This is a genomic window from Sphingomonas baiyangensis, from assembly GCF_005144715.1.
Lineage (GTDB): Bacteria > Pseudomonadota > Alphaproteobacteria > Sphingomonadales > Sphingomonadaceae > Sphingomonas > Sphingomonas baiyangensis.
Map to the genome: position 1 here is coordinate 1,720,557 of NZ_SWKR01000002.1, position 57,671 is coordinate 1,778,227.

Below are 57,671 nucleotides of genomic sequence, written 5' to 3' on the forward strand. Positions count from 1 at the left end.
ACCGGCGATCGTCGCGCCGACCTGTTCGACGGCCGCGCGCAGGTGTGCGACTTTGCGCTCGAGCCCGCGCCGGCATGGGGCGGCGTGGCGGCGTTCAACGCCCGCCTCGAAACGGTGCTCGCCCGGCTGCACCGCGCCGAGCAGCATCCGCTCGAACAGACGCTACGCGGCGGCACGCAGACGATGGGCGACCTGTTCGCCGATCCCGCGCCCGAGATCGCCGAGATACGCCGGCTGATCGAGGCCGCGGTCGCCCGCTACATCGCCGACCTGCCCGACGATCCCGATCATCCGCTGCTGCGCCGCAAGGCTAGCGGCTTCGGCTTCGCCGGCTCCTGGTCGGTGCGGCTGGCGGCGCAGGGCTTCCATCTCGACCATGTGCATTCGGAAGGATGGATCAGCTCGGTCTATTATGTCGCGCTGCCGCCCTCGGTCGCGGCGAGGACCGGCGATAGGGGCTGGCTGCGGCTCGGCCATTCGGGGCTGCTGCCGCCCGGTATCGAGCCCGAGCCGCTGCTCGTCCGCCCGGCAGTGGGCAAGCTCGTGCTCTTTCCCTCGTACCTCTACCACGGCACGATCCCGTTCGACGATGCCGGCGCCACGCGCACCACCATCGCCTTCGACATCGTGCCGCAATAGGGAAGATTGTTAGTGGTGCGGTGCCGGCCCGCTACCCCACCCGGCCACCCACCAGGATATACTGTATGGGCGGTCGGGTGGGGGAGCGGGCCGGCACCGACTCGATCCGCAAAGCGGATCGCCAAAGCCACTCAGAACTTCATCGTCGCCCCCATGAAGAAGCGGATGCCCAGCGGATCATAGGTGCTGGGGAAGGTGTTGAGCTGCTCCTGCGAGCTGCCGATCAGCGTCTGCTCGTTGTCGGTCAGGTTGATGACGCCGCCGAACAGCGTCAGCGGTTCGAGGTCGATGCTGCCCGTCAGATCGAAATAATGTTCGGGCGGAATGACCGGCTGGAACAGGTCGGCCGCACTCAGCACCCCGCGCGTCACGCGGTCGTCGGTCACTTCGCCGATGTAGCGGTAGCGCAGGCTGATCGTGAACCGATCGATATCGAGCGTCGCGCGCGCGGTGCCCTTCCATTCGGGCAGCGGCTCGCCGCAGGTCAGGCCATAGGCGCCGGCGCATTCGTTGGTGAGATCGGGGATCGCCGCCACGGGATTGCGATCGAAGCGGTTGAGCCAGCTCAGCGATCCCGCCAGCGCCAGCCGCGTATCGCCACCCAGGTCCATCACATAGCTGATGCCCGCATCGATGCCGTCGGTGCGGATCGCGCCGATATTGTCGAACGGCGCATTGATGCCGCCGGGCACGCCGATGGTGCCATCGGGCAGGCGATCGATCGCCTGGCAGGTGGGGTCGCTGGCGTTCTGGAAGATCGAGTAGCAGAGGTTGAGAATGCTATCGAGCGGGGCGCGGAAGATCGCGTCCTTGATGTCGATATTATAGTAATCGAGCGTCAGGCTGAGGCGCCGGGCGGGCTGGAACACCGCGCCCAGCGTATAGGTGTCGGTCGTTTCCTCCTGAAGGTCGGGATTGCCGCCGACGATGCCGCGCAGCTGGAAATTGGGCTGGATGCCGGTATTGCCCACCGCCGCGTCGGGCACGCCGGTCGCGATGCACAGGTCGCGGATCACCGCGTTTGCCGCCGCCGAGGCGAGCGCGCACGGATCGGTCGCGGCTTCCGAGATCGCCGATTGCGCGCGGAACAGCTCGTCGACGCTGGGGGCACGCACCGCGCGCTGATACTGGCCGCGGATCATCAGTGCGGGCACGATCTGCCACGTCGCGCCGCCGCCATAGGTCCACACGCCCCCGACATTGTCGAGCGAATAGTCCGAATAGCGGAAGGCGCCGTTCAGTTCGAAGCCGCGGAACAGCGGCACGCGGACTTCGCCGAAGATCTCCTTCACATTGTAGCCGCCGCCCGAGATGACGCCGACATCGCCGACGCCGCCCTGCGAGGGGATGAAGAACGCCTCGACATCGCGCCATTCGGCGCCCAGCGCGAAGCCCACGGGGCCGGCGGGCAGGCGGAACAGATTGCCCGTCACCACGCCGGAGACGACCTGCATCTCGGCTTCCTGGCTGCTCGTGGTGCGCCCGGTGATGAAGTCGATGCCCGCTGCCGAAATGTTGGGGCCGAAGATGTTGAGCGGCACGCAGCCGTTCGACTGGTTCTCACACACCAGCTCGCCGCCATTGGCGACGCTGGCGAAGGGGAACGGGCTGGTGGCGCCGGTGCCCGGATTGCGGAACACCGTGGTCACACCCTGCGTGAACGCCGATTGCAGGATCACGCCTTCGGAGGTCTGCGAGTTGCTCGTCTTGGCGAACGAATAATAGGCGTCGAACTTGAGGTCGGTCAGCGCCGTTTCGCTCGCCGAGCCGATATCGCCGCGCACACCGCCGACCAGCCGATAGGCGTTGCGCTGGTAGCGTGTACTGCGCACCCCGCCCTCTTCTATGCGGCGGCCGATGCTGAGATTGGTGAAGCCGTCGTTGCGCGTCGCGACATTGGTTTCGGTCTGGTCAAGTGCGCGCAGCAGGTCCTGCACGCCCGGCGTCAGGAAGGGGCTGTTGACCTGGAAGCGGTAGCTGCCGCCCACCGGCGTGGCGGCGAACTGCGTATCGACGATGTTGTTGGTGTAGATGCCGTCGAAATAGGCTTCGATCCCATCGGTCACTTCGTACTTGGCCATGCCGCCCAGGATGCGGCGTTCCTGCGGCAATTGCAGGTAATTGTCGGGATTGAAGTTGTAGCGATCGCCCGGCACGACGAAGCGGCTCACTTGGCGGCCCGTATCGTCGAACTTGAAGCCGTTGGCGTCGATGCCCGTCAGGCCCAGCGCGCCGAGCGCCGCCTGCACCTGCGGCCGCGCGGCAAGCTGCGCGCCCAGCGGCAGCCCGGCGAAGCGGCCATTGGGGATGCCCGCCGATCCGCCGCACGCCAGTGCCGGCACGCCGCCGACGCGCGTGTCCTCGAGGAAGCATTGCGACTGGTCGCGCTGGTCGGCAAAGGCCGGCTGGCGATCGAAATAGTTGAAATAGAGCGTCACGTTGCCGCGATTGTCGGCGAGGTTAGCGCCCCAGATCAGATCGAGGTTGAACTTGGCGGCGTCGCCGCGTCCGGTGATGTCATATTGCGCGGTGGCCTCGAGCCCGTCGAAATCGTCGCGCAGGATGAAGTTGACGACGCCGCTGACCGCGTCGGACCCGTACACCGCCGAGGAGCCGCCCGTCACCAGCTCGACGCGATCGACGAGCGCCGTCGGAATGGTGTTGAGATCGCTCACCTGCCGCGCGTCGAAGAAGATGTAGCGGCGGCCGTTGACGAGCACGAGGTTGCGCTGCTCGCCAAGCCCGCGAAGATTGACCGTGGCGACGCCGCTGCTCTCGTTGTTGGTGAAGCCCGATTCGCCGGGCACGACCTGCGGCAGCGTGTTGAGCAGATTCTCGGCGGTCGCCGAACTGGTGAGCGTGAACTCCTCCGAACTGACCTGGGCGATGGGGTTGGGTGCGGTGAGCGAGGGGCTGGCGATGCGCGATCCGGTGACGACGATCGCTTCCTGTGGTGCGTCGTCCTCCTCGTCCTCCTCGTCCTCCTGCGCCGTCGAGGGTGGCAGCTGCTGGGCATAGGCGGGTGCGGCAAGCATAGCCGCCAGCATTGCGGAAGCCGCACCGGCGGCGAGCGAGCTGCGATACTGCGCGAAGCGATTGGTCTTCATCGTCATTCTCCCCCCTGATGGGAACAGTGAGCCATGTCCTCCTGACGCACGATCCATGCACCGCTGCGGCGCGGCGCGGATCAGGGCTGGCGCGACCGGCCGCGCACTGGCCCGGTAACGAACGCGCGGCGGTGCACCTGCCGAGATTCCGTTCGCCGTCCGGCCGGCCGATGCCGGTCCGAACATCCTTTAGGTATAAACTTTCGTCATTTGCACGCAAGCGAATTGTTTAAGTTTAAAATTGGTTGCAGTTGCGACCGGTTGTTGCGACGCAGCAAGATGCTAAAGGATTGAAGTATTTTCGACCGCCGCTATGGCTGTGGCGATGCAGAGTTCAACCGCCGCCACGCTGGTGATCGACACCGCGAGCGACCTTCCCGAAAAGCATGACGGCGCCACCTCCGAGCCGCAGGCGGTGCGCCTGTGGCTGCGCCTGCTCACCTGTTCGATGACGATCGAGAAGCGCGTGCGCCGCCGGCTTGCCGACGAGTTCGACACGACGCTGCCGCGTTTCGACGTACTGGCTGCGCTCGATCGCAGCCCCGAGGGTATGAGGATGGGTGCGCTGTCGCAGGCATTGCTCGTCTCGGGCGGCAACCTGACCGCGCTCGTCCGTCAGATCGAGGCGCAGGGCCATGCCGCAATGCGCCGCGACCCCGCCGACCGGCGATCGTGGATCGTCACCATCACGCCTGCGGGCCGCGCGCATTTCCGTGCCGTCGCCGCCGAGCATCACCACTGGGTCGGTGCGATGTTCGCCGGGCTGAGCGCCGAACATGCCGACCAGCTCTATGCGCTGCTCGCCGAACTGAAGGCGTCGATCGCCGCCGATGGAGCGCGCGGCTGATGTGCGACGCGGTGGCACCGGTCATCGCGGGCCTCAAACCGCATTACTGCGAACTCGCCGCACGGCGCGCGATCCTGTGGTGCGCGTGCGGGCGATCGAAGCGCCAGCCCTTTTGCGACGGACGCTCGCATGCCGGCACGGGCATCGAGCCGATCGGCTATCGGGCCGGCGACGCGCCCGAGGAGGTGCTGCTGTGCCTTTGCAAGCAGACGCGCACGCCGCCCTTCTGCGACGGCGCGCACAATAATCTGCCCGGCGGCTATCGCAGCGACGATCGCGACTCCGCCGCGCTTGCGACGCTGCGTCGGGCGGAGCGCGATGCCGGCGGCACGCGCCGCCTCGACGGCAGCTGCTACGTCGTGGATGCCGCCGCGACGCGCCCGAGCGGCGAGCGCTTCTGGATACGCCCGATCATCGCCCCGTCGCTCGGCGCGCTGCACCAGTCGCAATTCTATGTCGAGCTGCGCGAAGGCGCCTCGCCGGTGCACAATGCGGGCGCGGGCGACGCGATCCTGTTCGTCGCAGGTGGCGAGGGCGAGATCGACATCGCCGGCCGCCGCTTCGCGATCGGCGTCGAGGACGGCGTGCACGTCCGCGCTGGCGAGCGCTTCCGCCTGCATGCCGCCACGCCGCTGTCGCTCTACGTGTCGGCGCTGCCCGGTATCGAGGCGCTCGGCGAAGAAACGGCGATCGAACCAGTATTCGACGCCACTTTTCCCCGGCGCGTGGTGCCGGTCGATCGCGCCGAGCGCGCGGCGATGGGGCCGCGCTGGTTCCAGATGCTGGTCGACAAGGCGGTGGGGTCGACCACCGCCGCGCAGTTCATCGGCCATATCCCGCGTTCGCGCGCCGAGATGCACCGGCATCTGTACGAGGAAGCGCTCATCATCCTGTCGGGCAACGGGATGCTGTGGAACGACGAAAGCTGCGCGCCGGTGGCGGCGGGCGACGTTATCTTCCTGCCGCGCAAGCACGCGCATGCGCTCGAGTGTGTCGACGATGCCGGTATGGACGTGGTGGGCATCATCCATCCCGGCGACAATCCCGCCATCAACTACTGACGCCCTGCCCTTGTGTTGCATATCGGCAACACCATATCGTCGCGAGACGACCAACCGGGGGCATACCCATGAATCTCGACAAGTTCACCGATCGTACCAAGGGCTTCCTGCAAGCCGCGCAGACGGTGGCAATCCGCATGAGCCACCAGCGCATCGCGCCCGAGCATCTCCTGAAGGCTTTGCTGGAAGACGAACAGGGCATGGCATCGGGGCTGATCGGCGCAGCCGGCGGCGACGCACGCCGCGCGCTGGCCGAAACCGACGCGGCGCTTGCGAAGCTGCCCGCCGTCAGCGGATCGGGCGCACAGCAGACCCCGGGGCTCGACAACGATGCGGTGCGCGTGCTCGATCAGGCCGAACAGGTCGCGCAGAAGGCGGGCGACAGCTACGTCACCGTCGAGCGGCTGCTGCTCGCGCTGGTGCTGGCGAGCGGCACGGCTGCGGGCAAGGCGCTGGCCGCGGCGGGCGTGAAGGCCGAGGCGCTCAACGCCGCGATCAACCAGCTACGCGGCGGCCGCACCGCCGACACCGCCGGCGCCGAGGATCGCTACGACGCGCTCAAGAAGTTCGCGCGCGACCTGACGCAGGCGGCGCGCGACGGCAAGCTCGATCCCGTGATCGGCCGCGACGAGGAAATCCGCCGCACGGTGCAGATTCTCGCGCGGCGCACCAAGAACAACCCCGTGCTGATCGGCGAACCCGGCGTCGGCAAGACCGCGATCGCCGAGGGGCTGGCGCTGCGCATCGCCAATGGCGATGTGCCCGATACGCTGAAAGACCGCCGGCTGATGGCGCTCGACATGGGCAGCCTGATCGCCGGCGCCAAATATCGCGGCGAGTTCGAGGAGCGGCTGAAGGGCGTGCTCGACGAGGTGAAGGGCGCCGAGGGCGAGATCGTGCTGTTCATCGACGAGATGCACACGCTGATCGGCGCGGGCAAATCCGAAGGCGCGATGGACGCATCGAACCTGCTCAAGCCCGCGCTGGCACGTGGCGAACTCCACTGCATCGGCGCCACCACGCTCGACGAATATCGCAAGCATGTCGAGAAGGATCCCGCGCTCCAGCGGCGCTTCCAGCCAGTGTTCGTGGGCGAGCCGACGGTCGAGGACACGATCAGCATCCTGCGCGGCCTGAAGGAGAAGTACGAGCTGCACCACGGCGTGCGCATCACCGATGCGGCGATCGTCGCGGCATCGACGCTGAGCAACCGCTACATCACCGATCGCTTCCTGCCCGACAAGGCGATCGACCTGATGGACGAGGCGGCGTCGCGCCTGCGCATGGAAGTCGAGAGCAAGCCCGAGGAGATCGAGGGCCTTGACCGCCGCATCATTCAGCTCAAGATCGAGGCCGAGGCGCTGCGCAAGGAAAGCGACGCCGCCTCGCGCGACCGCCTCGAGCGCCTGACCGCCGAACTGGCCGATCTGGAAGCGCAATCGGCAGCGCTGACCGAGCGCTGGCAGACCGAAAAGGTCAAGATCCAGTCCGAAGCGACGCTGAAGGGCGAGATCGACGCCGCGCGCACCGCGCTCGAACAGGCGCAGCGCGAAGGCGACCTGGCGAAGATGGCCGAGCTTTCGTACGGCACCATCCCCACGCTCGAGAAGCGCCTCGCCGAGGCGCAGGGGGCAAGCGAAGGCGCGATGCTGCGCGAGGAAGTGACTGCCGACGACATCGCGGCCATCGTCAGCCGCTGGACGGGCATTCCCGTCGACAAGATGCTCGAAGGCGAGCGCGCCAAGCTGCTGGCGATGGAGGAAGCGCTGGGCAAGCGCGTGATCGGCCAGAGCGAGGCGGTGCGCGCGGTGGCGACCGCGGTGCGCCGCAGTCGCGCGGGGTTGCAGGACCCCAACCGGCCGCTCGGCAGCTTCCTGTTCCTCGGCCCCACCGGCGTCGGCAAGACCGAGCTGACCAAGGCGCTCGCCGAATTTCTGTTCGACGATGCCAATGCGATGGTCCGCATCGACATGAGCGAGTTCATGGAGAAGCATGCCGTGGCAAGGCTGATCGGCGCACCGCCGGGCTATGTCGGCTATGAGGAAGGCGGCGTGCTGACCGAGGCGGTGCGGCGCCGCCCTTATCAGGTCGTGCTGTTCGACGAGGTCGAGAAGGCGCACAACGACGTGTTCAACGTGCTGCTTCAGGTGCTCGACGACGGGCGGCTTACCGACGGCCAGGGCCGCACCGTCGATTTCTCGAACACCATCGTCATTCTCACCTCGAACCTCGGCAGCCAGTATCTGACCAATCTGGGCGAGGGTCAGGCTGTGGCCGATGTCGAGCCGCAGGTGATGGACGTGGTGCGTGCGCACTTCCGCCCCGAGTTCCTCAACCGGCTCGACGAGATCATCCTGTTCCACCGGCTGGGTGCCGAGCACATGGCGCCGATCGTCGATATCCAGGTGGCGCGCGTCGGCCGGCTGCTCGCCGATCGCAAGATCACGATCGCGCTTACCGAAGCGGCGCGCGCGTGGCTGGGGCGCGTGGGCTATGATCCGGTATACGGCGCGCGGCCGCTGAAGCGCGCCGTGCAGCGCTACCTGCAAGACCCGCTCGCCGACCTGATCCTGCGCGGCGACGTGCGCGACGGATCGACGGTGACGGTCGACGAAGGCGACGGCGCGCTGGCGCTGACGGTGGATTGAGGCGGGGGCGGGAGCAGGCGTTAATTGCTCCCGCCCACGCATCGTGGGACTTGCCTTCTAACTCGTCATCGCGGCTGTTGCACGCCTGTCGATGGTTGCTGCGGGGACCTGAATGCGCGAGCCACCGCAGCCCCTGGTCGGGCGCCAGCAGCGCCTCGATCCGGACGCGCCCCCTCGCGATATGCTCTGCGCAATGCCGCCACGTCGAGCTTGGGGTTGAGCGTTGGCCCGGGCATCTCCATGATCCCTGCCTGTTCGCAAGCCCAGTTCAGCAAGCAACCGGAACACGATCTCGATGGCCCTCGACCAGCAGTCCCGACCCATGCATCTGCTAGCGCTCAATCCGGCGCTCGATCGGGCGGCGCTCTCCGACCAGTTCGCACGCGACCGGCGTATCCAGATCCGCGACGTGCTCGAGCGCGGTTCGGCGCTCGAGCTTCAGGCGATCCTGGCGAGAGCCACGCCTTGGGGCCTTGCTTGGAACGCCGGCAATGACGGCCCGACCGCGAAGCGCGCTGAGGAGCTCGCAGCGCTGTCGCAATCGGCACGCGGTGCGCTTGGCCAGTCGGTGGCGCAGACCGCCGCGCAGGGGAAGTACGCGTTCATGTACGCGCGCTATCCCATCCTCGACGCCTACAAGGAGCGTTGGCAGCCCGATGGACCACACGACATTCTCTTCGAGCACATCAACGACGCGCCGTTTCTCGATCTTGTGCGTACCGTTACCGGCGTGAGCGATCTGGTGAAGGCCGACGCGCAGGCCACGCTGTTCGCGCCCGGACATTTCCTCATGGAGCATAGCGATTCGCACAAGGGCGAGGGTTGGCGCGTCGCCTATGTGCTGAGCCTCGCGCCGGATGGTTGGCTGCCCGATTGGGGCGGATACCTGAATTTCCTCGATGAAGACGGCGATATCGTCGCCGGCTACCGACCGCGCTTCAACGCGCTCAACCTGTTCGCGGTGCCGGCAAAACACATGGTGAGCTACGTCCCGCCGTTCGCGCCGGTCGGCCGCTTCGCGCTGACCGGCTGGTTCCGCGACCGATAAGGATGCGCGCGAACGATCCCGCCACGCTGTTCGCGCGCGCCGAGCAGGCCTTTCTGGCGGGACGCCTCGAGGCCGCGCGGGGCGATCTGCTGGCGGCGCTGCGCCTCGCGGGCGAGCACCCCGCGATCCTCCACCTGCTGGCATTGCTCGAAAAGCGCGCCGGGCAAAGCGAGGCCGCACGCAAGGCGTTTGCGCGGGCGCTGCGCCAAGCGCCCGACGATCCGCAAATTCGCACCAATCACGCCAATCTGCTGCTATCGCTCGGCGACGAAGAAGCCGCCCTCAAAGAACTGGATCGTGCGATCGATGCCCGGCCCGGATTCCGCGACGCGCACGTCAATCGCGCGGTGATCCGTCATCGAAGCGGCAACGCGACCGGTGCGTGGCGTGATATCGAGGCGTTTGCCGCCGCGCCCGGCGCAGATGCCCGCATCCTGACGCTGGCCGGTCAGATCCGGCGCGATCTTGGCGAGTTCGATGCGGCAGCAACCTGCTTCGATCGCGCGCTGGCGCTCGACCCCGCACGCGCCACTGCCCTCGCCGGGCGGGCGCGCGTCGCGCTGGAACGTGGCGATGACGACGCCGAGGCGCGACACGCCACGGCACGGCGGGCAGCACCCGAGAATATCGCGCTGCGCCTCGGTGAGGCGCTTGCGGCCGAAGCCGGCGGCAACGCCGAGCGCGGGATCGCCCTGCTGCGCGAGGCGCTGCACGATGCGCCGCTCGATACTGAACTGCATGTCGAACTCGTGCGCATGGCCAGCGAAGCAGGCTATCCGCACGAACTCGATTCCATCGCGGCAGCCGCCGCCCGGCCCGAAGCATCGTTGCCGCTGCATCAGGCCTATGTCACCGCACTGGCGCAAGCCGAGCGGCCGCAAGACGTGATCGAACATGTCGATCGCCTCGCACCCGCGATGCGTGCCGATGCGTTGCTATCGGCCCAGCAACTGGCCGCCTTCGACACGCTCGATATGCGCGAGCATGCGGCACCACTTGCGGAGAGGCTCGCAAACGGCCCCGCCACGGTCTTCGTCGCTCGCCATGCGCTGCGCTTCGGTGATCCCCAGCGCGCAGCATCGCTGCTCGAGGCGCGCTGCCTTGCCGGCACGGGCAGCGTGGCCGACTGGGCCCATTTGGGCATTGCATGGCGCCTGCTCGGGGACTACCGCGCTGCCTGGCTTTTCGATCAGCCCGGCCTCTACCGCTGGACGGATCTCGAGCTTTCGGCGGAAGATCTCGTCGGGCTCGCGGCCCTGCTGCGCGGACTTCACCGGACTCGCGCGCATCCTGTCGACCAGTCGTTGCGTGGCGGCACGCAGACCCGCGGCAGCCTGTTCGCACGGCGCGAACCCGCATTGCGCGCGCTTGCAGCGATGCTCGACACAGCGATCGCGCGCCATATGGCCGCGCTGCCGCCCGCCGATCCCGCGCATCCGCTACTCGCACGCCGCGATGCCGCATTGCGCATCAGTGGAAGCTGGTCGGTGCGGCTTGGTGCGAGCGGCTTTCACGTTAGCCATATCCATCCGCAGGGATTGCTGAGTTCGGCACTGTATATCGCCCTGCCCGAGCGTATCCCCGCCGACGACGACAGGGCCGGCTGGCTCGAGCTTGGTCGCCCGCCTGCCGAACTCGAACTCGATCTCCCGCCGGTAGCGACGATCGAGCCCAGGCCGGGGCGCCTGGCGCTCTTCCCCAGCTATATGTTCCACGGCACGCGTCCGTTCGCGGCTGGCGAGCGGCTCACGGTGGCGTTCGACGTCGCATTGCGCTGACGCGCGGTCGACTGAACCGATGCAACGAAAAACGGCGGGCCTTTCGACCCGCCGTTCCCCGTTCAGCGATGATCCGAGGATCAGAACTGCAAACGTGCACCGACGAAGAAGTCGCGGCCGAGCACGTCGTAGCTGCCCGGATAGGTGTTGGCCTGCTCCTGCAGCGACCCGAGCACTTCGGGCTTTTCGTCGAACAGGTTGTTCACACCCATCGTCAGCGTGAAGTTGTCGCTCACGTCGACGTTCGCGGTGAGGTCGAAGTAGTTCACTTCGCTCACGAACGGATTGACCAGCAGCGCCGGATCGGTGCCCACGCGGTCGAGACCGCTGAAGGTGTTCTCGATGCGGAAGTCCTGCACCTTGCCGAAATAGCGCCAACGCAGCGAAAGGCTGGCCGGACCATCCGAATAGGTCAGACGCGTGGTGTGGCGGTACTGCGGCAGCGGGTTGCCCGAGAACGAGCCTTCCGCGATCGTCACCCGCTCGGGGATCGAAGCAACGGCCGTGCTGCGATACCGGTCGAGATAGGTGCCGAGGTAGAAGAAGTTCACGCGCGATTCGCCGTTGCCGAACAGCGAGAAGCCGAGCGGCATGTTGTAGTCGACCTGCACGTCGATACCCGAGGTCTCCAGATCGGCGATGTTGGCCGACAGGATGTTCGGGTTGCCGCCGCCCGAGGTCTCGCCGAGCGCGCCCGTCGCCGGGTTACGCAGACCGGTGAAGGCTTGGCAGATCGGGTTCGAGAGATCCTGCGCCACCGTATAGCACAGCGACAGCGCGCTGTTCAGGCCGCCGGCGAAGGTCGAGATCACGTCCTCGACCTTGATGTTGAAATAGTCGACGGTGATGTTCAGGCGCGGGATGAAGCTCGGACGGATCACGGCACCCACGGTGTAGGTGTCCGAGGTTTCCTCGCTCAGGTTCGGGTTGCCGCCGAAGTTCGCCTGGATCTGTGCGTTCGGCTGCACCGCGCGGGTGAAGACGTTCGCAGCCGGCACGCCCGAGGCGATGCAGAGCGCGCGAACGGCATCGGTACGCGTGTTGGCGGGACCACGATCCGAGCAGGGATCCTGCGCGGCAGGGAAGCCCGTCGAGTTGCCGCCGAACAGATCCTGCACGTTGGGTGCACGAACCGAGCGCTGATAGTTACCGCGGAACAGGATGTCAGGCACCGGCGCGATGTTCACGCCACCTGCATAGGTCCACACACCGCCGACGTTCCCCAGCGAATAGTCCGAATAGCGCGCCGCGCCGTTCAGCTCGAGCAGATCGATGAAACCATCCTCGATGATCGGCACGCGAAGCTCGCCGAAGATTTCCTTTACGTCGTAGCTGCCCGACGTCGGCTGCCCGGCGTTGAAGCCGGCAACGTCACCCGAAGCCAGGAACGTGTCGGGAATATACTGCGACGACATGCGGCGATACTCGCCACCAAGTGCGAAGCCCACATCGCCTGCACCCAGTCCGAGGTTGAACAGCGAACCGCTAACGACGGCAACCGCGTTCTGCAGCTCCGAGATCTCGGTGTTGTTCGAGTTGATCGTGACGTAGTCGATGGCGTCCTGATCGGCGAGACCGAGCCCGAAGATGTTGAGCGGGACGCAGCCTGCGGCCCGCGCGCCGGCATCGGCGCACTGCAGGTTGCCGGCCGCATCGAACGAGGTGTTCAGAGCGAAGCCGAAGCGGCTGCGCGCGATGTTGCCCTGCTGGAACTGCGAGTTGCGCGTCCGGGCGTACGAGTAATAGGCCTCGTACTGCAGCTTCGGCGCGATGTCGCCACGCACACCGCCCAGGATGCGGAACGCGGTGCGGTTGGCATCGACGTTACGCGGACCCGACTGGTTGAAGCGGAAGCCGACGTTGGTCGTGACATAACCGTCGTTGTTCGTATCGAGCGGAGCGAGAAGCGCACGCGTCTGGTCGTTGAAGAACGGGCTGGCGAGCTGCAGGTTGACGGACTGGCCGATGGGTGTCGGGGCCAGTTCCTGCGGCACTGAGTTGTTCACGAAGCTCAGCTCGGTGAACAGCTCCACGCCCTCGGTAACTTCGTAGTTGCCGTAGGCGCCAATCAGGTAGCGCTCCTGCGGCAGCTGCAGATAGTTGTCGGGAGCGAAGTTGTAGAGGTTGTCCGGATCGAGGAACGGTGTCACGCCGCCGCCGGTCGGGTTGAAGATGTAGCCGAGGCCGCTCGGCGACGTCACGCTGGGCAGCGAGGCGATCGGCGTCGATGCCGAACCCTGCGGGATCAGACCGAGCTCACCGCCGCGCGATACGCAGGTGCCGAGCGCGCCGCCCAAATTCTGGCCGATGCCGGTATCGGGATTCGTCGTGCCGGGACGGATGCAGCCGTCACCCGCCGCGAAGCGCGAGAAATCGCGCTGGTTCTGGAAGATCGGCTTGCGCTGCGTGTAGTTCGCGAACAGCGCGACGTTACCGCGGCCGTCGGCGAAGTCGCTGCCCATCGCGAAGTCGATGTTGTAGCGCGCGCCATCACCACGCTCGGTGATGTTGTACTGGCCGCCCATGATGATGCCGTTCAGGTCCTGGCGCAGGCGGAAGTTGACGACGCCAGCGATCGCGTCCGAGCCGTACACGGCCGACGCACCGCCGGTCACGACGTCGACGCCCTCGACCATGAACTGCGGGATCGTGTTGAGGTCGACGATCTGGTTGGTATCGTAGAACATCCAGCGGCGGCCGTTGACCAGCACCAGCGTGCGGGTGGCGCCCAGGTTGCGGAGGTTCAGCGTGACCGCGCCGTTGCCGGGGTTGTTCGAGAAACCGGTGACGCCGGGCAGCACCTGCGGCAGCGTGTTCAGCACCTGCTCGACGTTGGTCGCGCCCGAGAGCTGGAACTCTTCCGAGCTGACGACGGTGAGCGGGCTGGTCGAGGTCAGGTCAGGGCGCTGGATGCGCGAGCCGGTGACGACGATGGTGCCGGTGTCCTGATCGGCGCCCCGCGGGTCGACTTCGGCGCTGACGCCGGCACCCTGGATCGAAGGCACGGCTTCCTGCGCGAACGCAGGCGCGGCGACGGTGGCGCCGACAAGAACCGCCGTCGTGAGCAGATGTTGGCGAAAATTGGATCGCATGTTGATGTGTCCCCTTTTTCCGAATGCGGATTTCGCTTCGGTTGTTAGGCGGCGACCCTTTTCGGGCCACTCTGCGGCGGTGATAGGCAGCAATGTTTGCGCTCCGCAATCCAAAGGAGTGCACTGAAAGCATTTTGACAGCGGCATTGTAGCAAAATTGCCACAACGCTGACGCAGACGCGTGACATCCCGCTACGCCGCTTGGCAGCCGGCACGATCGGCCATAGGCCGGACGCAGCATCCTGGAGATCGATATGTCTGCCATGCTCGCAATCGCCTTTGCAGTCACCGTCGCCCCCCAAGCGCAAACGGTTACGCCGCAGTCCGATGCACAGGGATTGCGTGCGCTTGCTGCCTGCCGTGCGATTGCCGCTCCCGATGAGCGGCTTGCATGCTACGACAAAGAAGCCATCGCTCTCGAACAGGCCGTCGCATCGGGCGACCTGGTCGCACTCGATCGCGAGGAAGTCCGCAAGACGCGTCGGTCGTTGTTCGGATTCAATCTTCCCGCGATCCGGTTGTTCTCACGCCGCGACGATCGCCCCGCCGGCGAGCAGGAGGCGGTCGATCAACTCGCCGGCGTTATAAAGTCGGCGCGGCAGCTGCCGCGCGGCAAATGGCAGATCGAACTCGAGGATGGCGCGGTGTGGACGCAGGTCGACACGAAGAAACTGACCATTGATCCCCGTTCCGGCCACAAGATCGAGATCCGGCGCGCCGCGCTCGGCTCCTATCTCGCCAACGTGAACGGCCAGACGGCGATCCGCGTCCAGCGCACGCAGTAAGCCCCTACTCCGCCGCCGGCATCGGCCCCGCAAGCAGCAGCGGGTCGATGCGGGCGTTGTGCCACTTCATGCTCCAGTGGAGATGCGGGCCGGTGGCGCGGCCGCTCGATCCCACCGCGCCGATCGGCTGGCCGCGCCGCACGCGGTCGCCCTCGGCCACATCGATGCGCGACAGGTGCAGGAACGCGCTGTTGAGCCCCATGCCGTGGTCAAGCATCAGCAGATTGCCCTCGAGCGTGAAGGGCGATGCCGTGGCGAGCGTCACCACGCCATCGGCGGGCGCGACGATCGGCGTACCCGGCGGACGCGCGACGTCAACGCCCGAATGATAGGCGCCGGGCTCGCCGCGATAGACGCGCTGCGCGCCGAAGAGGCCCGAGATGCGCCCCGTCACCGGCCACAGGAAAGGCTGGCGCCACCCCTCGACGGCATGATCCTGCGCCCGCGCCGCGGCGATGCGCGCAAGCTCGGGCGCGCGGCGGCGCGTGAACTCGGCCGACGGCACCGAGCGTCGCGGCAGGCTGTCGAGCCGCTCGATCCGCCATGCGCGCGGCGCGATGCGCAGCACCTCGCGATGCTCGGGAGCGCCAGCCCGCGTTGCGACGAGCGTCTGCGTCGCGGCTGCGTCGCGATCGAACGCAATGACGAAACGCCCGTCGCGCGCTACCGCAACGGGCTGGCCGCCGAGCGTGAGCGCAGTGGTTCCGGGGGGTGCGGTGCCACGCACCACGCCGCCCTGCGTCAGGCTGCCGTCGAACATGAAGCGTGCGGGCGCTGGCGCGGGTGGGCGCGATTGCGGGCGGGGCGCCGCATCGGCGCGTGCCTCGGGCAAGGGCGCGATGGGTGCTGGCGCAAAGCCGCCGGCGGAGGCGCGCTCGGCAGCGGGCGGCACGACGGCGCAGCCCGCGAGCAGCGCCAGCGAACATGCCGCCGCGCGAGCGGTCACGCAGGCGCCAGCGTGCGCGTCGCCGCCTCGGCGGTGGCATAGGCTTCCTGCCGCGCCACGCTCCAGTAGCGCAGCGCATCGAGCGCAATCCGCTCGCCCGTCACGGCGCAAAGCACATGATCGCCGGGCGACAGCACGCGAAAGCCGTTCGCCATATAGTGCAGCTTGGCCGGGCGGGAGGCGTTGGACATGAGCATGGGCGTTCGAACGATCCTCGGGTCGAATAGTGCGCCGCGTCTGGCGCGCGTCAGAACAGGCTCGGCTGCTCGGGTGCCTTGCGAGCATAGGGCTTGCCGCCCGCGCGCTCAACCCGCGCATCGACGGTGCCGTCGGCAAAGTGCAGCGTGAGCGTGCCCGCCGTGCGCGCGGCGGCGGCATCGGCCACCACGCGCCCCCCGCTCTCGACACGGACATAGCCGCGCGCAAGCGGCGCATTGGGATCGAGCGAGCGGCGCACGCGATCGAGCGCGTCGAGCGCGGCACGCCCCTGCGCCAGCCGCTGGTCGAGCATCGCCGGGCGCAGGACCGCGCCGGCGCGGTCGAGCTTGCCGCGCGCCGCCACCAGCCGCCGCTCGAGCCCGATCGCCAGGCGTTGCGCGGCATCGTCGACACGCTGGCGCTGCGGCCCCAGCAAGGTATCGCGCCGCGGCATCACCCGCGCCAGCGCCGCCAGTCGCTCGGCTGCGCGTTCATGGTGACGGCGCACGCAGCGGTCGGTGCGCAGCCCCAGCATCGCTACCTGCTCGGCAAGTTCGGCACGCACGGGCACCGCGATCTCGGCGGCGGCGGTGGGCGTCGGCGCGCGCAGATCGGCGGCGAAGTCGCACAGGCTGGTATCGGTTTCGTGCCCCACGGCCGAGATGATCGGGATCGAACAGCCCGCAACGGCACGCACCACGACTTCCTCGTTGAACGCCCACAAATCCTCGATCGAGCCGCCGCCGCGCGCGACGATCACCAGGTCGGGGCGCGGCACCGGGCCGCCCGGGGCGATGGCATCGAAGCCGCGCACCGCGGCGGCCACTTCCTCGGCCGCGCCCTGCCCCTGCACCTTCACCGGCCAGACGATCACATGCGTGGGGCAGCGATCCTCGAGCCGGTGAAGGATGTCGCGGATCACCGCGCCGGTTGGCGAAGTGACGACGCCGATGACGCGCGGCAGGAACGGCAGGTTGCGCTTGGCGGCGCGATCGAACAGCCCTTCGGCGGCGAGCGCGGCGCGGCGCTTTTCGAGCAGCGCCATCAGCGCGCCCTCGCCCGCCAGTTCCATGCGATCGATGACGATCTGGTATTTCGAACGGCCCGGATAGGTGGTCAGCCGGCCGCTCGCGACCACCTCGATGCCGTCGGCGGGAGCGAAGGGCAGTTGCGCGGCCTGACCACGCCAGATCACCGCATCGATCACCGCGCCCTCGTCCTTGAGGCACAGATAGGCATGGCCCGATGCCGCGCGCTTCCAGCCCGATATCTCGCCCTTCAGCCTGACATGGCCGAACTCGCCCTCGACCACGCGCTTCAGCCGCGCCGAAAGCTCGCTCACGCTCACCGCCGCGGCGTTGTCGCCCGGCCGCTCCTCGGCTAACAGGCGCGCGTCTGTATCGGTTGCGCGCGTCGAAAGGGGATCGGCCATGAACGTCCTGCTGCTGGGATCGGGAGGCCGCGAACATGCGCTCGCATGGCGGCTTTCGCAATCGCCGGGCCTCACAAAGCTCTGGGCGGCACCGGGCAATCCGGGGATCGCCGCCCATGCCGAATGCGTCGCGATCGACCCGATGGATCAGCGCGCGGTGATCGATTTCTGCCTGCGCAATTCGGTGGGCTTCGTCGTCGTCGGGCCCGAATCGCCGCTGGTGGCGGGGCTGGCCGACAATCTGCGCACCATGGGCATCGCCACCTTCGGCCCCGGCCGCGCGGCGGCGCGGCTCGAGGGGTCGAAGGGCTTCACCAAGGATCTCTGCCGGCGCGAGAACATCCCGACCGCCGGCTATGCCCGCGTGTCGAGCCGCGACGGCGCCGAGGCGGCGTTGCCCGACTTCGGCCTGCCCGTCGTCATCAAGGCCGATGGGCTGGCGGCGGGCAAGGGCGTGGTCATCGCCTATACGCATGAGGAAGCCCGCGCCGCCTGTGCCGCATTGTTCGAGCGCCCCGGCGGCGAAGCGGTAATCGAGGAGTTCCTGACCGGTGAGGAAGCCAGCCTGTTCGTGCTGACTGACGGCGAGGCGATCGTGCCCTTCGGCTCGGCGCAGGACCACAAGCGCGTCGGCGAAGGCGATACCGGCCCCAATACCGGCGGCATGGGCGCCTATTCGCCGGCCTTCGTGCTTACCGAAACGCTCGAAAAGCGCGCGATCGACGAGATCGTGCGGCCGACGGTGGAAGCGCTGGCGCGCGCGGGCACCCCCTATTCGGGCGTGCTTTATGCCGGCCTGATCCTCACCAATACCGGCCCCAAGCTCATCGAATATAACTGCCGCTTCGGCGATCCCGAATGCCAGGTGCTGATGGCGCGCTTCGAGGGCGATCTGCTCGACTGGCTGCTCGCGACCGCCGAGGGGCGGCTGGGTGCGATGGGCACGCCCGCCTTTGCCGACGATCCCGCGCTCACCGTCGTGATGGCAGCGAAGGGCTATCCGGGCACGCCCGTCGCCGGCGGCGCGATACGTGGGCTCGAGGCGGCCGAAGCGGCGGGCACGCGCGTGTTCCAGGCGGGCACGCGCCGCGAGGGCGATGCGCTCGTCGCCGCCGGAGGGCGCGTGCTTGCAGTCACCGCCAGCGGCAGCGACCTCGCCGCCGCGCAGGCAAATGCCTATCGCGGCGTCGACGCGATCGACTTCGCCGACGGCTTCTGCCGCCGCGACATCGGCGCGCGCGCGACCGAGGCGATGCCCGCCTGAGCGGGCTTTGCCGCCGCTATTTCCGCCAGCCATCGAAATGCGTTAGGGCTCGATCAGGCGCCGTCGCGCGCCGCCCAATCGCGGGAGCATATCACGCATGACCACCGCCGCGCCGCAGGAAACCGTCACCACCACCTCGCCTGCCGGCGCAGCCGAGGCGATGATGCCGGTGACGATCACGCATCTGGCGCTGATCGCGCTGCTCGCCGTCGCCACGATTGCGATGATCTGGTGGGGCACGCGGCGTTGGCGCCGCCAGCGCGAGAGCGATCGCGCGCTCGAGGACGAAGGCCTGGTGACGCATGTCGGCGAGGCGACGCCGGTCGAGCCTGTCACCAGCGCGCAGCCTGCCTCGCCTCCCGCCCACGAGAAGCAGTCGTCCCAAGCGCCCGCCACGCAAGCCCCACCCATCGCAGCCGTACCCGCATCGCTCGACGATGAGGCCCCGCCGGCTGACGGAGCCGTCCCTGCCGAAGCACCCGAACCGGTAACGGCATCGCCGCCCTTCACGCCCCCCGTCGCCCCCGCCCCGCCGCCGATTGCCGATGCGCCGGTGCCGGGCGCGCCGCCGGCCGCCGTGCCCGGCCCCGCCGACATGCCCGTCACCACGCTCAAGGGGCTCGGCCCCAAGGTCGCGGCGCTGCTCGCCGATCAGGGCGTGACCACCGTCGGCGACATGGCCGCGCTCACACCCGAGCGCGCCGAGGCGATCGACGCCGGGCTCGGCGCCTTCACCGGCCGCATGCAGCGCGACCGCTGGATCGAACAGGCCCGCCTCCTCGCCACCGGCGACCGCGCCGCCTACGAAGCCTCGTTCGGCAAGCTGGGCTGACGATGCGCATCGCCATCGCTGGCCTGCTGCTCACCGCATTAACTCCGCTTCCCGCCGCCGCGCAGGATGCCGCGAGCATCGAACGGCGGGTCGAGGCGCTGGTTGCCGCGCGCGTGGTGATCGACGGGCACAACGACCTGCCCTGGGAGTTGCGCGACAGGCATGGCGGCGTCGATGCGGTCGATCGCGTCGACCTCATGCAGTCGACCGACCGGCTCGATCCGCCGCTCCAGACCGACATTCCGCGGCTGCGGCGTGGCGGCTATGGCGGGCAGTTCTGGTCGCTATGGATTCCTGCCAGCGTCACCGGCCCGGCTGCGGTGAAGATGACGATCGAGGAGATCGACATCGTGCGTCGGATGGTCGCGCGCTATCCAGAGGCGTTCGCGCTTGCCGACACCGCCGCCGAGGTCGAGGCGGCACGCCGCTCGGGCCGCATCGCCGCGCTGATGGGGATCGAGGGCGGCCACCAGATCGATAACAGCCTCGCGGTGCTGCGCCGCTACCGCGACCTGGGCGTGCTCTACATGACGCTCACGCATTCGAAGCATGTCGGCTGGGCCGATAGCGCCACCGACGCGCCCGCCGCAAACGGCCTCGCCGATTTCGGCCGCGCGGTGATCGCCGAGATGAACCGCATCGGCATGATCGTCGACCTCAGCCATGTGTCGCCCGAAACCGCCCGCGCCGCGCTCGCGGTCACCAGGGCGCCGGTCATCTTTTCGCACTCCAACGCCTTTGCGGTGAACCCGCACCCGCGCAACGTGCCCGACGACGTGCTCAGGGCCACCGCCGCCAATGGCGGCGTCGTAATGGTCAACGTCTATCCGCCCTTCGTGTCCGATGCCGTGCGCCGCTGGAACGCCGCGCGCGACGCCGCACGCGATGCCGCCGCCTTCGCCGCCGCCAATCCGCGCCCGGCCGTCGGCGTCGGCGCGGTCGCCGACCATGTCGAGCATATCGCGCGCGTCGCCGGGCGCGCGCATGTGGGGCTGGGCGGCGACTATGACGGCATCGGCGGCGATGCGGTGGCGGGCATGGCGGGCGTCGATGGCTGGCGCGCGCTGTTCGCCGAACTCATGCGGCGCGGCTGGAGCGATGCCGATATCGCCGCACTCGCGGGTGGCAACGTGCTGCGCGTGATGCGCGGCGTGGAAAAGGTCGCCGCCGCCGCGCGTTGAGGCGCATCGCACTCCAGCAGCGGGGCACCGCATGACCGTCGTCGCCGCCTATCTCTATCGCCATGGCCAGCGCGTCCGCCCCGTCGCGATCGACGAAAAGATCGATTCGCCCGCCGACAAGTCCGAGTTCGTCTGGATCGGCATCTGCGATCCTACGCCCGAGGAGATGCAGGCGCTCAAGGCGCAATACGGCCTGCATCCGCTCGCGGTCGAGGATGCGGTCAAGGCCGATCAGCTTCCCAAGGTCGACGTTTATGGCGACCAGCTGTTCGTCGTCGCGCGCACGGCCGAGCTGCACGGCGACGCAATCGACTATGGCGAGACGGCGATGTTCGTCGGCCACAGCCACATCATCAGCGTGCGCCACGGATCGGCGCGCTCGCACAAGCCCTTACGCGATCAGCTCGAGGCGGCGCCCGCTTTGCTCGTCCACGGTGTCGATTACGTGCTGCACGCGATTCTCGACTATATCGTCGACGGCTATCTGCCGCTCGTCGAGGCGATCGAGGACGAGGTGCTCGAGATGGAGCAGCGCACGCTCGACACGTTCCTCGGGCGCGACGAGATCACGCGCATCTTCACGCTGCGCCGCCAGCTCACGCGCTTCCAGCGCGTGCTGGGGCCGATGGGCGAAGTGGCGGGCAAGCTCACGCGGCTCGATCTGCCGTGCATCGACGCCGAGGCGCGGCCCTATTTCGCCGACGTGCTCGATCATGTGCGCCGCGTGCAGACGATGGTCGAGGGGCTGTTGCAGGTGCTCAACTCAGTATTCGAGTTCAGCAACCTGATGGAGCAGCAGCGCACCGGCAACATCACGCGCCAGCTCGCGGCATGGGCGGCGATCCTCGCCGTGCCTACCGCGATCGCCGGCATCTACGGCATGAACTTCCGCAACATGCCCGAATTGCAGACCGAATATGGCTATTTCGTCGTGCTGGCCGTGATTGCGGTTATCTGCACGCTGCTCTACGCGCGCTTCCGGCGCCTCGGCTGGCTCTGATCGCCTACCTCAGTAGAAGCGGCGCAGCGTGAGCGTCCGGGTGGCGCCGTCGCACATGCCGAAGCGTATCACGCGGCCGGGTTCGCCTGCCGACCATGCGGTATCGACGCTGCCGTCGGCGATCGTCGGCACGGGCACATCGTCGACGGTGCAGATCTGCTCGCCGTCCTGCCACCCCGCCGCTGCCGCGGGACTGCCGCGCATGACATGGAGCACGCGCAGCCGCCCGGTATCGTAGCCGACCAGCAGCCCGCTGGTCGAACGGATCGGCGGCGCCGCCGCGCGCGTGCCGGGCGCGAACACCATATGCCCCGCGCGCGGGTCCATTAGCACCCGATAGCGCTGGAGGAGCCCCGATCCGATCCGGCCCGCCGTGCTCGTCTGGTCCGAAAAGCCCGCTTTGGGCTCGATGCGCAGCTCGATCTCGCGCATCGGCTGCGCACCTACCGCCAGCGTCGGCAGGATCGTCATGTCGGTACGGATCGTGCCGCCCAATCCGAAGGCCACGGCGCTGGTGAGGCCGGCCGGCTTGACGCCGACGGCGTTCCACGCGCCGCGCGACAGCGTAAGCGCGGCACCGTCGCCAGTGTCGACGATGAGTGGGCGCACGCGACGACCCGCGATCGTCGCCTCGCTCACGAACACGCGGCTTTGCGGCGAGAGCGAAAGCGGCGCGCTCGCGCCCGGAAAGGGCAGACGGCCGCTCGGCAGCAACCGGAATCGCCCGGCATCGAAATCGATGTCGAGCGCACAGCATGACAGGATGTCGCTGCCCACGAGCAGGTCGACGGGCGCCGCACTGCCCGTGGCGATCGCCTTGAGGTCGACGATCGCGACGCGGCCGCCGGTGCGCGTCAGCCCGCCAAAGCCGATTCGCTCGATCGCCGCCCAGCCGATCGGCACCGCGCCGCCCACCGCATCGGCGCGCTGCCGGCCGCTTGCGGGCGTCAGCCCGGCAGCGCCCGCAAAGGCGCGCGATGCCACGGTGTAGCTGACGCCGGTATCGAGGATCGCGCTCGCACGCCGGCCGTCGATCTCGAGGTCGAAGCGCAGCTGATTGCCCGGCGTCAGCTCGAACGGCACCCAGCGCGTGTCGGTATCGCGCGCCAGCATTACGTCGGTGGCAGGCGGCGGCGCGGCGGTGCGCTGCGGCGGCACGGGCGACGCCGCACCCACGAGCAACAGGCCGGCCAGGATCGCGACAGCACGCATCGTCGCCGGCCTAGCGCGCTTTATCGCGGCTGGCGAGAGGCCTGCATGGGTGGCGCGCGATCTAGAGGCAAGCCTCAAGCAGCGCCTGGTCGAAGCCGAACTGCTTGGCCTTTTCAAGCGTGTAGGGCCGCAGGCCCATCGAGCGGTATTCGCCGATGATCTTGCCGTCGGCGCTCTCGTCGAGATATTCGAACTTGAATAGTTCCTGCGTCACGATGACGGGGCCTTCCATGCCGATCACTTCGGTGATGTTGGTGACGCGGCGCGAGCCGTCGCGTAGGCGCTTGACCTGGACGATGAGGTCTACCGAGTCGGCGATCTGACGGCTGATCGCTTCCTTGGGCACCTTGATGTCCGACATCATCACCATGTTCTCCATACGCGCCAGGCATTCGCGTGGGCTGTTGGAGTGGAGCGTCGCCATCGAGCCATCGTGACCCGTGTTCATCGCAGCGAGCAGATCGAAGCACTCGCTGCCACGGATTTCGCCGAGAATGATGCGATCGGGGCGCATACGCAGCGCGTTCTTGACCAGATCGCGGATGGTGATCTCGCCCTGCCCTTCGAGGTTCGGCGGGCGCGTTTCGAGCGGCAGCCAGTGCGGCTGTTGCAGGCGGAGTTCGGCGGCGTCCTCGATCGTCAGCACGCGCTCGCCGGGGTCGATCATCTTCGACAACGCGTTGAGCATCGTCGTCTTGCCCGAGCCGGTGCCGCCCGAGATGACGACGTTGAAGCGGCACGCCCCCGCCACCTTGAGTGCGGTCGCCATCTTCTGGCTCATGCTGCCGAAGCCCGCCATCATGTCGAGCGTGATCGGCTTGGCGGAGAATTTACGGATCGAGATGGCGGTGCCGCGCAGCGACAGCGGCGGCACGATCACGTTGACGCGGCTGCCGTCCTTGAGGCGGGCGTCGGCGAGCGGCGTGGTCTGGTCGACGCGGCGGCCGACCGAGTTGCAGATGCGCTGCGCGATCTGGAACAGATGCTCCTCGTCGCGGAACTGGATGTTGGCGAGCTCGAGCTTGCCCTTGCGCTCGACAAAGGTCTGTTCGGGCCCGTTGACCATGATGTCGCTGATCGCGGGGTCGCTCAGCAGCTCCTCGAGCGGGCCGAGGCCCAGCAGCTCGTCGACGAGCACCTTCTCGAGCGCGAACTGCTCGCGCCGGTTGAGCGTGAGCTTCAGCTCGGCGAGCACCTCGCCGATGATCGGGCGGAACTCCTCGGCGAGCTCGTCCTTGTTGAGCGTGGCGGCGGCTTCGGGATCGACGCGCTCGAGCAGACGCGGCAGCACCTGTTCCTTGATGCGGTGGATCGAGCTTTCGAACCCCTCGACGCGGCTGTTGCCCTGATCGCCCGATGCCGCCTGGCGATCGGCAAGGCGCTGCATTGCGTCGGTGTTGAGGCTGTTTGCCGTCACGTCCTGCTCGACGGGATCGAGCGCGGCGCCGGGAAGCGGAATCGAATCGAGCGGCGGAAACTGCTCGCCGCCGCCGGGCCCACCCTCGTCGCGGCTCGCGCCGCCCGGACCCTGCATCGGCCGCGCGACGCCGAACGAGGGGCGGCTGCCGGTTCCCATGCCGCTGCGACGCCCGAATGCACTCATGCCTGATCCTTTGCCCCGATGGCCTGCCCGCAAGGGTTCGCCCGAGGGTGTAGGCCGGCAAGGCTTGAGAATTGCCTAACCATTCGGGCGCGGCGTTTGACAATCGGCGCACGCGCGGCGAAGCGGCGGCAGCGCGACAGGAGGCTGGGTGGCAAAAAACGGCGACGTGACGCGCGGGCTGCTGCTCGGCATGGCCGGCTTCGCGCTACTGTCCTGCGGCGACGGTATCATCAAGTCGACGGTCGACGAATGGCCGGCAAGCGCGGTGGCGGCGTTGCGCTACGTATTCGGGCTGGGCGGCGTCGCGCTGGCGGTGCTGCTGGTCGAGGGTCGCGGCGCGCTCGCGGTGCCGCGACCCTGGTTGCAGGCGGCGCGCGGGGCGGCGGTCGCCACCACCAGCTTCGCCTTCTTCATGGCGATCCGCTCGATGCCGCTCGCCGAGGCGACGTCGATCCAGTTCACCAGCCCGATGCTTACGGCTTTGCTGTCGGTCCCGCTGCTCGGTGAGCGCGCCCCGCGCAGCGCGTGGATCGCGACGGGGGCGGCGTTCGTCGGCGTGCTGATCGTGCTGCGCCCCGAAGTCGGGCGGCTCGGCTGGGCAGTCGGCTGGCCACTGCTCGCCGCGCTCGGCATGGCGCTGCTGATGATCGCCAATCGTCGCGCGGCGGGCGTCGCCTCACCGCTCGCGATGCAATATCTGATCGCGCTGTTCGCGGCGCCGATCCTCATCGCGCTCGCGGCGGCGGGACACGTCACAGGCGGCGAGGCGATGCGGGTATCAATGCCCGACTGGAGCGTGATTTCGCGCTGCGCCCTGGTGGGGGGAAGCGCGACGATGGCGCACCTGCTCATCTACATGGCGACGGTGCGCGCCAGTGCCGCGGTCGTGGCGCCGACGATCTACGTCCAGCTTCTGACCGCGCTAGCGGTGGGCGCGCTGGCGTTCGGCGACCGCCCCGAGCCCGTGGCGCTGCTCGGGGCACTCGTCATCATCGGGAGCGGCGTGTATTTCTGGCGCAGCCAGCAACCGCGCCGCACGCTGCCCGCAGCCTGATCTGCGATCAGAAGAAGCGATCGATCGCGAAGCACACGGCGAGTCCCACCACCACGTTCATCGCAAGGCCCACGCGCAGGAAATCGGCGAAGCGGTAATTGGCGGCACCATAGACGAGCGTGTTGGTCTGGTAGCCGATCGGCGTCGCGAAACTGGCGCTGGCGCCGAACATCACCGCCACGATCATCTCGCGCGGATCGACACCCAGCGTGCCGCCCAGCGCGATGACGATCGGCGTCATGATGACCGCCACGGCATTGTTGGTGACGACTTCGGTCAGCGCGCTGGTGAGCATGTAGATGGCGACGAGCAGAACGAAGGGCGATGCATCGGCGAGCAACGGCGCCGCAGTGCGCACCAGCAGGTCGACGGTGCCCGCATTCTGCAATCCGCGCCCGAAGGCCAGCATCGCGAAGATCAGCACCAGCGTGTTGCCGTCGATTGAGCGCCAGGCTTCCTCGGGCTCGATGCAGCGCGTGGCGAGGACAACGCCGACACCGGCGATCGCCAGCAGCTCGATCGGCATACCGAACAGCGCCGCCCCCACGACGATTCCCGCCATCGTCGCAACCGCAATCGGCGTCTTGGTGCGGCGAAAGGCGCGCGTCTGCGACAGGCCGACATCCATCAGCCCCACATTCTCGCGCATCGCCTGGATGGCGTCGTCGCCGCCCGCCACCAGCAGCCGGTCGCCCGCGCGCACGCGCGCATTGCCGAGGTCGGGTCCGGCCAGATGCCGCGGTCGCGCAAGCCCCAGGATGCGGACATGCAGCTTCGACAGGAATGGAATGTCCGACAGGCGCCGTCCGATGATGGGATGCGTCGGCGAGATTAGCGCCTCGATCAGGCGGAGGTCGGCGGGGCGCGCCTCGCCGGCGGTCGCAACCCCCGCCCCGCGCGCGGAAAGGCCCACGCGCCAACCCCGGTTCTCGGCAAGGCTCGCCAGTTCGGCCTGCGTCGCGCCGACGATCAACCGGTCGCCCGAGCCGAGCAGCCAGTCCCCAAGCTCCTGACGCACTACCTGCGCCCCGCGCGCGACGGCAAGGACGCGCACACCCGATCGCTTGAAGAGGGCTGTGTCGCCCAACCGCTCGCCCACCACGCTGCCGTCGCGAACGACCGTCAGATCGGACAGAAACATCGCATTCTCGCCGACGTCGCCGTCGACCTTGTCGGGCCGTGCGGGCAGCAGCAGCGGCCCCGCAACGAGCAGCAGCGCCATACCCGCCGCCAACCCCGCCAGGCCGACGCCGGTGATCTCGAAGATGCTGAACGCCGCCTGCCCGTTGCGCTGCGCGACACCGTCGACCAGCAGATTGGTCGAGGTGCCGATCAGCGTCAGGCATCCGCCCAGGATCGAAACATAGGACAGCGGAATCAGCAGCCTTGTGGCGGCCATGCCCAGCACCTTGGCCAGCCGCTTCACGATGGGGATCATCACCATCACGATCGGCGTGTTGTTGGTGAAGGCCGAGGCGACGATCGTGCCGATCCCCAGCTCGGCAAGCGCAAGCCGCGGATGCTTCTGGCCGCGCTGCATGACGATATCGGTCACCGCCTCGAGCGCACCCGTCCGCGTCAATGCGCCGGTGACGACGAACAGCGCGCCGATGGCGATGGGTGCTGGATTGCTGAACACGCCGAGCGCCTGCTCGCCCGGCAGGAAGCCCAACGCCATCATCGCCACCGCGCCGACGATCGCGATCACCACCGCAGGCGCGCGTTCGAGCGCGAAAGCGACCAGCAGCGCGAGCAGCAGCCCGCCGCCAATGATCGCGCCATGCGCCTCGATCAATGCCTGCATCGCCCCGGCCCCCTTGCCCGCCATGCGCGCGGCCGGCCCGATTGCCGTACCGCCGCGCGTAGCTGACCCGAACGCCACATCGCATCGTTCGATGCAAGCGGCATCGCCGCCAAATGCGGCGGCGTCAGAGAATGACCGGTATCTCCGTCATCATCGGCGCCGGCGTCATGTCGGCAGCAAACGCCACCGGCCCCGGATCGACACCGATGACCCGGTCGCCCAGCAGCACGCCGCCCGCATCGGGATCGAAGCGCAGCGTCAGCGTGCCGTCGGCGAACGCGATCGCGGTGCCCTCGCGCCCGACCGGAATGGTGACGCTCTCCGCGCCGCGGGTAATGACGACCGAGCTTCCCGAGCGCGCCGCCGCATAGTCGGCCGCGTCGCCCGAAAGCGCGATGGTGTCTCCGCCGCTGTTGAAGCTCGGATCGAACACGATCTGTGAGCCCGAAAGGATCGTCACCGTCTCGGCCTCGACCGAGCCGAAGACGCTGACATTGCCGCCGGTGCTGGCGCTCGATCCGGCGAACAGCGTCAGGGCCGCGCCGAGATCGGGGTCGGTCGCGCCCAGCGCGGTGGGCGCCTGTGCCGCAGCCTCGATCCGCGCCGCCTCTGCGCCGATCGCCTGGCCGCCGATCCGCACCGCACCGCCCGAAAAGGCGAGCACGCGCGCGCCGTCGTCGAAGATCAGATCGGCGCCTGCCGCGCCGACGGGAATGACGACGATCGTGTCGCCATCGCTGATCTCCACCGCGGAGCCGGTGCGTCGCGCGGTGAAGTCGGCAGCATCGCCCGCGAGCACGATCCGGTCGCCGCCGGCATTGAACGAGCCGTCGAAGGTCAGTCGCCCCGGCCGATCGAGTATCGTCACTTCCTGCGTGCCTGCCCCGCCGACGACGAGGCCTGTGCCCAGCGCGACGGCTTCGACGCCGGCGCCGAGCGTCAGCACAAACTGGTCGGCAAGTGGCGGTGGTGGCGGCGGCGTAGTCGCAAACTGCCGCACCTGCGCTGCGCTGAACTCCTCGCCCGCGAACGAGAAGGTTTCGACGTTCGAGATGCGATCGACGCCCTCCGCCGCGCTCGTCAGCACGATCACGTCGCCATCGACGCTGACCGTGAAATCGGCCGCCGCCCCGGTAAAGAACGCGATGTCGTTGCCGTCGCTGCCGTCGATCACATCGTCGCCGGCACCGCCCGTCAGGCGATCGTCGCCACGGCTGCCGGTAAGCACATCGTCGCCGCCGCGACCGTCGAACACGACGCCCGTTGGTCCGTTGCCCAGCATCTCGCGCACGAAGAAGGTGTCGTTCTGTGCGCTGCCATAGACGATCGATGCGTTCTCGCCCTCGACGAGCGCCTCGACGCGCTCGATGCTCGTCAACGTGAAGGTCGAGCCGCCCGAGATGGCGGTGCCGTTCGCGAGATCGACCACGAAGCTGCGGTTGAGTTGCAGCGTATCGATACCGGTGCCGCCGTCGATCGATCCCGCAAGAGGGGTAACGCCGCCGCCGGTGATGAAGAAGCGGTCGTTGCCCGCGCCGCCAAAGGCTTCGACCGGTGCCGACACGAAGAACTGGTCGTTCCCGCTGCCGGCGATCAGCGTGATCGCTTGGCCGGTGCCCGTATATCGGATCGTCTGGTCGGCATTGTTGAACAGGATCTGCTCGATCCCGACGATCTCGAAGCGTTGCGTGCCGACGGTGATGCCGTAGCCGAAACGCCCCGATTCGAACTCGAAGAAGCTGAGCTGCGCGGGTGCGATGTTGCGAATGTCGATCGTGTCGAAGCCGCTGCCGCCGTCGATCAGGCCGAAGGGCGTCGACTGGCTGCTCGATCGCACGCCGAAAAAGCGGAACACATCGTCGCCGCCAACGCCGAACAGACGATCGGCGCCGAAGCTGATCTCGAAGACATCGGGTCGCTCGGTTCCCTCAAGCGTGTCGTTGCCGTCGGTGCCTCTGATTGTCGCCATGCATCCCCCCTCAAATCCGTTTCGCCGCGACGCTAAGGGCAGCGACCGCGAGCGACAATCCTTTGTCCGAAATCACTTAGCGCGCGTTCACAGCGTGCGCACCGCGCCGAACACCGACCAGTCTGTCCGGTCGGTCAGCATCTCCAGGCCCAGCACACCCAGGCGCGAATTGCCGTTGGTATCGAGCCCCGGCGACCATACCGCGACCGAGGCGCGATGCGGCACGATCGCGAGGATGCCGCCGCCCACGCCCGATTTGGCAGGCAGGCCAACGCGATAGGCGAAGTCGCCCGAGCCGTCATACTGGCCGCATAGCATCATCAACGCCAGGATGTTGCGCGCCCGCCGCGTTGCCGCCACACCGCGCGTGTCGCCCGGCGTGTCGTCGTCATGCATCAGGAAGCGCCCGGCCATCGCCAAGCCCCGGCAATCGAGGCTGATCGCGCATTGATGGACATAGGCCTCCATCACCGCATCGATCGGGTGGTGCAGATTGCCGTGGTGTTTGGCCATGTACATCAGCGAGCGGTTGAGGTCGCCGCCGCTGCGGTCGCTCGCCATCACGTCGGCGTCGAGCGGCGCCTTCGCACCGTCTAGCATCGTCTCGACAAGCCGCACGACATGATGGTTCGGGCCGGCGCTGCCCTTCAGCCCCACCAGCATGTCGCAGACGACCAGCGCACCGGCATTGATGAAGGGATTGCGCGGAATGCCCTTGTCGCGCTCGAGGTCGATGATCGAGTTGAACGGATCGCCCGAAGGCTCGCGCCCCATGCGCTGCCACAGCGCCTCGCCGATCGCCTCGAGCGCCACTTCGAGCGCGAACACCTTCGAGATCGACTGGATGGGAAAGGCGACGCCCGCATTGCCCGCCGGGACGAGCGTGCCCGCGCGCGTGAACACCGCGATGCCGAACCGGTCGTAATCGGTCTTGCGGAAGGCGCGGCCGCCGGCCTCGGCAACCTCGCGTGCCTCGTCCGCCACGCGGTCCATGCAGCCGCGCACATCCTCGACGATCGATTCGAGCACGGGTTGCAGCTCGTCCCGCTCGCGCGCGGCGATTGCGTCGTCCTGGTCGGTGTCGGCAGCCGGCATGTCCATCCCCTCTAGCTGGCCCAAGCGCATCAGCGCGACCAAGGTTGCGCGGCAGCCAACGCTGCCGCTCCGGCAAACGAGTTTTCTCGCCGCCGCTTTAAGCACCCGGCTCGCCACCCTATCTTCGCCTCTGGCCCCCGCGCAGGAACGAAGATAGAACAGCCCTATGAGCCTGACCCATATCAGCGTGCGCGGCGCGCGCGAGCACAATCTCAAGGGCGTCGACATCGACATCCCGCGCGATACGCTGACGGTCATCACCGGCCTGTCGGGCAGCGGCAAGTCGAGCCTGGCGTTCGACACCATCTATGCCGAGGGGCAGCGCCGCTATGTCGAATCGCTGAGCGCCTATGCGCGCCAGTTTCTCGAGATGATGCAGAAGCCCGATGTCGATCACATCGAGGGGCTGTCGCCGGCAATCTCGATCGAGCAGAAGACCACCAGCCGCAATCCGCGCTCGACGGTCGCGACGGTCACCGAGATCTACGATTACATGCGCCTGCTCTGGGCGCGCATCGGCATTCCCTATTCGCCCGCCACCGGCCTGCCGATCAGCGCGCAGACGGTCAGCCAGATGGTCGACCGCGTGCTGGCGCTGCCCGAAGGCACGCGGCTGATGCTGCTCGCCCCTGTCGTGCGCGGCCGCAAGGGCGAGTATCGCAAGGAGCTGGCCGAGTGGCAGAAGGCCGGCTTCCAGCGCGTGCGGATCGACGGCGAGACGCACCTGATCGAGGAAGCGCCCGCGCTCGACAAGAAGTACAAGCACGACATCGAAGTGGTCGTCGACCGGCTGGTGGTGGGAGGCGAGATCGCGACGCGGCTGGCCGAAAGCTTCGAGGCGGCGCTCAAGCTCGCCGATGGCCTGGCCTATGTCGATCTGGTCGATGGCGTGGTGCCGGGGCGCGAGCAGGACGTTGCCGATGCCGGCGCGATGAAGGGCGCGGGCATTCCGCCCAACCGCATCGTGTTCTCCGAGAAGTTCGCCTGCCCCGTCTCGGGCTTCACCATCGCCGAGATCGAGCCGCGGCTGTTCAGCTTCAACGCGCCGCAGGGCGCGTGCCCGGCGTGCGACGGACTTGGCGAACGGCTCGAATTCGATCGCGATCTGGTTGTCCCCAATCACGATCTGTCGATCAAGAAGGGCGCCGTGGTGCCCTGGGCGAAGTCGAACCCGCCCTCGCCCTATTACATGCAGGTGCTGGGCAGCCTCGCGCGCGCGTTCGATTTCAAGCTCGACGTGCCGTGGAAGGATCTGACGCCCGAGCATCAGGACATCATCCTGCATGGCACCAAGGGCAAGCCCGTCACGCTCACCTTCGTCGACGGACGCAAATCCTATGACGTGAAGAAGCCGTTCGAGGGCGTGATCGGCAACCTCAACCGCCGGCTGCTGCAGACCGAAAGCGCATGGATGCGCGAGGAGCTGTCGAAATATCAGGCCGCACATGCCTGCGAGACGTGCGGCGGCGCGCGCCTTAAGCCCGAGGCGCTGGCGGTGAAGGTGGCGGGCGCCACCATCTCGTCTGTCACGCGCCTCTCGGTGGTCGACGCGCTGGCATGGTATAAGGCGCTGCCCGAGCAGTTCACGGGCCAGCAGGCCGAGATCGCGCGCGCGATCCTCAAAGAAATCGACGAGCGGCTGGGCTTCCTCAACAATGTCGGGCTCGACTATCTCAATCTCGATCGAACGTCGGGCACGCTCTCGGGCGGCGAATCGCAGCGCATCCGGCTTGCCAGCCAGATCGGCTCGGGCCTGTCGGGCGTGCTCTACGTGCTCGACGAGCCGTCGATCGGCCTACACCAGCGCGACAACGACATGCTGCTCGCCACGCTCCGCCGGCTGCGCGACCTCGGCAATACCGTGCTCGTCGTCGAGCATGACGAGGATGCGATCCGCACCGCCGATTACGTGATCGACATGGGGCCGGGCGCCGGCGTGCATGGCGGCGAGATCGTCGCGCACGGGCCGCTCAAGAAGCTGCTCAAGGCCAAGGGCAGCGTCACCGCCGACTATCTCAACGGCACGCGCGAAGTGCCGGTGCCGGCCAAGCGGCGCAAGGGCAACGGCAAGAAGCTGACGGTGCACAACGCCACCGCCAACAACCTAACCGGCGTCACCGCCAGCATCCCGCTCGGCACCTTCACCTGCGTGACGGGCGTGTCGGGATCGGGCAAGTCGAGCTTCACGATCGACACGCTCTATGCCGCCGCCGCCCGCGCACTGAACGGCGCGCGCGTGCTGGCGGGCAAGCACGACAGGATCACCGGGCTCGAGCATTGCGACAAGGTGATCGATATCGATCAGTCGCCGATCGGCCGCACGCCGCGATCGAACCCCGCCACCTATACCGGCGCCTTCACCAACATCCGCGACTGGTTCGCAGGGCTCCCCGAAGCGCAGGCGCGCGGCTACAAGCCCGGCCGGTTCAGCTTCAACGTCAAGGGCGGTCGCTGCGAGGCGTGCCAGGGCGACGGGTTGCTCAAGATCGAGATGCACTTCCTGCCCGACGTGTACGTCACCTGCGACGTGTGCCACGGCGCGCGCTACAATCGCGAGACGCTCGAGGTGAAGTTCAAGGGCAAGTCGATTGCCGACGTGCTCGACATGACCGTCGAGGACGCGGTCGAGTTCTTCAAGGCGGTGCCCTCGATCCGCGAGAAGATGGCAATGCTCGCCGAAGTAGGGCTCGGCTATGTCAAGGTCGGCCAGCAGGCGACGACGCTGTCAGGCGGCGAGGCGCAGCGCGTCAAGTTGGCCAAGGAACTGGCGCGCCGCTCGACCGGGCAGACGCTCTACATCCTCGACGAGCCGACGACGGGCCTGCATTTCGAGGACGTGCGCAAGCTGCTCGAAGTGCTGCACGCGCTGGTCGAGCAAGGCAACACCGTGGTAGTGATCGAGCATAATCTCGACGTCATCAAGACCGCTGACTGGGTGCTCGATCTGGGGCCCGAAGGCGGCGTCAAGGGCGGCGAGGTGGTGGCCGAAGGCACGCCCGAGAAAGTGGCGAAGGAACCGCGCAGCTTTACGGGGCGCTATCTGGCGCCGCTGCTCGAAAAGCGCACATTGGTGGCGGCGGAATAGTCGCCCGTCGACCTTACCTCCGCCCCAGTGCCTCCCGGATCAGCGCGCGCGTGTTCGCCACGCCGTAGAGCGCGATGAAGCTGCCCATGCGCGGGCCTTGCGACGTCCCCAACAGCGTCTCGTACAGCGCCTTGAACCAGTCGCGCAGGTTCTCGAAGCCGCCCGACTTGCCGATCTCGTAGACGATGTTCTGGATATCCTCGGCGCCCGCGCCCTCGGGCAGCGCCGCCAGTTCGGCATCGAGCCGTTCGAGCGCGGCCACCTCGGCGCCTTCGGGCGCGCGGCGAACGGGCTTGTCGGCGACGTCGCGGACATAGGCGATGGCGTGGCCTATCAGCGCGTCGAGCGCGGGATAGCGATCAGGTGACGCATCGGGCACGTAATTGCCCAGATACCCCCATACCTGCTCGCGCGTCGCCTCGCCCATCACGCCGACTAGGTTGAGCAACAGGCCGAAGGTGACGGGCAGCGCTTCTGTGGGCGGCGGGCCGCCGTGAATGTGGTGCACCGGATTGCCCAGCCGCTGCTCCACCGGCTGCGCGGCGTAATTGCCGCGGAACTGCCAATATTCGTCAATCGCGCGCGGGATCACGCCCAGGTGCAGTTGCTTGGCCTTCTTCGGCTCGCGATAGGCGTAGAAGGCTAGGCTTTCCTCAGGACCATAGGTCAGCCACTGATCGAGGCTGAGGCCGTTGCCCTTCGACTTCGAGATCTTCTGGCCGTTCTCGTCGAGGAACATCTCGTAGTTGAAACCCTCGGGCGGGCGGGCGCCCAGCACGCGCGCGATCTTCGAGCTTTGCGTCACCGAATCGATCAGGTCTTTGCCCGCCATCTCGTAATCGACGCCGAGCGCTACCCAGCGCATCGCCCAGTCGACCTTCCATTGCAGCTTGGCGCCGCCCGACAGGATCGACTGTTCGATCCGCTCGCCATCCTCGGTATAGGCGATCAGCCCGGCATCGGCGTTCAGCACTTCGACCGGCGCCTGCAGCACGATGCCCGTGCGTGGGCTGATCGGCAGCACGGGCGAATAGGTCGCGCGCCGCTCCTCGCCCAGCGTCGGCAGCATCACGCCCATGATCGCGTCGTAGTGGCGCAACACGTCGCGCAGCGCATCGTCGAAACGGCCCGACCCGTAATATTCGGTCGACGAGGCGAACTCGTAGTCGAACCCGAAACGGTCGAGAAACTGGCGGAGCAGCGCGTTGTTGTGATGCGCGAAGCTTTCGTGCGTGCCGAACGGATCGGGCACCTGCGTCAGCGGCTTGCCCAGGTGCTCGGCCAGCATCGCGCGATTGGGCACGTTGTCGGGCACCTTGCGCAGCCCGTCCATGTCGTCGCTGAAGGCGATGAGCCGCGTGGGCTGATCGCTCATCTCGGCAAAGGCGCGGCGCACCATCGTGGTGCGCAGCACTTCGTTGAAGGTGCCGATATGCGGCAGGCCAGAGGGGCCATAGCCCGTCTCGAACAGCACCGCCTCGCCGCCCGGCTTGCCCTCGGGCCAGCGCTTCAACAGCTTGCGCGCCTCCTCATAGGGCCATGCCTTGGATGTGAGGGCGGCTTCGCGGATCGCGGCGGAATCGGTCATGCGGCGCGATCTAGCGTGCGACTTCGTGCGCTACAAATCCCCGCCGGAACAAAGTCGCGCAGCGGCGCTTTGTCGCGCGACCGATCCTGTTTGATCCAGAGCAACCCAATGATCCTGTCGAGCACCCCGCGCGTCAGCAGCATCGTCCGCGAGGTATGGCGCCCGCTGGCGCTGCTGTTCGTGTGGGACGTGGCGGTGACGATCACCTATTTCCTGCTGCCGTTCACCGCGCCGTCGCTGCCGCTCACGCTGTTCGGCACGGTGCTCGGCCTGTTTCTCGGCTTCCGCACCAATTCGGCCTATCAGCGCTGGTGGGAAGGTCGCATTCTCTGGGGCTCGATGATAAACGCCTCGCGCAACATCGCGCGTGAGGCGATCGCGTTCCTGCCCGACGATCCGCCGCGCGCGCGCGATCTCAAACGGTCGATCGTGCTGCGCCACATCGCCTATGTCCATGCGCTGCGCTGCCAGCTACGCCGGCAGACCGAGTGCCCCGAAGTCTACACCCTGCTCTCGAAACCCGAGGCCGACGAGGCGATGGGCCGCGCCAATCCCGCCAACGGCTTTCTCGACGGCACCGCCAAGCGCATCGCCGAAGCACAGAGCCACGGCTGGATGGACACGATCCAGCAGGCGCAGATGGAAGCGGTGATGGTCGATATCGCCAATGCGCAGGGCGGCATGGAGCGGCTTAAGAACACGCCGCTGCCGATGCAGTATCGCTTCTTCCCCGCCTTCTTCACGCGGCTGTTCTGCATCCTGCTGCCGATCGGGCTGGTCGAGACGCTGGGATGGGCCACGCCGGTGGGCTCGACGATCGCCGGGCTCATGTTCCTGGCGGCCCTGCAGATCGGCGACGATCTGGTCGATCCGTTCAGCAACACCGCGCACGACGTACCGATGACGGGCATGTGCCGGACGATCGAGATCGACCTGAAGCAGGCGATCGGCGACCCCGCGCCCGAAAAGCTCGAGCCGGTCGACGGCGTGCTCTGGTGACACGCCTCAGGCCTTGCTCGCCTTTCTGAGCGCAAGGCGCACCAGCGCATCGAGGCCTGTGCCCGCCCCGAGCTCGTCCTCGGCGGCCTTGACCGCGTTCGTCGCCTCGGCGGGGCGGAAGCCCAGGTTGAGCAGCGCCGATACCGCGTCGGCCGTCACGCCGCCGGTCATCACGCCCGCGCCCTCGGCGGCGCCGGGCACCAGCCCGCCCGCCTTGTCCTTCAATTCGCGCACGATGCGCTCGGCGAGCTTGGGGCCGACGCCGTTGGCGCGCGCGACCATCGCCTTGTCCTGCCGCGCCACTGCCGCGCGCAGTTCCTCAGGCGCCAGCACCGACAGGATCGCCAGCGCCACGCGCGCGCCGACGCCCTGCACGCCGGTCAGCAGCCGGAACCAGTCGCGCTCGTCGGCATCGCCGAAGCCGACGAGGCGAATGAAATCCTCGCCCACCAGCATCTCGGTATGTAGCGTCGCCATCGTGCCGACGGGGCCGAGTGACGAGAGCGTGCGCGCCGAAGCGCCGACCAGATAGCCGACACCGCCCACCTCGATCACCACCTGATCGATACCGGTGGAGACGAGCGTGCCTTTCAGATGTGCGATCATGCTGCCCGCCTAGCCCAGCCGCCGCGCGGTGGCGAGGTGATGCGCATGGGTGATCGCCACCGCCAGCGCATCGGCGGCATCGGCGCCGTCGATTTTCGTGCCGGGCAGCAGCCGCGCGACCATGGCGTGAACCTGTGCCTTTTCGGCAGCGCCGGTTCCGACCACCGCCTGCTTCACCAGCCGCGGCGCATATTCGCCGACGATCAGCCCGCCGCGCGCCAGCGCGCACAGCGCGACGCCACGCGCCTGCGCAAGCTTGAGCGTGGTTTGTGGATTGGCGTTGACGAAGATTTCCTCGCACGCCCCCGCATTGGGCGCATGATCGGCGAGCAGCGCGGCCAGCATCGCATCGAGATGCGCGAGCCGGCGCGGCAGCGGCTGCGACGTGTCGGTTTTGAGCCGCCCGTTGCCGCGATGCGCCAGCCGGTTGCCCTCGGCATGCACCAGGCCCCAGCCGGTCGTGCCGAGGCCGGGATCGAGACCGAGGATCAGCATCGGCCCGCCCCGCAAGGTTGCCGCTTCCCGCCGGCGGCGCATCGCCGCGCAGCGGGAGCCGCCATCAACCCAGCTTCTCCATCACCGCGTCGGAGACTTCGTAATTGCCCCACACCGTCTGCACGTCGTCGTCATCGTCGAGCGTGTCGATCAGCTTCATCAACTGGCCGGCATCGTCCTCGCTGACATCGACCATCGTCTGCGGCCGCCAGGCGAGCTTGGCGCCCTCGGCCTCGCCCAGCACGGGTTCGAGCGCCTTGGCGACTTCGTGCAACCCGTCCTGCGCGGTCCAGATCTCATGGCCCTCGTCGGTCGAGGTGACGTCCTCGGCGCCGGCTTCGAGTGCGGCCTCGAACACGCGCTCAGCATCGCCGGCGCCTGGCGGATAGGTGATGAGGCCCATGCGATCGAAGCCATGGCTCACCGATCCGCTCGCACCCATGTTGCCGCCATTCTTGGTGACGGCGGTGCGCACGTTGGTGGCGGTGCGGTTGCGATTGTCGGTCAGCGCCTCGATGATGAGGCTGACGCCGCCGGGGCCGAAACCCTCGTAGCGCACTTCCTCGTAATTGTCGGTGTCGCCGCCCAGCGCCTTGTCGATCGCGCGCTGGATATTGTCCTTGGGCATCGACTGCGCCTTGGCGGCATTCACCGCGGCACGCAGGCGCGGGTTCATGTCGGGATCGGGCGTGCCCATCTTCGCCGCGACGGTGATCTCGCGGCTGAGCTTGGAGAACAGCGACGAGCGCTTCTTATCCTGCGCACCCTTTCGGTGCATGATGTTCTTGAACTTGGAATGGCCTGCCATCTTCTGTCCTTCTGCCTCCCGCCCGCACGGCGGGAACGCGTGCCTTACACCAGCCCCAGCGCCTGCTTGTAGGTTTCGAGCAGCATGTCGGCCTCGTCGCGATGGTGCTTCTCCATGCGGCGCAGGCGGATGATCGACTTCATCGTCTTGACGTCGAAGCCCGTCGACTTGGCTTCGGCATATACGTCCTTGATGTCGTCGCTGATGCCCTTCTTCTCCTCTTCGAGACGCTCGATACGCTCGATCAGAAGGCGCAACTGCTCGGCCGAGATATTGTCGGTCATGGTTCCCCGCTGGTGATCTTGAATGTGGGGGCGCGGCATAAACCATATGCGCGCCCGCGCAACCTCAGTTCGCCGTGCCCGCCCGTCGCTCGCCGCCCAGCTTGTGCACCACGCCGCGCCGCATCACGAAACCGACGTCGTTCATCCGCGCGATGTCGGCGAGCGGATCGCCCGCTACCGCAATAATGTCGGCGTCCTTGCCCGGCTCGATCGTGCCGATGCGATCCTCGCGTCCCAGCAGCTTTGCCGCATCGACCGTCGCCACGCGCAGCGCACGCGCCGGCTCCATGCCGACGGCGGTCATGTAGCCGAATTCGAGCCCGTTGGTGCCATGCGGCCCCACGCCCGAATCGGTGCCGAACGCGATGTTGATGCCGCTGGCAAAGGCGCGGCGATGACTTTCCTTGACGACGGTGGCGACCTGTTCGGCCTTGGCCGCGCTCGCTGCCGGGCGCTCGCCCGCGCGGCCCTGGCGGATCACGCTTTCGAAGGCGTGCATCGTCGGCACCAGATAGGCGCCGGTCTTGCGGAACAGCGCGATCGTCTCGTCGTCGATATAGCTACCATGCTCGATCGAATCGACGCCGGCGCGCAGCGCCGTGTCGATGCCCGACTTGCCGTGCGCATGCGCCGTCGCCTTGCGGCCGAAGGCGTGCGCGGTATCGACGATCGCCTTCATCTCGTCATAGGTCATCTGCGCCTCGAGCCCGCCGGCGATGTTCGAGCCGACGCCGCCCGATGCCGCGAACTTGATGACCTCGGCGCCGGTGAAGATCTGCTCGCGCGTGGCGCGGCGGCAATCATCGGCGCCGTTGCACAATTCGGGCGACGCCTCGCGCTCGACATGCGCCAGCTCGCGGCGCAGGCCGTTGGCGTCGCCATGTCCCGCCGTCACCGAAACCATCCGCCCGGCATTGACGATGGTGGGGCCGACGACCTCGCCGCGCGCGATCGCGTCGCGCAGCGCGCGCACGCCGCGCGGCTCGCCGCCCAGGTCGCGCACCGTCGTGAAGCCGGCATCGAGCGTCTTGCGCGCAGCGCTCATCGCGCCGACGAACTGATCCTCCAAGTCCCTGGTCGTGCCCTCGAGCCGCTCCTGCAACGGATAGCCCGACGAATAGAAATGCACGTGCATATCGATGAGGCCGGGCAGCACATACTGGCTGCGCAGATCGACGAGCTCGGCGCCCGCTTCGGGCTGCGCGAAACCATCGCGCACCTCGGCGATGCGGCCGTCGCGCACGATGATCGTGCTCTGCCCGCGCGGCCGCTCGCCGGGGCGGGCCAGCAACTGGCCGGCATGGATGTAGGTGACGACCGGCGTCGCGGCCACAGGGGTAGCGGCTGGCGGTGGGGGAGCGGTCTGCGCGCTCGCCATCGTGGTGGCGGTGGCCAGCATCGTCGCTGCCAGGAACATCATCCGCATCGTCATCCCCCCTTGTTGCCGGCCCCATGGGCCATGCGATGCGGCAGGCCTATCGTGTCGGCGGCGTCAAGGGAAGCGGGGGATGGTGGGCGCTGACGGGCTCGAACCGCCGACCCTCTCGGTGTAAACGAGATGCTCTACCAACTGAGCTAAGCGCCCCTGCGGCCACGCCGTTACGCCAGTGGCGCGCGCGCCGCAAGCCGCGTTCAGAAGCTGCCCGGCACCTCGCGCTGCGCGGTACTGGGCCGATCGGGCATCAGCAACTGGCGTTGTGGCGGCGCGGCCATGCGCGCCAGCGATGCAGAGGCGCCGGCGATGCCCGTGCATTGCCCGCCGGCGAGAAAGTCGAGCGCCGCGCGCGTCGACGCCTCCTGCGGATCGCCTAGCGGACGCGAAAGGTCGTCGGGCGCCTGACAGGTGCGTTCCATCACCGGGGCCAGCCCCTGATAATAGTCGCCCTGCCCGTTGGCATTGTCGACCTTGAGCGCCACCACGCGCAGCCGGTCGTCGCACGGCGCGTTGTCGAGCCCGATCTGCCCCACCGGCTTGCCGAAGGTATTGGTGCCGACCAGCGCGGCATTGGTGCCGAGATACGGACGCATCGCGTTGATGACGAGCTCGCTGGCCGATGCGGTGCCGCTGGTGCCGATGAACGCGACGCGCATCGGCGCCACCGATTGCGGCTGCGGATTGAAGAAGCGCGTGCTGTTCTGCGATGCCTTTTCAGGGCGGAACACCGTGCGGCTCCAGATGTCCGATGCCGCGCGGTCGCGCCCCATCAGGTCGCCCATCAGATCGGCGATCGAGATCAGCCCGCCGCCATTGTAGCGGAAATCGACGATCAGATCGTTGATGCCCTGTGCGCGCAGCTGCGCAAACGCATTTCGCAGCGCCGGATCGGCCGGGCTGATGAAGGTGCGCAGGTTGACATAGCCGACGCGGCGTCCGCCATCGTCGATCACCCGCAAGCCGTAGCGCGACGACACGGGCTCGATGGCATAATCGGCCTTGGCGATCGTCACCGTCCGCTGCGTGCCGGTCGGCTCGTTGAAGCGGATGACGCGTTGCACGCCCGGATCGCTTGGTCCGAGCGCAGCGCTCACGCCGCCCGGCCCCTCGCTTGCCATGATCGCGCCCACGCTGCGCAGGTTGTTCTCAGCGGTGCCGATCGCCACCAGCTCGGCGCCGCGATCGATGCCAGCGGCAAGTGCGGGCGTGCCCTCGTAGCTCTCGGCGACGTAAACGCGATCTGCCGCCTCGTTATAGGAGAGACGAAAGCCGAAGCCCGCCGATGCGCCTTGCTGGTAGAAGGCGTTCTCCTCGGCGATCGAGGTGATGTAGGTGAAATAGCGGTCGCGACCCTGCGCGCGCGCAGTGGCGGTCAGCGAATCGAGATAGGCCTCGACCGTGCCGAAGCCGCCCGGATTGGGATTGGCGGGCAGCGTCTCGGGGAACAGATACCATTCGCGCATCCGCGCGGTCACCCAGTCCTTGCGCGCGGCGACGCTGCACGCGGTGGTGACGGGCGGGGTCGTCGCACCGGGCGTCGGCGTAGGCGTAGGCGCGGGCACGACGGCGGTGCCGCCGGCACTGCCGCCCCCTCCGCCGCCGCAACCGGCGAGCATCGCGATGAGAGCAAGGGGAGCGCCCAGCCGGCGCATCAACGCTTTACTTTGCATATCAGCCACTTACCCCAAGCCGCCAAGCATGTCACGCGGCACGCGACCCACAGTCTGACGGGCCGTTCTGCGCCTGTCCATGGCCGGCGCTAACCGGCAACCGCCTGCGTACGCCACGGCACCGCCGCCACCGCGCGGCGCTTGCGCGCGGCATAGGTATCGAGCGCGATCTGCACGCCGAACCACATGTAGAAGAACGACTGGAAGGCGAGGCTGAGGAACAACGATCCGACGAGATAGATGACGTGCGCGATCTGCAATGCGGTCGCCAGATCGGCGATCCAGCGCGTCTCCTCGGGCCCGCGCCGATGGCGCCAGCGCAGCATCTCGGTACGCAGCAACCCGGCGATGTTGAGTGACATCCACAGGATGAAGCCCGGCCAGCCGAGCTCGCCCAGCACCTCGAAATAGCTCGAATGCCATGCGCGACCGGCATCGACGGCCTGGATCGTCTCGGGCGCCTGCACCGGCGCGCCGGGTTCGGGGCGGATCGTCGTCTGCACTTGGAGGCGGTTCTGGAGATAGGCCGCAAAGCCGCCGCCATTGGGATTGTCCTGCACGAAATCCCAGGTCCATTGCCACACCAGCACGCGCGTCGACGCCGACTGGTCCTGCTCGTAGCTTTGGATCGTATCCATCCGCTTGGTGAAACTGTCGGGCAGGAACGGCACCGCCAGCGCGCCCGCCGCCCCCATCAGCCCCAGCCACAGCAGCCGGCGCTTGGCATCGCGCAAAAGCAGCAGAATGAGCACCGCGATGCATACCAGCCCCGTCCGCGCCTCGGTGCCGACGGGGATCAGCAGGCAGGCGAAGATCAGTGCCGAGCCGAACAGCTTGAGGCGCCAGTCATGCGGAAACAGCGTCTGGTGCTTCATCAGGAACAGGATGAGCGGGATCATCGCGATCGCGACCGCCGAGATGGTCGAGCCTTCGTACAGCCCGGCATTGTTGCTGACGCCCAGATTGAGCACGCCATAGCCGCCGCCCGAGCCCAGCGTCTTGATGCCGCCGGTGATGATGATCGACCCCGCCGCCAGCACCATGAACGCGACCAGCCCTTCCATGCGAAGCCGCGTGGTGAGCGTGAACGGCAGGAAGATCGCGAACACCAGCGTCTTCCACACCCAGTCCCATTTCTGCGCCGCCTCGATGGGGAAGTGCGAGGCGGGCAGCGTATAGGCCGCCCAGCCGAGGATCAGCAGCATCAGCACCTGCCGGATGCTGAGCCGCGTCGCTTCCTTCTTGTCGAACAGCAGCCAGCCGATCACCGCGGCGGCGAAGAACAAGAGCGAGATGGGGATCGACGACAGCAGATAATAGGAAAGCCGCTGCGGCGAGACGAGATCGATATAGACATAGCCCAGCACGAGCACGAACGGCTTGCGCAGCCCGAGGCCGAGCAGCATCGCTAGGAAAGCGACAAAGGCTAGGTCGCGCATCGGTTCAGGACCGGCGGTGGGCGAAACGGCGATGCATCGGCGGCGACGCTAGGCGAACAGGCGTTGCGAGCGCGTTAAGGACGGCCGGCGCGATACGACTAACGTTCCGTCCACCCTTGCGGGCTATGCGAAGCCATGGCCGGCTTGCATATCGTCCGCACCGATTCCCGCGACGATCCCGCGCTGGTCGCCGCACGCGCGCAGTTCGCGCGGCATGGGTTCGCCGCGCCGAGCGTTCTTCGATGGCCTGGCTGGACCGCGCTGCACTTCGGCTATGCGGTTGGCGGCGTCGAGACGCTCCATGTCGATGGCGACGATTTCGTCGCGGTCGCCGGCACGCTGACCTTCGGCAACGCGATAGGTAAGCCCGCTCTCGTCGCGCTCCTGGCGGGCTGGGCGGGAGTGCCTGACTGGGATCGGCTCGGCGGCCAGTTCACCGTGCTGATCCGCAAAACGGGCCGGACCACAATCTTCGGCGACTGGTTCGGCGCGCACCAGTTGTTCCACGACGACGATCTCGGTGTGCTGACCACTTCGTTCCTCGCCGCGGTACGCGCCCTGCCCCGGCCGCGCTTCGATGCGCAGGGCGTGTACGAGTTCGCATTCAACGTCGTGCCGATCGGCAACGACACGGTGATCGAGGGGCTCAAGCTGCTCGATCCGCGCACGATGCTGACGCTCGATCGTGATGGCGCACACGTTGTCGCCATCGAGAAACGCCTGCCCGACACCGCCGATGCGATGCCGCCCGCCGAGCGCATCGCGCTGCATCGCCGGCTGCTGATGCGCGTCGTCGACGCGCATGTCGGCCATTTCGGCGATCGCATCTTTTGCCCGCTGTCGGGCGGCATCGATTCGCGCCTGCTGCTCGCGGCGTTGCGCGCCGCGGGCAGCCGCCCGCACGTCTATGTCTATGGCGACCGCGACGAGGACGATGTGGTCTTCGCCGAAGCGATCGGGCAGGCGATGGGCTTCGCGGTCGAATGGGTCGACAAGGACGGCGCCGTCTCGGTGACCCCCGACGGCTTCGCCGAGCGCGTGGCGACCGATTTCGAGCAATTCGATGCGCTGCCAACGTTCGGCAACATCTTCGACAATGGCGGTGCGGCCTATGGTCGCGACAAGCGCCATGCCGGCGGTGCGCTCGCGGCGTCGGGTGGCTGCGGCGAGATCTGGCGCGACTTCTTCTTCCTGCCCGACCGGCCGCTCAGCCCGCGCGCCGTCGCGCACAGTTTCTTCGCGCGCTTCGATGCGCGCGATGCGACCGGCGCCTTCGATCCACGCGCCTTCCTGGGCGCGATCGAGGCGAAGATCGCCGATGCGCTGGGCGTCGCCAATCCCGCCGCCAAGCTGTCGCGCCAGTGGATCGAGCAGGCCTATCCGCGCGTGCGCTGCCGATCGCTGTTCGGGCGCGAGATCAGCCTCGAATCGCGACTGTCGCCCTATATGATGCCGTTCCTCGATCACCGGCTGGTGGCGGCAGCGATGCGGCTGCCGATGCCGATGAAGCAGGCGGGCCGCTTCGAGGCGCAACTGCTCGCCGCGATCGACCCCGAGCTCGCCGCACAGCCATCGGCCTATGGACACAGCTTCACCGAACCGCCTTCGGCGGCGCATGTCCGCAGCGAGGCGCTGAGCCGCATTCGCCCGGCATGGTTGCGCCGCCGCAGCTACGCGATCCAGCGCCGGCTCGGCCGCGCGACGGGCGACGAGCATGGCGGGCTGCTGACGCCCGAATGGCTGGGCCGCGTGCTCGACCTCGATATGCCCGCCATGCGCCGCTTCTTCGTGATCGAGCGCATCGCGGACCGCGCCGTCTACCGCCGTATCGCCGCGCTCGAATATCTGGCCGAGCAGACCGGGCTAGCCTGAACCGATCAGGCCGCCGCCAGCCGCGCCGCCGCGTAATCGCTGTCGACCTTGCCGATCAGCGCGCGATCATCGTGGTTCCAAGGGTGGAAGCCCGGCAGGAAAAAGCTGGCCCACGCGCCCAGCACCTTGCGTGCCATGCCCGGCCGGCCGAAGGCATAGGCCGCCAGCCGCCACTTGATGCGCCAGCCTGTCAGCCCGTCCTGCCGCAGCAGCTCGAGCATCCCCTTGGTGCGCCCCGCGAAGAAGCGCGCGGTGACGATCAGCATCACCAACGCCTTGATCCGCCAGCGCTTGAAGCGGCTCCAATGGCGCGTGGCGTGCAGCCAGGTATCGTAGGCGACGCCCTTGTGTTCGATCTCCTCGATCGCGTGCCAGCGCCACAGCGCCGCCGCCTCGGGATCGGCGCCCGCGAGATGCGCGGGCTCGGCGACCAGCTCGTGCGCCAGGATCGCGGTGAAATGCTCGAGCGCCATCGTCGCCGCCAGCCGCCCGATATCGGGCCGCCCGTCGGCAATCGCGAGCACGCGGTCGACCTCGGCCTCGAGCGGCGCCGTATCATAGCCCTGCTGCGTCACATGCCGGTTGAACGCCACATGCTCGCGCGTGTGCAGCACTTCCTGCTTGATGAAGGCGTTGATCTCGCCGGCAAGCTGCGGCGGCGTGCCCTCGCGAAAACGCCGCACGCTGTCGACGAAGAAAGCCTCGCCCTTGGGGAACGTCACCGACAGCGCGTTGTAGAAGGCGGTCGCCACCGGATCGTCGTTCAGCCACCAGCGCCGCGGCGCGCCCTCGCGCGCGAAACGCCGGTCGCGCGGCGTAATCGTCAGGTCGGCCGGAGTCTTTGCGTTCGCCATCGAATTCCTCCACATCGTGGAAATGCCAGCTAAGCGCTACTTACATTCATGTCAATAGCACGTCGCCGCCTCACCCCCGAGGAGTCGCGCGACAGCGCCTTGCAGGCCGCGCGCGACCTGCTGATCGAGGCGGGGCCGCAGGCCGTCACCCTGAAGGCGGTGGGCACGCGCATCGGCCGCACGCATGCCAATCTGCTGCACCATTTCGGTTCGGCATCGGGGCTGCAGAAGGCGCTCGCCGCCAGCATGGCCGAGACGATCACCGCCAAGATCGGCGCCGCCGCCATCCGCGCGCGGCAGGGCCTGCAAGAGCCGCGCGAGGTCGTCGACCTCACGTTCGAGGCGTTCGACACCGAAGGCGCGGGCGCGCTGGCGAGCTGGATGATCCTGTCGGGCAACGAGGACGCGCTCGACCCCATCCTCGAGGCGATCCACCGGCTGGTCGACGACCTCGCCGACGCCGGCCATGCCGACAAGCCGATCCACGAGGATACGCTGCAACTGGTGTTGATGGCGCTGGGCGATGCGCTGATGGGCGGATCGATGACGCGCGCGCTCGGGTTGCCGCGCGATACCGCACGCAAGCTTGCGCTGTCGGCGCTGATCCGGTCGCAGGGCTGAGCCCTACCAGTCGGCACGCCGCTGGCGGGCGCGCCGGCTTTAGGCTATCGGCGCGCGATGCATTTTCTCGATCAGGCCAAAATCTATGTCCGCTCGGGGCATGGCGGCGGTGGCGCCGTCAGCTTCCGGCGTGAGAAGTTCGTCGAATATGGTGGCCCCGACGGCGGCGACGGCGGCAAGGGCGGCGACATCATCTTCGAGGCCGTCGCCGGTCTCAACACGCTGATCGACTTTCGCTACACCCAGCATTTCCGCGCGCCGCGCGGCAAGGGCGGCGCCGGCACCAACCGCACCGGCGGCGGTGGCGACGATCTGGTCATCAAGGTGCCCGTCGGCACGCAGGTGATCGCCGAGGATCAGGAGACGGTGCTGCTCGACCTCGTGCGCGCTGGCCAGCGCGAGCTGTTCCTGCGCGGCGGCGACGGCGGGCGCGGCAATGCCAGCTACAAGACCTCGACCAACCGCGCACCGCGCCAGCACGGCACCGGCTGGCCGGGCGAGGAAGCCTGGGTGTGGCTGCGCCTCAAGCTGCTCGCCGACGCCGGGCTGTTGGGACTGCCCAATGCCGGCAAGTCGACCTTCGTCAACACCGTCACCAACGCCAAGGCCAAGGTGGGCGACTATGCCTTCACCACCACGCGGCCGCAGCTCGGTGTGGTACGCCACAAGAGCCGCGAGTTCGTGCTCGCCGACATTCCCGGACTGATCGAGGGGGCGGCCGACGGTGCGGGCATCGGCGACCGTTTTCTCGGCCATGTCGAACGCTGCCGCGTGCTGCTTCACCTGATCGACGCCAATGTCGAGGATGTGGGCGAGGCCTATCGCATCGTGCGCGACGAGATCGAGGCCTATGGCGCGGGCCTCGCCGACAAGCCCGAGGTGATCGCGCTCAACAAGTGCGACCTGCTCGACGACGAGCTGATCGCCGCCATCTCGGCCGAGCTGGTCGCGGCATCAGAAGGCGCGCGGGTGCTGGCGATGTCGGGCGCGACGGGCGACGGCGTCGAGGCGGTGCTCGACCAGCTGCTCGAGGCGATCGGCCCCGCCGAGATGACCACCTATGCCGAGATGCGCGAGGACGACGGACCCGAGGACGAGGGAGAAGCGAAGGAATGGTCGCCGATCTGAGGTCAGCGACCCGCTCCCCGCGCTTCTGCCCTACGCGGATCGTCGCAACGATGCGTGAGCGCGAGTCCATGGCCGTCACCCCGGACTTGTTCCGGGGTCCACTGTGCCGCGAAGCGCGAGCGTCTGAAACTGCTGCCCGGTGGACCCCGGAACAAGTCCGGGGTGACGCGGGAATACTGCAACGATCGCTTCCACGGAGGGGCGCTTGAATCCCTTCACCGCCGCCGCCTGCCCGCGCCTGATCGTCAAGGTCGGCTCGTCGCTGCTCGTCGATCCCACAGGCGCGGTGCGGCGCGACTGGCTGGCGAGCCTCGTCGCCGATATTGCTGCGCGTGTGCGCGATGGCCAGCAGGTCGCGGTCGTCTCGTCGGGCGCGATCGCGCTCGGTGCGCGGCGGCTGGGACTGGCGAAGGGCGGGCGCGCGAGTCTCGAGGATGCGCAGGCCGCCGCCGCCACGGGGCAGATCGCGCTCGCCGGCATCTGGGCCGAACTGCTGCACGGCGAAGGCCTCACCGCCGCGCAGATGCTGCTCACGCTCGACGATCTCGAGGATCGCCGCCGCTACCTCAATGCCGCCGCCACGCTCGATCGGCTGCTGCGGCTGGGCGTGGTGCCGGTCATCAACGAGAATGATTCGGTCGCGACCGAGGAAATCCGCTTCGGCGACAATGATCGCCTCGCCGCGCGCGTGGCGGGCGCGGCCGCCGCGCAGGGCGTAATCCTGCTGTCCGACGTCGACGGGCTCTACACCGCCAATCCCGGCAGCGACCCCTCGGCGCAGCACATCCCCCGCGTCGACGACATTGCCGCCGTCGCGCACATGGCCGATCGCGGTTCGGCATCGGGCATGGGATCGGGCGGCATGGTCGCCAAGGTCGAGGCGGCGCGCATCGCCGTCGCTGCCGGCGCGACGCTGGCGATCGTGTCGGGCCGGCCGCCGCATCCGCTCGTCACCTATGCCGAAAGCGGCCACGGCACGGTCTTTCCCGCGGGCGACGCGGCGCCCGCGCGCAAGGCGTGGCTGCGCGGCGGGCTTACGGCGCGCGGCGCGATCCATCTCGATGCCGGCGCGGTTGCGGCGCTGCGCGAGGGACGCAGCCTGCTCGCCGCAGGCGCCACGCGCGTGGAAGGCCGCTTCGCGCGCGGCGATCTGGTTGTGCTGGTCGCGCCCGACGGCAGCCAGGTCGCTCGCGGACTCGCCGAATATGGCCATATGGACGCCGCGCTCGTGGTCGGTCGCCGCAGCGACGAACAGGCCGCACTGCTCGGCTACGCGCCGCGTTCGGCGCTGGTCCATCGCAACCACATGGCCTTGCTGTGAGCGTGCTGGCCGTCACCGGCGGCACCGGCTTCGTTGGCACGCGGCTGATCGACGCAGCGCTGGCGGCGGGTCACACGGTGCGCGCGCTCGCGCGGCGCGAACAGCCGCCGCGTGCGGGCGTGACGTGGATTGCCGGCGCGCTCGACGATACGGACGCGCTGGAACGGCTCTGCGCCGGCGCCGATGCGGTGATCCACGTTGCCGGCGTAGTCAACGCGCCCGATCGCGCGGGCTTCGTAGCGGGCAATGTCGCGGGCACGCGGGCGATGCTCGCTGCCGCGTCAGCCACGGGCGTCGATCGCTTCGTCCATGTCTCGTCGCTGGCGGCGCGTGAGCCGCAGCTCTCGGTCTATGGCTGGTCGAAGGCCGAGGCCGAGCGGCTGGTGGCAGCAAGCGACCGCGCCTTCACGATCATGCGCCCGCCGGCGATCTACGGTCCGGGCGACCGCGAGATGCTCGAGATGTTCCGGCTTGCCAGGCGGGGCGTGGTGCCGCTGCCGCCCGAGGGCCGCTTCTCGACGCTGCACGTCGACGATCTCGCACGGTTGCTGCTCGCGCTTGCCGCAACGCCGGGCGATCGCGCGATCCTCGAGGCCGATGACGAGACGCCGCGCGGCTGGCGCCATGTCGACTTCGCGCGCGCGCTGGGCGAAGCCGTCGGCCGCCGCCGCGTACTGCCGCTTCCCCTGCCCCGCGCAGTGATGGCGGCAGGCGCGCGCATCGCCCGCGCGACGCAAGGGAATGCGGCCAAGCTCACGCCCGATCGCGTCGCCTATTTCTGCCATCCCGACTGGACGGTGGCCGACGATCGCCGCCCGGCGCCCGCCTTGTGGCGCCCCGCCATCGAGACGCGCGCGGGGCTTGCCGCTACCGCCGAGTGGTATCGCGTGCACGGCCTGCTATAGCGCCGCCGAAAAGCCGCCTTAATGTACGGGCACACCCCGCCCAACCCAACTGGAAGACCGCCATGTCCGATCGTCAGGCCATTTTCGATACCGTCGCGCAGCAGATCGAGCCGTTCAACAAGAAGGGCGTCGCGCTCACCGAAAGCACCACCTTCGCCGGCGATCTCGAATGGGACAGCCTGACCGTGATGGATTTCGTCGCCGCGATCGAGGACGAGTTCGACATCCTCATCACCATGAACATGCAGGCCGAGATCGAGAATGTCGGCCAGCTCGTCGACGCCGTGCAGAAGCTCAAGACCGCCTGAGGAACGCATGACCGAAGCCGCCGCAACCGCGCACGCCCTGCCCGCCGAGGCGAACGCCGCGCCGCCCGCGCGCGACCTGTTCTCGAAGTTCGATCCGCTGATCGCCGAGCGCGAGGCGCTGCTCGCCACCGGCGTGCGCGATCCCTTCGCGATCGTGATGGACGAGGTGAAATCGCCGACCGAAGCGGTGATCCGGGGCAAGGACACGATCCTGCTCGGCACGTACAACTACATGGGCATGACCTTCGATGCCGACGTGATCGAAGCCGGCAAGGCCGCGCTCGATGCGTTCGGATCGGGCACCAACGGCAGCCGGATGCTCAACGGCACTTTCCGCGACCATGTCGATGCCGAGAACGCCCTGCGCGAATTCTACGGCGCCGATCATGCGATGGTGTTCTCGACGGGCTATCAGGCCAATCTGGGCATCATCTCGACCATCGCGGCCAAGGGCGACTACATCATCCTCGATGCCGACAGCCATGCATCGATCTACGATGGCTGCGCGCTCGGCAATGCCGAGGTCGTTCGCTTCCGCCACAATTCGGTCGAGGATCTCGACAAAAGGCTGGGCCGCCTGCCCGCCGATGCCGGCAAGCTGGTGGTACTCGAAGGCGTCTATTCGATGCTCGGTGACATCGCCCCGCTCGATCAGATGGTGGCGGTGGCGCGCAAGCACGGCGCGATGACGCTCAGCGACGAAGCGCATTCGATGGGCTTCTTCGGCGAGCATGGCCGCGGCGTGTACGAGGCACAGGGCCTGGAGCTTGGCCGCGACATCGATTTCGTCATCGGCACCTTCTCCAAGTCGGTGGGCACCGTCGGCGGCTTCTGCGTCTCGAACCATCCCAAGTTCGAGGTGATGCGCCTGGCCTGCCGACCCTATATCTTCACCGCCAGCCTGCCGCCGAGCGTTGTCGCCACCGCCGCCACCTCGATCCGCAAGCTGATGACCGCAACCGAGAAGCGCGAGCGGCTGTGGTGGAATGCGCGCACGCTGCACGCCAATCTGAAGGCGCTGGGCTTCCGCCTCGGCACCGAGGCGCCCGACAGTGCGATCCTCGCCGTCATCCTTACCGATCAGCAGCAGGCGGTGATGATGTGGCAAGCGCTGCTCGAAGCCGGCCTCTACGTCAACATGGCACGCCCCCCTGCCACGCCGGCGGGCACCTTCCTGCTGCGCTGCTCGCTGTGCGCCGAGCACCGCCCCGACCAGATCGAGGCCATCACCCGCATGTTCGAACAGGCCGGCCGCGCGACCGGCGCGATCGACTGAGCGCCCCTTCCGCGTGGAGGGGGTGACGCTGGAATCGGGCCGGCTGCGCAGCGCCATCGCGGCGCGGTGGCGCATGTTGCTGCTCGGCGCGGTGGGGATCGCCGGCGCGCTCGTGGCCGTGGCGCTGGTGCTGACGCTTGGCGCCGCCAACCGCGCGCGCGACGCCGCGCTCGATCGGCAATCGCGCAGCTACGAGGTGATGATCCTCACGCGCTCGCTCGGCGGCAACCTCGCCGCGGCCGAAGCGGCGCTGGGCCGCTTCGTCATCAGCGGCGACAAGGCGCTCGGCCGGCGCTTCCAGGCCGAATGGCGCCGCGCACAGGGCGAGATCGATCGCCTGCGTCGCGCGGTGCGCAACAGTCCGGCGCAGGTGACGCGCATCGCTGCGCTCGAACGCGCCTATGCCGCGCGCGGCGCCGAGCTCGGCCGGATCGCGCTGCACAGCAATTACGAACAGAACAATCAGGCGCTCTCGGCCTATTACGATGCGCGCGAGAGCGCGGCGCTTGCCCGCATCGCGCGCATCCTCGCACGTATCGACGCGGCCGAGCGCGGCGAACTCGCGCGCCGGTCAGGTGAGGCCGCCGCGACGATCGATGCGTCCAATCGCGCCGCTGCGCTGCTCGGTGGCTTCGGGCTGCTGCTCGTCGCCGCCGCGCTGGCGCTGGGCTGGGCGATGGTCGGCGCGCTGACCGCGCGACGTCTGGCCGACGATGCCGCCGCGCACGAGCGCGAGCGCGCCGCGGCGCTCGAGGCCGCCGTCGTCGCCGCGACGGAGCGGCTCGAGGCCGAAGCCGCCGAGCGTGCCGCCGCCGAGGCGACGCTGCGGCAGGTACAGAAAATGGAGGCGGTCGGCCAGCTTACCGGTGGCATCGCGCACGATTTCAACAATATGCTCGCGGTCGTGCTCGGCGGGCTCGATCTTGCGCGGCGCCAGCTTGCGCAGGGCGGCGATCCGCTGCGGCATATCGAGATGGCGAGCGAAGGCGCCGAACGCGCCGCCGCGCTCACGCGCCAGCTGCTCGCCTTCGCGCGTGCCGAGCCGCTGCTGCCCGAGGCGATCGATCCGGCCGTGCTCATCGCCGGCATGTCGGACCTTATCGATCGCACGCTGGGCGACAGCATCGTGGTAGTGGTCGAAAGCGACAGCGCAGGCTGCTGCATCTGGGGCGATCGCCACCAGCTCGAGAACGCGATCCTCAACCTCGCGGTTAACGCGCGTGACGCGATGGAGGGGCGTGGCACGATCACCCTCGCCACCGGCATCGCGACGCTCGCCGAAGGCGAGCTGGGGACGGCCGCCGCGGGCGACTATGCCACGATCGCGGTGCGCGACACCGGCTGCGGCATGACGCCCGAGGTGATCGAGCGCGCATTCGAGCCGTTCTTCACCACCAAGCCCGTGGGCAAGGGCACGGGGCTTGGACTCAGCCAGATCTTCGGGCTCGTACGGCAACTTTCGGGCGAGATCGCGATCCGTTCGACACCGGGTGAGGGAACGACGGTGACGCTCTACCTGCCGCGTCATGCGGGGCAGGCGGTCGATGCCGCCGCGCCGGTGCCATGTCCCGCCCCGGCGGCGGTCGCCGAGGCCGGCTACGACGTGCTGCTCGTCGAAGACGATCCGCGCGTGCTCGCCGCCACGATGGCGGCGCTGCGCGAGCTCGGCCATCGACCCGTCGCCTGCGGCGATCCGCTCGAGGCCGAGCGGCTGCTACGCGAAATGACGGCGACACCCGATATTGTCGTGACCGACGTGCTGATGCCCGGCCGCACCGGCCCCGAGCTGATCGAGGCGCTCGCTCCGATGCTCCCCGATGCCGCCGTGCTCTACATCACGGGATATGCCGGCGACGTCGGCGATCGCGCGCTGGCGGGCGCGCACGTCCTGCGCAAGCCTTTCACGCTCGTGGCGCTTGCCGAAGCGGTCGAGGCCGCGGTCGAGCAGACACGCGCGCCGCTGCCCGCCAGGCGGCGTGCCTGACACGCAATTGAAAGGCTGACGCGCGCCGCCGGGCGGGCTATATGGCGCATCCGGCAGCCGATGCCGTGTCCGTTGCCGAGGGTTCGCCGCCGCCACTATGCCCGCAATCGATCGCTACATGGCGCGGCTCATCGCGGTGCCGCTGTTCTCCACGCTGGTGATCGCGGCGATGCTGCTCGTGCTCGACCGGATGCTGCGGCTGTTCGATTTCGTCGCGACCGAGGGCGGGCCGGTGAGCGTGGTGTGGCAGATGCTCGCCAATCTGCTGCCCGAATATCTGGGGCTCGGCATCCCCATCGGGCTGCTGCTCGGCATCCTGCTCGCTTTCCGCAAAATCGCCTCGTCGAGCGAGCTCGACGTGCTGCGCGGCGTGGGCATGAGCTATGGCCGGCTGCTGCGCGTGCCTTACTACTACACCATCGCGCTCGCCGCGCTCAATCTGGCGATCGTCGGCTATGTCCAGCCCAAGGCGCGCTACGCCTATGAAGAGCTGCGCTTCGAGCTGCGATCGGGCGCGCTCGGCGCGTCGATCAAGGTCGGCGAGTTCACCCAGTTCGGCGACAATATGGCGCTGCGCATCGAGGAAAGCCGCGAAAGCGGGCGCGATCTGTCGGGCATCTTCGTCAATTTCCGCGATGCCGAAGGCGGCTGGTACGCCGCCTCGGCCGAAAAGGGTCAGTTCCTCGCGACCGACGATCCTAACACGATCATCTTCCGCCTGACGCGCGGCACGCTGGTGCACAACTCGCCGGGCTTCGTGACGCCGCGCGTGCTGACCTTCACCAGCCACGACCTGCCGATCCCGCTGCCCGAGTTCGGCCAGTTCCGCGCGCGTGGCGACCGAAATCTCGAACGTACGCTGCCCGAGCTCGTCGTCCTCGGACGCGACCCCGCGCAAAGCGAGCAGGTGCGCGACACCAGTCGCGCGGCTTTCCATTTCCGCGTGGTGGAGATTGCGACGATGTTCCTGCTGCCGCTGCTGGCGGTGGCGCTCGGCGTGCCGCCCAAGCGATCGACCTCGGCGCTCGGCGTGTTCCTCGCGATCGTGATGATCGTGACCTATCACAAGATCAACGAATATGGCGAAGCCGTGGGCGGGCTCGGCCGGATCGATCCGCTTATCGCCCTGTGGGTGCCGTTCGTGATCTTCGCCGCACTGATCCTGTGGATGTACCATCAGATCGCACATGTCCCCGGCGGCCAGCCGATCGGCGCGCTCGAGCGCTGGGCAGGCAAGGCTGCGGCAGCGGTGGCGCGGCGGATGCCCGGACGGAGACGCATGGCATGAGCGGCGCACTATCCTTTTTCCCTTCGCGCACCGTCTCGCTCTACATGGGCAAGATGTTCCTCATCCGCAGCTTCGCGATCCTCGCGGCGCTGGTGCTGGTGCTGCAGGCGCTCGACCTTTTGTCCGAAAGCGGGCGCATCCTTGCCTATGAAGGCAATGGCCAGGGGCAGGTGCTGCGCTATGTCAGCCTGCGCACGCCTGAGATTATCGCCCGCTTCCTGCCCTTCTCGGTGCTGCTGGGCACCATCATCACGCTATCGACGCTCAACCAGAACAGCGAGGTCATCGCGCTCAAGGCCTCGGGCCTCTCGGCACATCAGGTACTGGCGCCGCTGATCCTCGCGGCGCTGGGCGTTGCCGTCCTGTCGTTCGCGTTCAACGAGCGGATCGTGGCGCGCGCCACCGCCACGCTCGATGCATGGCGCGCGGTCGATTACGGCCCGGTGCCCGTCGATCGCGGCGACCGCGCCAATGTTTGGGTGCGATCGGGCGACAATCTCATCCAGGCCCGCCAGGTCGCAGGCCGGGGCGACGCCGCGCGGCTGGCCGGTGTGACGGTGTTCGAACGCGAGGGCGGCTCGATCGTTTCGGTGCTGACCGCCGCGCGCGCAACGCGTGCGGGCGAGGGCTGGCGCGCCGAGCAGGTCGAGCGCTTTGATGTCGCGCGTGGGCAGATCACGCGCGCGCCCGCGGCGATCATCGGCGAGGGCGTGCGCTCCGACCAGTTCACGCTGGCAAGTGTCAATGCCGATGGCCTCTCGTTCGTCGAGCTGCGCGCGGCGATCGACGAGCTCGAAGTCGCTGGCCGGCCGACCAAGGCGCTCGAAGGCACGCTCTGGCACAAATTGTCGGGGCCGCTGTCGTCGGTGCTGATGCCGCTCCTCGGCGCGGTCGCGGCATTCGGCGTCGCGCGCTCGGGCAAATTGTTCATCCGTGCGGTGCTGGGGATGATGCTGGGCTTCGCCTATTTCGTCGCCGACAATTTCGCGCTCGCAATGGGCAATCTCGGCGCCTACCCGCCCTTCCTCGCGGCATGGGCGCCGTTCCTGCTGTTCTTCCTGATCGGCGAGGCAGTGCTGGTGCGTACCGAGGAATAGCGCGGGCGGCTCAGCGCGCCGTCATCGTTCCGCGCGCCAGCCGCGCCACTAGCCCCGGCAGCCCCTTGTAGCTCGCCTTGTGATAGACCGAATGCGGCTCGATCGCTGCCGAGATCCGGCGGTGCGCTTCACCGAGCGCGTGGTAGGGCAGCCCCGGCAACAGGTGATGCAGCGCGTGATAGCGCAGGCCGACCGGCGCCCACAGGAAAGGCAGCAGCGCCGGCGGCGGCACGTTGACCGAATCGAGATACTGCGCGGTGAGCGACATTTCCTCGCCCTCATTCTCCCACAGATGCGCGACCAGCGTGCGCACCTGGTTGACGATCATGATCGCCGAGATCGTCGCGAGATACACGCCGAACGCCCACAAAGGCACCACGCCCGTCGCGACCGCGCCAAGCAGCGCGATCGACCAGATGCTCGTCGCGATCTCGAGCTGCCACCACAGCCGGCGGGCCGCACCCTCGGCAGGGCGGCGGCGGAAATCGGGATTGATGCACAAGGCCGAATAGCGTGCCTCGACCACCGGACGCAGCGAAGGCACGATGAGCGACAGCGGCGTCAGCACGGCATAGCGCACGAGAAAGCCGATCGGCGCCAGCGCCGCGACCGCGAGGAACAGCGGCAGGCTCCACGGCTTCATGTTGGCGAGCGGCAGATATTCGGGATCGTCGATCGTGCCGTAGCGCGTCTTGGCGTGGTGCAGGTTGTGCACGCCCTCATAGGTGAAGGACGGCGCAAGCAGCGGGATGCCAATCAGCACGTTCCACCCCAGCCGGAAGCCGGGCAATGCCGCGTGCTTGATATGGCTCACCTCGTGGATGAAGCTCGCGGCGCGATACAGCGCGAGCACCGACACCACCCAGGCAGCGATGCCCCATCCCGACGCACCGAGCGTGACGGCGGCCGCGAACGCGGCATAGCCGATGACCGACGACGCGATCAGGTCGCTCCAGTAGATCGCGGGGCGCGGTGCCGTCAGGTCGCGCGTCAGCTCGGACGCCGCGCGCAGCATCGCCCGGTCGTCGGCGACGGGAGCGCGGCGCGAAACCGTGCGCGGCGTCGGTACACCGGCGGCATCGCGCCGATCGAGGGAAAACGAGTTCATGGCTACCAGCAATATCGTCAGATAATGGCGGGATATGGGCGTCGCGGCCGCTTGACACAACACCGGCGAGACCGGACGGAACGGTGCATGACCACGACCCGCCCCGTCGCCACCAAGGCCGATCTCGAAGCCTTTATCGATCTGGCCTATCGCCTCAATGCCGACGACCCCAACTGGGTGCCGCCGCTGCGCGCCGAAGTGCGCGACACGCTATCGCCCAAGACCAATGGCTGGTTCAGCCATGCCGAGGCACAGTTGTTTCTTGCCGAGCGCGATGGACGTGTGGTGGGCCGCATCTCGGCGCATGTCGACACGCTGGCGCTGACGATGCCGCCCGAACAGGGCTTCGGCCCCGGTTGCGGCCAATGGGGCATGTTCGAGGCCGAGGACGCCGAGGCCGCGGCCGTGCTGATCGACACCGCCGAGACATGGCTCAAGGGCCGCGGGCTCGATCGCGCGCTCGGTCCGATCAGCCTGTCGATCTGGGAGCAGCCGGGACTGTTGACGCAGGGCTTCGATCACAAGCCGACGGTGATGATGGGGCACAATCCGCCGCACTATCGTGCTTGGATCGAGGCGGCGGGCTATGCGCCGGCCAAGGAACTCGTCACCTACGAACTCGGAATCACGCAGGACTTTCCGCCGCTGGTGCAGCGCATCGTCGCGGCGGGTGATCGCAACCCGCGCATCCGCATCCGCCGCGTCGACAAAGCGCGCTTCGCCGAGGAGGCGGCGATCATTCTCGGCATCCTCAACGATGCCTGGTCGGACAATTGGGGCTTCGTGCCGCTTACCCCGCCCGAAATCGAGGATGTCGGCAAGAAGCTCAAGCCGATCGTGTTCGAGGATCTTATCCGCATCGCCGAACTCGACGGCGAGCCCGTGGCATTCATGATTACACTGCC

General features: G+C 68.0%; 45 protein-coding genes and 1 tRNA gene (2 of these 46 cut by a window edge). 25 read left to right on the top strand and 21 right to left on the bottom strand.

From position 1 onward, the window contains the following. Positions 1-639 carry the final stretch of a tetratricopeptide repeat protein gene (locus FBR43_RS11600; RefSeq protein ID WP_136943270.1) on the top strand. 1,125 nt of this gene lie to the left of the window's left edge, so only the last 639 of its 1,764 coding nucleotides appear in the window; its start codon lies off the left edge, out of view; the stop codon is at positions 637-639. Between the two features lie 131 nt (positions 640-770). Here FBR43_RS11600 and FBR43_RS11605 read toward each other — a convergent pair whose 3' ends face one another. Next, entirely contained in the window at positions 771-3,746 is a 2,976-nt protein-coding gene (locus FBR43_RS11605; RefSeq protein ID WP_169542586.1) for a TonB-dependent receptor domain-containing protein, read from the bottom strand. Between the two features lie 325 nt (positions 3,747-4,071). Between FBR43_RS11605 and FBR43_RS11610 the strand changes: the two genes are divergently transcribed. The 5 genes from FBR43_RS11610 to FBR43_RS11630 all read left to right on the top strand — a co-directional run bounded on the left by FBR43_RS11610 (position 4,072) and on the right by FBR43_RS11630 (position 11,128). Beyond that, a complete protein-coding gene (locus FBR43_RS11610; RefSeq protein ID WP_136943272.1) occupies positions 4,072-4,593 on the top strand; it encodes a MarR family winged helix-turn-helix transcriptional regulator in 522 nt (173 codons plus the stop codon). Next, entirely contained in the window at positions 4,593-5,654 is a 1,062-nt protein-coding gene (locus FBR43_RS11615; RefSeq protein ID WP_136943273.1) for a cupin domain-containing protein, read from the top strand. The genes FBR43_RS11610 and FBR43_RS11615 overlap by 1 nt, the downstream gene beginning before the upstream one ends. A 68-nt stretch (positions 5,655-5,722) precedes the next feature. Then, entirely contained in the window at positions 5,723-8,302 is a 2,580-nt protein-coding gene (clpB, locus tag FBR43_RS11620) for an ATP-dependent chaperone ClpB (protein ID WP_136943274.1), read from the top strand. A 322-nt stretch (positions 8,303-8,624) separates the two neighbouring features. After that, on the top strand, positions 8,625-9,350 hold the full coding sequence (locus tag FBR43_RS11625; protein ID WP_136943275.1) for a 2OG-Fe(II) oxygenase: 726 nt from the start codon (positions 8,625-8,627) through the stop codon (positions 9,348-9,350). A gap of 2 nt (positions 9,351-9,352) precedes the next feature. Beyond that, positions 9,353-11,128, top strand: a complete 1,776-nt coding sequence (locus FBR43_RS11630; protein WP_136943276.1) for a putative 2OG-Fe(II) oxygenase — start codon at positions 9,353-9,355, stop codon at positions 11,126-11,128. 80 nt (positions 11,129-11,208) lie between these two features. Here the strand turns inward: FBR43_RS11630 and FBR43_RS11635 are convergent, their stop codons facing one another. Continuing rightward, positions 11,209-14,220 carry a TonB-dependent receptor domain-containing protein gene (locus tag FBR43_RS11635; protein WP_136944185.1) on the bottom strand — a complete coding sequence of 1,004 codons (3,012 nt, stop codon included), beginning with the start codon at positions 14,218-14,220 and terminating at the stop codon, positions 11,209-11,211. 254 nt (positions 14,221-14,474) lie between these two features. On the opposite strand from FBR43_RS11635, the gene FBR43_RS11640 reads away from it, so the two are divergent. Then, positions 14,475-15,005 (top strand): hypothetical protein, encoded by a 531-nt coding sequence (locus tag FBR43_RS11640; protein ID WP_136943277.1) that lies wholly within the window; start codon positions 14,475-14,477, stop codon positions 15,003-15,005. A gap of 4 nt (positions 15,006-15,009) precedes the next feature. On the opposite strand, the gene FBR43_RS11645 is transcribed toward FBR43_RS11640, so the two are convergent. The 3 genes from FBR43_RS11645 to xseA are packed head-to-tail and all read right to left on the bottom strand — an operon-like array spanning position 15,010 to position 17,581. After that, positions 15,010-15,951 (bottom strand): M23 family metallopeptidase, encoded by a 942-nt coding sequence (locus FBR43_RS11645; RefSeq protein WP_249276561.1) that lies wholly within the window; start codon positions 15,949-15,951, stop codon positions 15,010-15,012. Further along, positions 15,948-16,148: a DUF2093 domain-containing protein gene (locus tag FBR43_RS11650; protein ID WP_136943278.1), complete on the bottom strand. Its 201-nt coding sequence runs from the start codon at positions 16,146-16,148 to the stop codon at positions 15,948-15,950. The genes FBR43_RS11645 and FBR43_RS11650 overlap by 4 nt, the downstream gene beginning before the upstream one ends. A 50-nt stretch (positions 16,149-16,198) precedes the next feature. After that, complete coding sequence (gene xseA, locus FBR43_RS11655) at positions 16,199-17,581, bottom strand: exodeoxyribonuclease VII large subunit (protein WP_136943279.1); 1,383 nt, start codon at positions 17,579-17,581, stop codon at positions 16,199-16,201. On the opposite strand from xseA, the gene purD reads away from it, so the two are divergent. The 4 genes from purD (at position 17,580) to FBR43_RS11675 (ending at position 21,858) form a co-directional block, all read left to right on the top strand. Further along, on the top strand, positions 17,580-18,845 hold the full coding sequence (purD, locus tag FBR43_RS11660) for a phosphoribosylamine--glycine ligase (RefSeq protein ID WP_136943280.1): 1,266 nt from the start codon (positions 17,580-17,582) through the stop codon (positions 18,843-18,845). The genes xseA and purD overlap by 2 nt on opposite strands. A gap of 97 nt (positions 18,846-18,942) precedes the next feature. After that, a complete protein-coding gene (locus FBR43_RS11665; RefSeq protein ID WP_136943281.1) occupies positions 18,943-19,677 on the top strand; it encodes a hypothetical protein in 735 nt (244 codons plus the stop codon). 2 nt (positions 19,678-19,679) lie between these two features. Beyond that, the gene (locus FBR43_RS11670) at positions 19,680-20,858 is read left to right on the top strand and encodes a dipeptidase (protein WP_136943282.1); all 1,179 of its coding nucleotides are present in this window, start codon (positions 19,680-19,682) and stop codon (positions 20,856-20,858) included. 31 nt (positions 20,859-20,889) lie between these two features. After that, positions 20,890-21,858, top strand: coding sequence for a magnesium and cobalt transport protein CorA (locus FBR43_RS11675; protein ID WP_136943283.1), 969 nt, complete (start codon positions 20,890-20,892; stop codon positions 21,856-21,858). Positions 21,859-21,867: 9 nt separating this feature from the next. Here FBR43_RS11675 and FBR43_RS11680 read toward each other — a convergent pair whose 3' ends face one another. Further along, positions 21,868-23,070 carry an aspartyl protease family protein gene (locus FBR43_RS11680; protein WP_136943284.1) on the bottom strand — a complete coding sequence of 401 codons (1,203 nt, stop codon included), beginning with the start codon at positions 23,068-23,070 and terminating at the stop codon, positions 21,868-21,870. A 61-nt stretch (positions 23,071-23,131) separates the two neighbouring features. Further along, positions 23,132-24,673: a CpaF family protein gene (locus FBR43_RS11685; RefSeq protein WP_136943285.1), complete on the bottom strand. Its 1,542-nt coding sequence runs from the start codon at positions 24,671-24,673 to the stop codon at positions 23,132-23,134. A gap of 148 nt (positions 24,674-24,821) precedes the next feature. On the opposite strand from FBR43_RS11685, the gene FBR43_RS11690 reads away from it, so the two are divergent. Further along, entirely contained in the window at positions 24,822-25,727 is a 906-nt protein-coding gene (locus FBR43_RS11690) for a DMT family transporter (RefSeq protein ID WP_249276562.1), read from the top strand. 7 nt (positions 25,728-25,734) lie between these two features. On the opposite strand, the gene FBR43_RS11695 is transcribed toward FBR43_RS11690, so the two are convergent. The 3 genes from FBR43_RS11695 to glsA all read right to left on the bottom strand — a co-directional run bounded on the left by FBR43_RS11695 (position 25,735) and on the right by glsA (position 30,595). Continuing rightward, positions 25,735-27,555, bottom strand: a complete 1,821-nt coding sequence (locus tag FBR43_RS11695; RefSeq protein WP_249276563.1) for an SLC13 family permease — start codon at positions 27,553-27,555, stop codon at positions 25,735-25,737. A gap of 100 nt (positions 27,556-27,655) precedes the next feature. Further along, positions 27,656-29,500 (bottom strand): hypothetical protein, encoded by a 1,845-nt coding sequence (locus tag FBR43_RS11700; RefSeq protein ID WP_136943286.1) that lies wholly within the window; start codon positions 29,498-29,500, stop codon positions 27,656-27,658. A gap of 87 nt (positions 29,501-29,587) precedes the next feature. Beyond that, on the bottom strand, positions 29,588-30,595 hold the full coding sequence (gene glsA, locus FBR43_RS11705) for a glutaminase A (protein WP_136943287.1): 1,008 nt from the start codon (positions 30,593-30,595) through the stop codon (positions 29,588-29,590). Positions 30,596-30,761: 166 nt separating this feature from the next. On the opposite strand from glsA, the gene uvrA reads away from it, so the two are divergent. Next, complete coding sequence (gene uvrA / locus FBR43_RS11710; protein WP_136943288.1) at positions 30,762-33,680, top strand: excinuclease ABC subunit UvrA; 2,919 nt, start codon at positions 30,762-30,764, stop codon at positions 33,678-33,680. Positions 33,681-33,693: 13 nt separating this feature from the next. On the opposite strand, the gene FBR43_RS11715 is transcribed toward uvrA, so the two are convergent. Then, a complete protein-coding gene (locus FBR43_RS11715) occupies positions 33,694-35,268 on the bottom strand; it encodes a lysine--tRNA ligase (protein WP_136943289.1) in 1,575 nt (524 codons plus the stop codon). Positions 35,269-35,376: 108 nt separating this feature from the next. Here FBR43_RS11715 and FBR43_RS11720 point away from each other — a divergent pair, with 108 nt between their 5' ends. Beyond that, on the top strand, positions 35,377-36,267 hold the full coding sequence (locus FBR43_RS11720) for a bestrophin family protein (RefSeq protein WP_136943290.1): 891 nt from the start codon (positions 35,377-35,379) through the stop codon (positions 36,265-36,267). Between the two features lie 6 nt (positions 36,268-36,273). Here FBR43_RS11720 and ruvA read toward each other — a convergent pair whose 3' ends face one another. The 8 genes from ruvA to FBR43_RS11760 all read right to left on the bottom strand — a co-directional run bounded on the left by ruvA (position 36,274) and on the right by FBR43_RS11760 (position 43,004). Continuing rightward, complete coding sequence (gene ruvA, locus FBR43_RS11725; protein ID WP_136943291.1) at positions 36,274-36,873, bottom strand: Holliday junction branch migration protein RuvA; 600 nt, start codon at positions 36,871-36,873, stop codon at positions 36,274-36,276. Positions 36,874-36,882: 9 nt separating this feature from the next. Further along, positions 36,883-37,368 carry a crossover junction endodeoxyribonuclease RuvC gene (gene ruvC, locus FBR43_RS11730; protein WP_136943292.1) on the bottom strand — a complete coding sequence of 162 codons (486 nt, stop codon included), beginning with the start codon at positions 37,366-37,368 and terminating at the stop codon, positions 36,883-36,885. A gap of 64 nt (positions 37,369-37,432) precedes the next feature. Further along, the gene (locus tag FBR43_RS11735) at positions 37,433-38,176 is read right to left on the bottom strand and encodes a YebC/PmpR family DNA-binding transcriptional regulator (protein ID WP_136943293.1); all 744 of its coding nucleotides are present in this window, start codon (positions 38,174-38,176) and stop codon (positions 37,433-37,435) included. Positions 38,177-38,220: 44 nt separating this feature from the next. Beyond that, positions 38,221-38,460 carry a DUF2312 domain-containing protein gene (locus tag FBR43_RS11740; RefSeq protein WP_136943294.1) on the bottom strand — a complete coding sequence of 80 codons (240 nt, stop codon included), beginning with the start codon at positions 38,458-38,460 and terminating at the stop codon, positions 38,221-38,223. Between the two features lie 64 nt (positions 38,461-38,524). Then, on the bottom strand, positions 38,525-39,886 hold the full coding sequence (locus FBR43_RS11745) for a metal-dependent hydrolase family protein (protein WP_136943295.1): 1,362 nt from the start codon (positions 39,884-39,886) through the stop codon (positions 38,525-38,527). 83 nt (positions 39,887-39,969) lie between these two features. Continuing rightward, positions 39,970-40,045, bottom strand: a tRNA-Val gene (locus FBR43_RS11750). Positions 40,046-40,092: 47 nt separating this feature from the next. After that, on the bottom strand, positions 40,093-41,511 hold the full coding sequence (locus FBR43_RS11755; protein WP_249276564.1) for a S41 family peptidase: 1,419 nt from the start codon (positions 41,509-41,511) through the stop codon (positions 40,093-40,095). Positions 41,512-41,654: 143 nt separating this feature from the next. Continuing rightward, a complete protein-coding gene (locus FBR43_RS11760) occupies positions 41,655-43,004 on the bottom strand; it encodes a putative O-glycosylation ligase, exosortase A system-associated (protein ID WP_136943296.1) in 1,350 nt (449 codons plus the stop codon). A gap of 135 nt (positions 43,005-43,139) precedes the next feature. Between FBR43_RS11760 and FBR43_RS11765 the strand changes: the two genes are divergently transcribed. Beyond that, a complete protein-coding gene (locus FBR43_RS11765; protein ID WP_136943297.1) occupies positions 43,140-44,876 on the top strand; it encodes an adenine nucleotide alpha hydrolase family protein in 1,737 nt (578 codons plus the stop codon). A 5-nt stretch (positions 44,877-44,881) separates the two neighbouring features. Here FBR43_RS11765 and FBR43_RS11770 read toward each other — a convergent pair whose 3' ends face one another. Next, a complete protein-coding gene (locus FBR43_RS11770; RefSeq protein WP_136943298.1) occupies positions 44,882-45,730 on the bottom strand; it encodes a metal-dependent hydrolase in 849 nt (282 codons plus the stop codon). Between the two features lie 48 nt (positions 45,731-45,778). Between FBR43_RS11770 and FBR43_RS11775 the strand changes: the two genes are divergently transcribed. From FBR43_RS11775 to lptG, 9 genes are all read left to right on the top strand, one after another. Continuing rightward, positions 45,779-46,351, top strand: a complete 573-nt coding sequence (locus tag FBR43_RS11775; RefSeq protein ID WP_136943299.1) for a TetR/AcrR family transcriptional regulator — start codon at positions 45,779-45,781, stop codon at positions 46,349-46,351. Between the two features lie 57 nt (positions 46,352-46,408). Beyond that, on the top strand, positions 46,409-47,479 hold the full coding sequence (obgE, locus tag FBR43_RS11780) for a GTPase ObgE (protein WP_136943300.1): 1,071 nt from the start codon (positions 46,409-46,411) through the stop codon (positions 47,477-47,479). A gap of 205 nt (positions 47,480-47,684) precedes the next feature. Then, positions 47,685-48,800, top strand: coding sequence for a glutamate 5-kinase (gene proB / locus FBR43_RS11785; protein ID WP_136943301.1), 1,116 nt, complete (start codon positions 47,685-47,687; stop codon positions 48,798-48,800). Further along, positions 48,797-49,705 (top strand): NAD-dependent epimerase/dehydratase family protein, encoded by a 909-nt coding sequence (locus tag FBR43_RS11790; RefSeq protein WP_136943302.1) that lies wholly within the window; start codon positions 48,797-48,799, stop codon positions 49,703-49,705. Before proB ends, FBR43_RS11790 begins: the two co-directional genes overlap by 4 nt. A 62-nt stretch (positions 49,706-49,767) precedes the next feature. Next, positions 49,768-50,013 carry an acyl carrier protein gene (locus tag FBR43_RS11795; protein WP_136943303.1) on the top strand — a complete coding sequence of 82 codons (246 nt, stop codon included), beginning with the start codon at positions 49,768-49,770 and terminating at the stop codon, positions 50,011-50,013. A gap of 7 nt (positions 50,014-50,020) precedes the next feature. Next, entirely contained in the window at positions 50,021-51,289 is a 1,269-nt protein-coding gene (gene spt / locus FBR43_RS11800; RefSeq protein ID WP_136943304.1) for a serine palmitoyltransferase, read from the top strand. A gap of 22 nt (positions 51,290-51,311) precedes the next feature. Next, on the top strand, positions 51,312-53,273 hold the full coding sequence (locus FBR43_RS11805) for an ATP-binding protein (protein WP_249276565.1): 1,962 nt from the start codon (positions 51,312-51,314) through the stop codon (positions 53,271-53,273). A gap of 97 nt (positions 53,274-53,370) precedes the next feature. Beyond that, on the top strand, positions 53,371-54,561 hold the full coding sequence (locus FBR43_RS11810) for an LptF/LptG family permease (RefSeq protein WP_169542587.1): 1,191 nt from the start codon (positions 53,371-53,373) through the stop codon (positions 54,559-54,561). Next, a complete protein-coding gene (gene lptG, locus FBR43_RS11815; RefSeq protein WP_136943305.1) occupies positions 54,558-55,658 on the top strand; it encodes an LPS export ABC transporter permease LptG in 1,101 nt (366 codons plus the stop codon). The genes FBR43_RS11810 and lptG overlap by 4 nt, the downstream gene beginning before the upstream one ends. 10 nt (positions 55,659-55,668) lie before the next feature. Here the strand turns inward: lptG and FBR43_RS11820 are convergent, their stop codons facing one another. After that, the gene (locus FBR43_RS11820; protein ID WP_136943306.1) at positions 55,669-56,766 is read right to left on the bottom strand and encodes a fatty acid desaturase family protein; all 1,098 of its coding nucleotides are present in this window, start codon (positions 56,764-56,766) and stop codon (positions 55,669-55,671) included. An 87-nt stretch (positions 56,767-56,853) separates the two neighbouring features. On the opposite strand from FBR43_RS11820, the gene FBR43_RS11825 reads away from it, so the two are divergent. Further along, a protein-coding gene (locus FBR43_RS11825) for an N-acetyltransferase (protein WP_136943307.1) crosses the window boundary here: on the top strand, positions 56,854-57,671 show its 5' portion. 334 nt of this gene lie beyond the right edge of the window; 818 of the gene's 1,152 nt are visible here — the first part of the coding sequence; the start codon lies at positions 56,854-56,856; its stop codon lies off the right edge, out of view.

Coding starts and splice junctions, on each gene's coding strand:
- FBR43_RS11675 (WP_136943283.1), top strand. CDS start 20,890: ATGACCGTCGTCGCCGCCTATCTCTATCGCCATGGCCAGCGCGTCCGC.
- FBR43_RS11625 (WP_136943275.1), top strand. CDS start 8,625: ATGCATCTGCTAGCGCTCAATCCGGCGCTCGATCGGGCGGCGCTCTCC.
- FBR43_RS11695 (WP_249276563.1), bottom strand. CDS start 27,555: ATGGCGGGCAAGGGGGCCGGGGCGATGCAGGCATTGATCGAGGCGCAT.
- glsA (WP_136943287.1), bottom strand. CDS start 30,595: ATGCCGGCTGCCGACACCGACCAGGACGACGCAATCGCCGCGCGCGAG.
- xseA (WP_136943279.1), bottom strand. CDS start 17,581: ATGGCCGATCCCCTTTCGACGCGCGCAACCGATACAGACGCGCGCCTG.
- FBR43_RS11820 (WP_136943306.1), bottom strand. CDS start 56,766: ATGAACTCGTTTTCCCTCGATCGGCGCGATGCCGCCGGTGTACCGACG.
- ruvC (WP_136943292.1), bottom strand. CDS start 37,368: ATGCTGATCCTCGGTCTCGATCCCGGCCTCGGCACGACCGGCTGGGGC.
- FBR43_RS11735 (WP_136943293.1), bottom strand. CDS start 38,176: ATGGCAGGCCATTCCAAGTTCAAGAACATCATGCACCGAAAGGGTGCG.
- FBR43_RS11680 (WP_136943284.1), bottom strand. CDS start 23,070: ATGCGTGCTGTCGCGATCCTGGCCGGCCTGTTGCTCGTGGGTGCGGCG.
- FBR43_RS11610 (WP_136943272.1), top strand. CDS start 4,072: ATGCAGAGTTCAACCGCCGCCACGCTGGTGATCGACACCGCGAGCGAC.
- FBR43_RS11745 (WP_136943295.1), bottom strand. CDS start 39,886: ATGCGGATGATGTTCCTGGCAGCGACGATGCTGGCCACCGCCACCACG.
- FBR43_RS11715 (WP_136943289.1), bottom strand. CDS start 35,268: ATGACCGATTCCGCCGCGATCCGCGAAGCCGCCCTCACATCCAAGGCA.
- FBR43_RS11605 (WP_169542586.1), bottom strand. CDS start 3,746: ATGAAGACCAATCGCTTCGCGCAGTATCGCAGCTCGCTCGCCGCCGGT.
- obgE (WP_136943300.1), top strand. CDS start 46,409: ATGCATTTTCTCGATCAGGCCAAAATCTATGTCCGCTCGGGGCATGGC.
- FBR43_RS11635 (WP_136944185.1), bottom strand. CDS start 14,220: ATGCGATCCAATTTTCGCCAACATCTGCTCACGACGGCGGTTCTTGTC.
- FBR43_RS11775 (WP_136943299.1), top strand. CDS start 45,779: ATGTCAATAGCACGTCGCCGCCTCACCCCCGAGGAGTCGCGCGACAGC.
- FBR43_RS11740 (WP_136943294.1), bottom strand. CDS start 38,460: ATGACCGACAATATCTCGGCCGAGCAGTTGCGCCTTCTGATCGAGCGT.
- lptG (WP_136943305.1), top strand. CDS start 54,558: ATGAGCGGCGCACTATCCTTTTTCCCTTCGCGCACCGTCTCGCTCTAC.
- FBR43_RS11615 (WP_136943273.1), top strand. CDS start 4,593: ATGTGCGACGCGGTGGCACCGGTCATCGCGGGCCTCAAACCGCATTAC.
- FBR43_RS11810 (WP_169542587.1), top strand. CDS start 53,371: ATGCCCGCAATCGATCGCTACATGGCGCGGCTCATCGCGGTGCCGCTG.
- clpB (WP_136943274.1), top strand. CDS start 5,723: ATGAATCTCGACAAGTTCACCGATCGTACCAAGGGCTTCCTGCAAGCC.
- FBR43_RS11650 (WP_136943278.1), bottom strand. CDS start 16,148: ATGCTCATGTCCAACGCCTCCCGCCCGGCCAAGCTGCACTATATGGCG.
- FBR43_RS11640 (WP_136943277.1), top strand. CDS start 14,475: ATGTCTGCCATGCTCGCAATCGCCTTTGCAGTCACCGTCGCCCCCCAA.
- FBR43_RS11760 (WP_136943296.1), bottom strand. CDS start 43,004: ATGCGCGACCTAGCCTTTGTCGCTTTCCTAGCGATGCTGCTCGGCCTC.
- FBR43_RS11630 (WP_136943276.1), top strand. CDS start 9,353: ATGCGCGCGAACGATCCCGCCACGCTGTTCGCGCGCGCCGAGCAGGCC.
- FBR43_RS11720 (WP_136943290.1), top strand. CDS start 35,377: ATGATCCTGTCGAGCACCCCGCGCGTCAGCAGCATCGTCCGCGAGGTA.
- FBR43_RS11765 (WP_136943297.1), top strand. CDS start 43,140: ATGGCCGGCTTGCATATCGTCCGCACCGATTCCCGCGACGATCCCGCG.
- purD (WP_136943280.1), top strand. CDS start 17,580: ATGAACGTCCTGCTGCTGGGATCGGGAGGCCGCGAACATGCGCTCGCA.
- FBR43_RS11685 (WP_136943285.1), bottom strand. CDS start 24,673: ATGAGTGCATTCGGGCGTCGCAGCGGCATGGGAACCGGCAGCCGCCCC.
- FBR43_RS11795 (WP_136943303.1), top strand. CDS start 49,768: ATGTCCGATCGTCAGGCCATTTTCGATACCGTCGCGCAGCAGATCGAG.
- FBR43_RS11770 (WP_136943298.1), bottom strand. CDS start 45,730: ATGGCGAACGCAAAGACTCCGGCCGACCTGACGATTACGCCGCGCGAC.
- ruvA (WP_136943291.1), bottom strand. CDS start 36,873: ATGATCGCACATCTGAAAGGCACGCTCGTCTCCACCGGTATCGATCAG.
- FBR43_RS11670 (WP_136943282.1), top strand. CDS start 19,680: ATGCGCATCGCCATCGCTGGCCTGCTGCTCACCGCATTAACTCCGCTT.
- FBR43_RS11700 (WP_136943286.1), bottom strand. CDS start 29,500: ATGGCGACAATCAGAGGCACCGACGGCAACGACACGCTTGAGGGAACC.
- uvrA (WP_136943288.1), top strand. CDS start 30,762: ATGAGCCTGACCCATATCAGCGTGCGCGGCGCGCGCGAGCACAATCTC.
- FBR43_RS11665 (WP_136943281.1), top strand. CDS start 18,943: ATGACCACCGCCGCGCCGCAGGAAACCGTCACCACCACCTCGCCTGCC.
- spt (WP_136943304.1), top strand. CDS start 50,021: ATGACCGAAGCCGCCGCAACCGCGCACGCCCTGCCCGCCGAGGCGAAC.
- FBR43_RS11755 (WP_249276564.1), bottom strand. CDS start 41,511: ATGCTCGCCGGTTGCGGCGGCGGAGGGGGCGGCAGTGCCGGCGGCACC.